The 55,259-nt window shown below is 71.7% G+C and carries 55 protein-coding genes and 1 pseudogene (1 of these 56 running past the window's edge); 20 read left to right on the top strand and 36 right to left on the bottom strand.

All coding sequences use genetic code 11. The annotated features are described in order from the left end of the window. From ACRDTB_RS04240 to hisS, 4 genes are all read left to right on the top strand, one after another. Positions 1-556, top strand: the 3' portion of a protein-coding gene (locus ACRDTB_RS04240) for a dihydrofolate reductase family protein (protein ID WP_431428586.1). 26 nt of this gene lie to the left of the window's left edge; 556 of the gene's 582 nt are visible here — the last part of the coding sequence; the start codon falls outside the window, past its left edge; the stop codon is at positions 554-556. A 72-nt stretch (positions 557-628) separates the two neighbouring features. Then, on the top strand, positions 629-1,765 hold the full coding sequence (locus tag ACRDTB_RS04235; RefSeq protein WP_431428585.1) for an acyltransferase family protein: 1,137 nt from the start codon (positions 629-631) through the stop codon (positions 1,763-1,765). Between the two features lie 327 nt (positions 1,766-2,092). After that, a complete protein-coding gene (locus tag ACRDTB_RS04230) occupies positions 2,093-2,899 on the top strand; it encodes a dihydrodipicolinate synthase family protein (protein WP_431428584.1) in 807 nt (268 codons plus the stop codon). A 160-nt stretch (positions 2,900-3,059) separates the two neighbouring features. Continuing rightward, a complete protein-coding gene (gene hisS / locus ACRDTB_RS04225) occupies positions 3,060-4,367 on the top strand; it encodes a histidine--tRNA ligase (protein ID WP_431428583.1) in 1,308 nt (435 codons plus the stop codon). On the opposite strand, the gene ACRDTB_RS04220 is transcribed toward hisS, so the two are convergent. The 6 genes from ACRDTB_RS04220 to ACRDTB_RS04195 all read right to left on the bottom strand — a co-directional run bounded on the left by ACRDTB_RS04220 (position 4,338) and on the right by ACRDTB_RS04195 (position 9,468). Further along, positions 4,338-5,546, bottom strand: a complete 1,209-nt coding sequence (locus tag ACRDTB_RS04220) for an RNA polymerase sigma factor (RefSeq protein ID WP_431428582.1) — start codon at positions 5,544-5,546, stop codon at positions 4,338-4,340. The genes hisS and ACRDTB_RS04220 overlap by 30 nt on opposite strands. After that, the gene (locus ACRDTB_RS04215; RefSeq protein WP_431428581.1) at positions 5,547-5,900 is read right to left on the bottom strand and encodes a YciI family protein; all 354 of its coding nucleotides are present in this window, start codon (positions 5,898-5,900) and stop codon (positions 5,547-5,549) included. After that, positions 5,897-6,493, bottom strand: coding sequence for a dihydrofolate reductase family protein (locus ACRDTB_RS04210; protein WP_431428580.1), 597 nt, complete (start codon positions 6,491-6,493; stop codon positions 5,897-5,899). The genes ACRDTB_RS04215 and ACRDTB_RS04210 overlap by 4 nt, the downstream gene beginning before the upstream one ends. Positions 6,494-6,820: 327 nt before the next feature. Further along, positions 6,821-7,630, bottom strand: a complete 810-nt coding sequence (locus ACRDTB_RS04205) for a hypothetical protein (protein ID WP_431428579.1) — start codon at positions 7,628-7,630, stop codon at positions 6,821-6,823. Next, positions 7,627-8,199, bottom strand: a complete 573-nt coding sequence (locus ACRDTB_RS04200) for a sigma-70 family RNA polymerase sigma factor (protein WP_431428578.1) — start codon at positions 8,197-8,199, stop codon at positions 7,627-7,629. The genes ACRDTB_RS04205 and ACRDTB_RS04200 overlap by 4 nt, the downstream gene beginning before the upstream one ends. Positions 8,200-8,292: 93 nt before the next feature. After that, positions 8,293-9,468, bottom strand: coding sequence for a tyrosine-type recombinase/integrase (locus ACRDTB_RS04195; protein WP_431428652.1), 1,176 nt, complete (start codon positions 9,466-9,468; stop codon positions 8,293-8,295). A 118-nt stretch (positions 9,469-9,586) separates the two neighbouring features. Between ACRDTB_RS04195 and ACRDTB_RS04190 the strand changes: the two genes are divergently transcribed. Beyond that, positions 9,587-10,735, top strand: coding sequence for a hypothetical protein (locus ACRDTB_RS04190; protein ID WP_431428577.1), 1,149 nt, complete (start codon positions 9,587-9,589; stop codon positions 10,733-10,735). 66 nt (positions 10,736-10,801) lie between these two features. Here ACRDTB_RS04190 and ACRDTB_RS04185 read toward each other — a convergent pair whose 3' ends face one another. The 8 genes from ACRDTB_RS04185 to ACRDTB_RS04150 form a co-directional block, all read right to left on the bottom strand. Further along, positions 10,802-11,893, bottom strand: coding sequence for a helix-turn-helix domain-containing protein (locus ACRDTB_RS04185; protein WP_431428576.1), 1,092 nt, complete (start codon positions 11,891-11,893; stop codon positions 10,802-10,804). Between the two features lie 88 nt (positions 11,894-11,981). Further along, positions 11,982-12,650 (bottom strand): hypothetical protein, encoded by a 669-nt coding sequence (locus ACRDTB_RS04180; RefSeq protein WP_431428575.1) that lies wholly within the window; start codon positions 12,648-12,650, stop codon positions 11,982-11,984. Positions 12,651-12,717: 67 nt separating this feature from the next. Next, positions 12,718-14,172 (bottom strand): rifampin monooxygenase, encoded by a 1,455-nt coding sequence (rox, locus tag ACRDTB_RS04175; RefSeq protein ID WP_431428573.1) that lies wholly within the window; start codon positions 14,170-14,172, stop codon positions 12,718-12,720. Between the two features lie 286 nt (positions 14,173-14,458). Next, positions 14,459-15,160, bottom strand: coding sequence for an anti-sigma factor family protein (locus tag ACRDTB_RS04170; RefSeq protein WP_431428572.1), 702 nt, complete (start codon positions 15,158-15,160; stop codon positions 14,459-14,461). Further along, positions 15,157-15,705, bottom strand: coding sequence for a sigma-70 family RNA polymerase sigma factor (locus ACRDTB_RS04165; protein WP_431428571.1), 549 nt, complete (start codon positions 15,703-15,705; stop codon positions 15,157-15,159). The genes ACRDTB_RS04170 and ACRDTB_RS04165 overlap by 4 nt, the downstream gene beginning before the upstream one ends. Before the next feature lie 155 nt (positions 15,706-15,860). Continuing rightward, entirely contained in the window at positions 15,861-17,330 is a 1,470-nt protein-coding gene (locus ACRDTB_RS04160; RefSeq protein WP_431428570.1) for an amidohydrolase, read from the bottom strand. Between the two features lie 242 nt (positions 17,331-17,572). Then, entirely contained in the window at positions 17,573-18,682 is a 1,110-nt protein-coding gene (locus ACRDTB_RS04155) for an N-acetylmuramoyl-L-alanine amidase (RefSeq protein ID WP_431428569.1), read from the bottom strand. Positions 18,683-18,692: 10 nt separating this feature from the next. Then, the gene (locus ACRDTB_RS04150; protein ID WP_431428568.1) at positions 18,693-19,280 is read right to left on the bottom strand and encodes a hypothetical protein; all 588 of its coding nucleotides are present in this window, start codon (positions 19,278-19,280) and stop codon (positions 18,693-18,695) included. 154 nt (positions 19,281-19,434) lie between these two features. On the opposite strand from ACRDTB_RS04150, the gene ACRDTB_RS04145 reads away from it, so the two are divergent. Next, positions 19,435-19,800: a YybH family protein gene (locus ACRDTB_RS04145; protein WP_431428567.1), complete on the top strand. Its 366-nt coding sequence runs from the start codon at positions 19,435-19,437 to the stop codon at positions 19,798-19,800. Positions 19,801-19,939: 139 nt separating this feature from the next. Here the strand turns inward: ACRDTB_RS04145 and ACRDTB_RS04140 are convergent, their stop codons facing one another. Next, positions 19,940-20,083 (bottom strand): hypothetical protein, encoded by a 144-nt coding sequence (locus ACRDTB_RS04140; protein ID WP_431428566.1) that lies wholly within the window; start codon positions 20,081-20,083, stop codon positions 19,940-19,942. Between ACRDTB_RS04140 and ACRDTB_RS04135 the strand changes: the two genes are divergently transcribed. The 4 genes from ACRDTB_RS04135 (at position 20,073) to ACRDTB_RS04120 (ending at position 25,416) form a co-directional block, all read left to right on the top strand. Next, on the top strand, positions 20,073-20,417 hold the full coding sequence (locus tag ACRDTB_RS04135) for a hypothetical protein (protein ID WP_431428565.1): 345 nt from the start codon (positions 20,073-20,075) through the stop codon (positions 20,415-20,417). The two genes, ACRDTB_RS04140 and ACRDTB_RS04135, sit on opposite strands and share 11 nt — an antisense overlap. Before the next feature lie 144 nt (positions 20,418-20,561). After that, on the top strand, positions 20,562-21,998 hold the full coding sequence (locus ACRDTB_RS04130) for a pyridoxal phosphate-dependent decarboxylase family protein (protein WP_431428564.1): 1,437 nt from the start codon (positions 20,562-20,564) through the stop codon (positions 21,996-21,998). 74 nt (positions 21,999-22,072) lie between these two features. Continuing rightward, the gene (locus tag ACRDTB_RS04125; RefSeq protein ID WP_431428563.1) at positions 22,073-23,329 is read left to right on the top strand and encodes a hypothetical protein; all 1,257 of its coding nucleotides are present in this window, start codon (positions 22,073-22,075) and stop codon (positions 23,327-23,329) included. Between the two features lie 131 nt (positions 23,330-23,460). Further along, positions 23,461-25,416 carry a GTP-binding protein gene (locus ACRDTB_RS04120; protein WP_431428562.1) on the top strand — a complete coding sequence of 652 codons (1,956 nt, stop codon included), beginning with the start codon at positions 23,461-23,463 and terminating at the stop codon, positions 25,414-25,416. A gap of 26 nt (positions 25,417-25,442) precedes the next feature. On the opposite strand, the gene ACRDTB_RS04115 is transcribed toward ACRDTB_RS04120, so the two are convergent. The 6 genes from ACRDTB_RS04115 to ACRDTB_RS04090 all read right to left on the bottom strand — a co-directional run bounded on the left by ACRDTB_RS04115 (position 25,443) and on the right by ACRDTB_RS04090 (position 32,879). After that, positions 25,443-26,597 (bottom strand): hypothetical protein, encoded by a 1,155-nt coding sequence (locus tag ACRDTB_RS04115; RefSeq protein ID WP_431428561.1) that lies wholly within the window; start codon positions 26,595-26,597, stop codon positions 25,443-25,445. Position 26,598: 1 nt separating this feature from the next. Continuing rightward, complete coding sequence (gene cysC / locus ACRDTB_RS04110; protein ID WP_431428560.1) at positions 26,599-28,506, bottom strand: adenylyl-sulfate kinase; 1,908 nt, start codon at positions 28,504-28,506, stop codon at positions 26,599-26,601. After that, positions 28,506-29,432, bottom strand: a complete 927-nt coding sequence (cysD, locus tag ACRDTB_RS04105; RefSeq protein WP_431428558.1) for a sulfate adenylyltransferase subunit CysD — start codon at positions 29,430-29,432, stop codon at positions 28,506-28,508. The genes cysC and cysD overlap by 1 nt, the downstream gene beginning before the upstream one ends. A gap of 154 nt (positions 29,433-29,586) precedes the next feature. Further along, positions 29,587-31,740 carry a glycoside hydrolase family 15 protein gene (locus tag ACRDTB_RS04100; protein WP_431428557.1) on the bottom strand — a complete coding sequence of 718 codons (2,154 nt, stop codon included), beginning with the start codon at positions 31,738-31,740 and terminating at the stop codon, positions 29,587-29,589. Between the two features lie 144 nt (positions 31,741-31,884). After that, positions 31,885-32,058 carry a hypothetical protein gene (locus tag ACRDTB_RS04095; protein WP_431428556.1) on the bottom strand — a complete coding sequence of 58 codons (174 nt, stop codon included), beginning with the start codon at positions 32,056-32,058 and terminating at the stop codon, positions 31,885-31,887. Positions 32,059-32,237: 179 nt separating this feature from the next. Continuing rightward, on the bottom strand, positions 32,238-32,879 hold the full coding sequence (locus tag ACRDTB_RS04090) for a hypothetical protein (RefSeq protein WP_431428651.1): 642 nt from the start codon (positions 32,877-32,879) through the stop codon (positions 32,238-32,240). On the opposite strand from ACRDTB_RS04090, the gene ACRDTB_RS04085 reads away from it, so the two are divergent. From ACRDTB_RS04085 to ACRDTB_RS04070, 4 genes are all read left to right on the top strand, one after another. Then, entirely contained in the window at positions 32,761-33,048 is a 288-nt protein-coding gene (locus tag ACRDTB_RS04085; RefSeq protein ID WP_431428555.1) for a hypothetical protein, read from the top strand. The two genes, ACRDTB_RS04090 and ACRDTB_RS04085, sit on opposite strands and share 119 nt — an antisense overlap. A 687-nt stretch (positions 33,049-33,735) precedes the next feature. After that, entirely contained in the window at positions 33,736-34,266 is a 531-nt protein-coding gene (locus tag ACRDTB_RS04080) for a flavin reductase family protein (RefSeq protein WP_431428554.1), read from the top strand. A 57-nt stretch (positions 34,267-34,323) separates the two neighbouring features. After that, entirely contained in the window at positions 34,324-35,937 is a 1,614-nt protein-coding gene (locus ACRDTB_RS04075; protein ID WP_431428553.1) for a tryptophan halogenase family protein, read from the top strand. A gap of 39 nt (positions 35,938-35,976) precedes the next feature. Beyond that, complete coding sequence (locus tag ACRDTB_RS04070; RefSeq protein WP_431428552.1) at positions 35,977-37,476, top strand: cation:proton antiporter; 1,500 nt, start codon at positions 35,977-35,979, stop codon at positions 37,474-37,476. A 9-nt stretch (positions 37,477-37,485) separates the two neighbouring features. On the opposite strand, the gene ACRDTB_RS04065 is transcribed toward ACRDTB_RS04070, so the two are convergent. The 4 genes from ACRDTB_RS04065 to ACRDTB_RS04050 form a co-directional block, all read right to left on the bottom strand. Further along, on the bottom strand, positions 37,486-38,247 hold the full coding sequence (locus tag ACRDTB_RS04065) for an esterase/lipase family protein (protein ID WP_431428551.1): 762 nt from the start codon (positions 38,245-38,247) through the stop codon (positions 37,486-37,488). Between the two features lie 143 nt (positions 38,248-38,390). Beyond that, on the bottom strand, positions 38,391-40,568 hold the full coding sequence (locus ACRDTB_RS04060; protein WP_431428550.1) for a choice-of-anchor J domain-containing protein: 2,178 nt from the start codon (positions 40,566-40,568) through the stop codon (positions 38,391-38,393). A 385-nt stretch (positions 40,569-40,953) separates the two neighbouring features. Then, positions 40,954-41,337, bottom strand: a complete 384-nt coding sequence (locus tag ACRDTB_RS04055; protein WP_431428549.1) for a response regulator — start codon at positions 41,335-41,337, stop codon at positions 40,954-40,956. Between the two features lie 143 nt (positions 41,338-41,480). Next, positions 41,481-42,140, bottom strand: a complete 660-nt coding sequence (locus ACRDTB_RS04050; protein WP_431428548.1) for a CDP-alcohol phosphatidyltransferase family protein — start codon at positions 42,138-42,140, stop codon at positions 41,481-41,483. Between the two features lie 61 nt (positions 42,141-42,201). Between ACRDTB_RS04050 and ACRDTB_RS04045 the strand changes: the two genes are divergently transcribed. From ACRDTB_RS04045 to ribA, 5 genes and pseudogenes are all read left to right on the top strand, one after another. Continuing rightward, the gene (locus ACRDTB_RS04045; protein WP_431428650.1) at positions 42,202-43,167 is read left to right on the top strand and encodes a zinc-dependent alcohol dehydrogenase; all 966 of its coding nucleotides are present in this window, start codon (positions 42,202-42,204) and stop codon (positions 43,165-43,167) included. A gap of 19 nt (positions 43,168-43,186) precedes the next feature. Further along, positions 43,187-43,585 carry a 6-pyruvoyl trahydropterin synthase family protein gene (locus tag ACRDTB_RS04040; RefSeq protein WP_431428547.1) on the top strand — a complete coding sequence of 133 codons (399 nt, stop codon included), beginning with the start codon at positions 43,187-43,189 and terminating at the stop codon, positions 43,583-43,585. Further along, positions 43,582-44,670: a glycosyltransferase family 4 protein gene (locus ACRDTB_RS04035; RefSeq protein WP_431428546.1), complete on the top strand. Its 1,089-nt coding sequence runs from the start codon at positions 43,582-43,584 to the stop codon at positions 44,668-44,670. The genes ACRDTB_RS04040 and ACRDTB_RS04035 overlap by 4 nt, the downstream gene beginning before the upstream one ends. Next, positions 44,658-45,767: a lysylphosphatidylglycerol synthase transmembrane domain-containing protein gene (locus tag ACRDTB_RS04030; RefSeq protein WP_431428545.1), complete on the top strand. Its 1,110-nt coding sequence runs from the start codon at positions 44,658-44,660 to the stop codon at positions 45,765-45,767. Before ACRDTB_RS04035 ends, ACRDTB_RS04030 begins: the two co-directional genes overlap by 13 nt. Further along, positions 45,764-46,318: pseudogene (gene ribA, locus ACRDTB_RS04025) on the top strand (GTP cyclohydrolase II); the annotation flags it as partial. The gene ACRDTB_RS04030 and the pseudogene ribA, both read left to right, overlap by 4 nt. Before the next feature lie 59 nt (positions 46,319-46,377). On the opposite strand, the gene ACRDTB_RS04020 reads toward ribA, so the two are convergent. Next, positions 46,378-47,103, bottom strand: a complete 726-nt coding sequence (locus ACRDTB_RS04020; protein ID WP_431428544.1) for a creatininase family protein — start codon at positions 47,101-47,103, stop codon at positions 46,378-46,380. 100 nt (positions 47,104-47,203) lie between these two features. On the opposite strand from ACRDTB_RS04020, the gene ACRDTB_RS04015 reads away from it, so the two are divergent. Continuing rightward, positions 47,204-47,887, top strand: a complete 684-nt coding sequence (locus ACRDTB_RS04015) for a pentapeptide repeat-containing protein (RefSeq protein WP_431428543.1) — start codon at positions 47,204-47,206, stop codon at positions 47,885-47,887. Here the strand turns inward: ACRDTB_RS04015 and ACRDTB_RS04010 are convergent. From ACRDTB_RS04010 to ACRDTB_RS03965, 10 genes are all read right to left on the bottom strand, one after another. Continuing rightward, positions 47,853-48,077, bottom strand: a complete 225-nt coding sequence (locus ACRDTB_RS04010; RefSeq protein WP_431428542.1) for a hypothetical protein — start codon at positions 48,075-48,077, stop codon at positions 47,853-47,855. The genes ACRDTB_RS04015 and ACRDTB_RS04010 overlap by 35 nt on opposite strands. Next, positions 48,007-48,588, bottom strand: a complete 582-nt coding sequence (locus ACRDTB_RS04005; RefSeq protein ID WP_431428541.1) for a radical SAM protein — start codon at positions 48,586-48,588, stop codon at positions 48,007-48,009. The genes ACRDTB_RS04010 and ACRDTB_RS04005 overlap by 71 nt, the downstream gene beginning before the upstream one ends. 160 nt (positions 48,589-48,748) lie before the next feature. Then, positions 48,749-48,916, bottom strand: coding sequence for a hypothetical protein (locus tag ACRDTB_RS04000; protein ID WP_431428540.1), 168 nt, complete (start codon positions 48,914-48,916; stop codon positions 48,749-48,751). A gap of 39 nt (positions 48,917-48,955) precedes the next feature. Continuing rightward, positions 48,956-49,453: a hypothetical protein gene (locus tag ACRDTB_RS03995; RefSeq protein WP_431428539.1), complete on the bottom strand. Its 498-nt coding sequence runs from the start codon at positions 49,451-49,453 to the stop codon at positions 48,956-48,958. A 75-nt stretch (positions 49,454-49,528) separates the two neighbouring features. Next, entirely contained in the window at positions 49,529-50,332 is an 804-nt protein-coding gene (locus tag ACRDTB_RS03990; RefSeq protein ID WP_431428538.1) for an MHYT domain-containing protein, read from the bottom strand. Between the two features lie 22 nt (positions 50,333-50,354). Further along, a complete protein-coding gene (locus ACRDTB_RS03985; RefSeq protein ID WP_431428537.1) occupies positions 50,355-50,981 on the bottom strand; it encodes a GTP-binding protein in 627 nt (208 codons plus the stop codon). Beyond that, entirely contained in the window at positions 50,962-51,330 is a 369-nt protein-coding gene (locus ACRDTB_RS03980) for a DUF742 domain-containing protein (RefSeq protein WP_431428536.1), read from the bottom strand. The genes ACRDTB_RS03985 and ACRDTB_RS03980 overlap by 20 nt, the downstream gene beginning before the upstream one ends. Before the next feature lie 10 nt (positions 51,331-51,340). Beyond that, entirely contained in the window at positions 51,341-51,760 is a 420-nt protein-coding gene (locus ACRDTB_RS03975; RefSeq protein WP_431428535.1) for a roadblock/LC7 domain-containing protein, read from the bottom strand. Between the two features lie 118 nt (positions 51,761-51,878). Continuing rightward, positions 51,879-54,428, bottom strand: coding sequence for an ATP-binding protein (locus tag ACRDTB_RS03970; RefSeq protein WP_431428534.1), 2,550 nt, complete (start codon positions 54,426-54,428; stop codon positions 51,879-51,881). A gap of 442 nt (positions 54,429-54,870) precedes the next feature. Next, positions 54,871-55,259 (bottom strand): thiamine pyrophosphate-dependent enzyme (locus ACRDTB_RS03965; protein ID WP_431428533.1); only part of this gene is annotated, 389 nt, incomplete at its 5' end.

Genomic DNA, 55,259 nt, shown 5'->3' with positions numbered 1-55,259 from the left:
GATGTCCCTCGACGGGTTCATCGCCGACCCCGAGGACGGCTGCGACGAGCTGTTCGGCTGGTACGCCAACGGTGACGTCGCGGTGCCCAGCCACGACTCGCGGTGGACCTTCCACGTGACCGAGGCGAGCGCGCGGTGGCTGCGCGACGCACTCGACCGGGCGGGCGCGCTGGTCTGCGGGCGCCGTCTGTTCGACCACACCAAGGGCTGGGGCGGCAACCACCCCGCCGGCGTCTCGCTGTTCGTGGTGACCCACCGTCCGGTCGAGGACTGGCCGCACCCGGTCACGTTCGTCACCGACGGCGTGGTCAGCGCGATCGAGCAGGCCAAGCAGGTCGCCGGGGACAAGGACGTCTCGGCGGCCAGCACCACGATCGTCCAGCAGTGCCTCGACGCGGGCCTGCTCGACGAGATCGAGGTGAACCTGATCCCGGTGTTGCTCGGCGAGGGCATCCCGTTCTTCGCGAACCTCGCGACGATGCCCGTGCGACTGTCCGATCCGGAGGTGGTCCCGGGCCGGGGTGTCACCCATCTGCGTTACGCAGTCCTTCGCTGACGCAGGGCGATCGGGGGCCGCCAGGACGGGTGTCAGCTGGACAAGGTCCGGCGGTTCGGCGAAAGTCAGACGGTGAACGGAAAGCGGCTTCCCCACATCGACAACGTGAAGACCGCCCTGGTCGCGTGGATCATCGGCGCCCACGCCCTGCTCGGCTACACGGCGGTCGGCGGCTGGCCGTACGACGAGGTCAACGAGACCACTTTCATGCCCGGCGTCGAGATCGTCCTCGCCGCCCTCATCGGGCCGTCCGGCCTGTTCATCATCGGCGGGTTCTTCTTCCTCGCCGGGCTGTTCACGCCGCGCTCGCTGGAGAAGAAGGGGCTGGGCCGCTTCACGGCCGACCGCGCGATCCGCCTCGGGCTGCCCTGGGCGGTGTCCGCGTTCCTGGTCTGGCCGCTCACCATGTGGCTCGCGTACCGGGTCGCGGGCCACGACGAGTCCGTCGGCTGGGTGGTCACGCACCGGTACCCGCTGCTCGACTCGGGTTCGCTGTGGTTCACGTTCGTCCTGCTGATCTTCTCCGTCGCGTACGCGATCTGGCGCACCGCCTCGCCCGCCGACCCCGACGCGCCGGAACCGAGCGCCGCCCAGCTCATCTGGCTCGCGGTCGGCATCGCGGTGTCCTCGTTCCTGATCCGCCTGGTCTTCCCGGCCAAGAGCGGCCAGATCTTCGACCTCCACCTGTGGCAGTGGCCGCAGTGCGCCGCCATGTTCGCCCTCGGCGTCACCTGCGCCCGCCACGGCTGGGCCCGCGAGGTTCCCGACCGGGTCCGCCGGCGCAGCGCGGTCGTCGCCGTCTCGACGATCTGCCTCGTCCCGATCCTCGGCATCGCGGTCGGCGTCACCGAGCTCGCCACCGACATCGGCCCGTTCCTCGGCGGCTGGAGCTGGCAGGCCGCGGCCGCCGCGCTCGTGGAGGGCGTCCTCGTCGTCTCCGGCTCGCTGTGGCTGCTCGGGCTCGCGCAGCGTCACCTCACCCAGCACGGCCGGTTCGCCGCGGCCTGCTCGCGAGCGGCGTTCCCCGCGTTCGTCATCCAGGGGCCGATCCTGATCCTGCTCGCCATCGCCCTGCGACCGCTCGCCGCGCCGGCCGAGCTCAAGGCCCCGCTGCTCGCGGCCATGGCCCTCGCCGGCTCGTTCTGGCTGGCCTGGCGCCTGGTGTCGCGGTCCGAGCCGGCACCGGAACGACCCCGGCACGCACGGTGAGCGGGAGCGACGGAGCGTTCGCCGTCTGGACGTAGGAGAAGCGCAGGCGCCTCAGCGCCGAGCATCGCACGGAGGAAGGCGGCGAGTAGCGGAGAAGCGGAGCGAACCATCCAACACGGTGAGCGGGAGCGACGGAGCGTTCGCCGTCTGGACGTAGGAGAAGCGCAGGCGCCTCAGCGCCGAGCATCGCACGGAGGAAGACGGCGAGCAGCGGAGAAGCGGAGCGAACCATCCAACACAGTGACCTGAGGTTTCCACCTGGGCTGAGCGGTCCGGGCCTACGCTCACGGTGACGACCACGACGGACGGTCACGCCCGGGAGCCCGCATGACGTTCGACCCGGAGACCCTGCGCACCGAGCTGGAGACCGGCCTGCTGTGCTTCCCCGTTACCCACGCCCGGAAGGACTTCGCCTTCGACGAGGAGCCCTACCGCGAGCATGTCGCCTGGCAGTCGTCGTTCCCGGTGGCCGGGGTGTTCGCGGCCGGCGGCATCGGCGAGTTCCCCGCGCTCACGCCGGCCGAGGTCAAGCGGGTGGTCCGCGCCGCGGTCGCCGCCTCCGCCCGGCCGGTGGTCGCGCCCGCCGGCTATGGCACCGCCCAGGCCGTCGCGATGGCCCGGGACGCGGAGTCGGCCGGCGCGGCGGGCGTGTTCCTGCTGCCGCCCTACTTGACCTCGCTGCCGACCGAGGGCCTCGTCGCGCACGTGCGTGCCGTATGCGCCGCGACCGGCCTGGGCGTGGTCGTCTACCACCGGGCGAGCGGCGGGGCCCGCGTCGACGCCGTGCGGCGCCTGGCCGAGGAGTGCCCGAACCTGCACCCACTGCCGTACCCGGGCACGGGCGTGCCGACCTGCTCGTCGGCGATCGTCAACTTCGCGCCGCGGTTCGCGCTCGAGCTGCACACCGCCGTGCACACCCGCGACACGGCGGCCGTGTATCGCATGCTCGACGAGTTCGTCCTGCCATACCTGGGGATCCGCGACCGGCGGGCGGGCTACGCGGTGCCGGTCGTGAAGGCCGCGCTGAGCGTCGTCGGCCGCCCGGCCGGGCCGGTGCGCCCGCCGCTCACCGACCTCACCGCGACGGAGGCCGGCGAGCTGAAGGCGTTGCTGGAGAAGGTGGACGCGGTGTGATCAGTCCTTCGCCGCGCACGCCGGGCTGGTGACCTCCAGCGCGGTCTTGTATGCGTCGAGCACGGGCAGCCCGCACCGGGCCGGCCCAACCCGATGACCTCGGCGGACTCGCTTCGGGTACCGGGAAATTCGGTTCCCGGTCCTAGATAGGCTGGGCGTCGTGTCCCAGTTCTTGCCGACCGCCCCGTACCGCGGCACGCGCGACTTCCTGCCGGCCGAGATGTCCGTCCGCACGCAGGTGTTCGAGCGGCTCTACGAGGTGATCGAGCGGTACGGCTACCAGCGCTACGACGGCCCGATCCTCGAGCCCGTCGAGATCTACGAGGCCAAGTCCTCCCGCGAGATCGTCGAGCAGCAGCTGTACACGCTCACCGACCGCGGCGACCGGCGCCTCGCGCTGCGCCCGGAGATGACGCCGTCGGTCGCGCGGATCATCGCCGGCAACGCCGGCAGGCTGCAGTTCCCCGTCCGCTGGTACAGCCACCCGAACTGCCACCGCTACGAGCGGCCGCAGCGGGGCCGGGTCCGCGAGCACTGGCAGGTGAACGTGGACGTGTTCGGCTCGGACAGCGCCGCCTGCGAGATCGAGTTCTTCGAGCTCATCCATGACCTCATGGCCGCCGTCGGGGCCACGCCCGACATGTGGGTCCTGCGGGTCAACGACCGGGTGCTGCTCGACGCGATGCTCACCGGCGTGGTCGGCATCGCCCCCGACGCCGTGCGGGACGTCGCCGGGCTGGTCGACCGATGGGAGAAGTACCCGGCGGACAAGCTCGCCGAGGACGCGGCCGCGATCGGGCTCACCGACAAGCAGTTCGACCGGCTCGGCGAGGTGCTCACGGGCGGCCGCGCGGTGCTCGACGAGATCCCCGCCGAGGTCAGGGAGCGGTCCAAGCTCGTCCAGGTCATGGACTCCGCGGCCGGTGAGCTCGTGCGGTTCGACCCGCTGATCGTGCGCGGCTTCGACTACTACACCTCGACCGTGTTCGAGGTCTTCGACAACCACCCGGACAACCGTCGCTCGCTGTTCGGCGGCGGCCGCTACGACAACCTCGTCGGGCTGTACTCCGCGCAGCGCATCCCCGGTTTCGGGTTCGGCATGGGTGATGTGACGCTGTTCGACTTCCTCGGCACGCACAGTCTGCTGTCCGAGCCCCGCGCGGAGATCGACGCGGTGGTCATCGCCACGGAGGCCGAGCTGGCCGACCCCGCGCGCACGGTCGCGAAGGGACTGCGTGGCGCCGGCGTCCGCACGTCCACACCACTCGACATCCGCAAGCTGGGCAAGGAGATCCAGCGCGCGGACCGGTCGGGAGCGCGCGTGGTCGTGATCGTCGGCGGCAACGACTGGGCGGCGGGCACGGTGACGGTCCGCGACCTGCGCACCGGCGACCAGCACCAGGTCACGCCGGCCGACGTCCCGGCACGGGTGCGCGACCTACTCGAGCTCGGCCCGGGCACGGCGTAGGAGATCCTGCTCCGCCGCGTTCGCCGTGCGGGCGATCGCCGCCTCGTACGCTGCGGCGGCCTCCTCGTCGCGGTCAAGGCGGTGCAGCAGGTCCGCGCGGACGGCGTGGAAGACGTGGTATGCGTCCAGCGAGAGGTCGTCGACCAGCGCCAGGGCCGCCGCCGGGCCGGTCACCTCCGCGACCGCGACGGCCCGGTGCAGCGCCACCACCGGCGTCGGCGTGCACTCCAGCAGCTGGTCGTACAGCATCACGATCTGCCCCCAGTCCGTCGCCGCGGCCGACTGCGCGTCGCTGTGCACGGCGTTGATCGCGGCCTGGATCTGGTACGGGCCGGGCCGGTCGCGCCGCAGGCAGGCCCGCACGAGCGCCTGCCCCTCGGCGATCAGCGCGCGGTCCCAGCGCGACCGGTCCTGGTCGCCGAGCCGCACCAGGTCGCCGCCGGGGCCGACCCGGGTGGGCCGGCGGGACTCGGTCAGCAGCATCAGCGCCAGCAGGCCCAGTACCTCCGGCTCGTCGGGCATCAGCTCGGCCAGCAGCCGGCCCAGGCGGACGGCCTCGGCGCACAGGTCGTCGCGGACCGGCTCGGTTCCCGAGCTCGCGGTGTAGCCCTCGTTGAAGATCAGGTACACCACCGCGAGCACCGACGTCAGCCGCGCCGGCAGGTCGGCCTCGCGCGGTACCCGGTACGGGATGCGCGCGTCACGGATCTTGCCCTTCGCCCGGACGATCCGCTGCGCCATGGTCGGCTCGGGCACGAGGAACGCCCGCGCGATCTCCGGCGTGGTGAGCCCGCCGAGCAACCGGAGGGTGAGCGCCACCTGCGCGGCGGTGCCCAGCGCCGGGTGGCAGCAGGTGAAGATCAGGCGCAGCCGGTCGTCGCGCACGACGCCCTCCTCCTCCCGCTCGGACCCGGCGCACAGCAGCGCGGCCTGGGCATGCTTGTCCTCGCGGGACGACTCCCGCCGAAGCCGGTCGATAGCCCGGCGGCGCGCGGTCGTGATGATCCAGCCGGCCGGGCTAGCCGGCATCCCCTCGTCCGGCCAGCGCTGGACCGCCGCGGCGAAGGCGTCCTGGACCGCCTCTTCGGCGACATCGACGTCGCCGAAGACGCGGACCAGGCTCGCGATCGCGCGGCCGTGCTCCTCGCGGAACACGCGTGCGATGTCGACCTCGGGCACTCAGTCCGCCTCGCCCGCGAACGGGCGCACCTCGATCCACAGCGGTTCGAGCACGGCGGCGAGCCGGCGGGCCCAGCCGAGGGCCTCGTCGAGGTCGGCCGCCCGGATGACGGTAAACCCGCCGAGGTACTCCTTGCCCTCGATGAACGGCCCGTCGGTGACCAGCACGTCGGACGCCTTGGCCCGCAGGACGGTCGCGGTGCTCGGCGGGTGCAGCCCCGCGCCGAAGACCCAGGCTCCGGCGGCGCGCATCTCGTCGTTGAGCTTGCCGAGGTCGCGCATGATCGGCTCGAGGACCTCGGGCGGCGGCGGATCGCCCTCCGGCTGGTAGATGCTCAGCAGGTACTGCTTCATCGCCCGGCTCCTCCCTGCGCTCGGTAGTGCGCCAGCACCACGCCGGTCGTGGTGGTCACGCTATCGACGAGGTCGAGCTCGGCCACGGGGACGCCGCCGGGGAACAGCCGCCGGCCGCTGCCGAGCACCAGCGGGTAGATCGACAGCAGGTACTCGTCGACGAGGTCGTGCGCCATCAGCGTGCGGGCCAGCTCGCCGCTGCCGAGCACGGCGATGTCGCCGCCCGGCTCGGTCCGCAGCTTCGCGACGGCTCCGGCGATGTCACCGGAGATCAGCGTGGAGTTGCGCCACGGCAGCGGTTCGGTGAGCGTCCGCGACACGACGTACTTGCGGGCCTCGTTGAGCACCTCGGTGTACGGGTTGCCGGTCTGCGCGGGCCAGTAGCCGTGGAGGTCCTCGTAGGTCCGGCGGCCGAGCAGCAGCGCGCGGTTGCCCGTCATGTGCACGCTCATGGTCTTCGCGAGGACCTCGTCCTGGTACGGGACCGCCCAGCCGCCGCGGGTGAAGCCGTCCCGGGTGTCCTCGTCGGGTCTGCCGGGGGCCTGCATCACGCCGTCGAGCGTCAGGTTGCCGACGACCACGATCCTGGACATCGCGCGCTCCTTCCGTGGAGGGTCTGTTTGCCCTCTACACGAACGGGGTCCGCGCGGATCGACAGCGGCGGCGGGGAGGATGTGATCGTGGTGCCCTTCCCGGGAGCGGACCGGGAAGGACACCACGATCTCGTCGAGCCCTGGCCCACCCGGGGCTGGGGGACGGCGTCGTCGGGCTCGACAGGCGGTGCCGACGCGGGGGACGTCGCCGGCACCGGTCACTCGGTGACGCGAACGTGAATCGGGAAGCGCGGCATCGTGCAACGCGCCCGAACGGGACTGACCGCGATTGACGACGATCGGGTGAACGTCGTTGGGCCGTTCGGCCTACAGGTCCGGGCTGTCGGGCAGCAGCAACCCGTGCGGTGGCTTGGCCTTCTCCTTGTGCGGCTTCGCCGGCTCGTCGCGGGGCTCGGTGTCCGGCCGGTTGTTCTCGCCGCCGTTCGCGCCTCGGTTGTCTCCGGCTCGGTCCCCGTCTCCGTCGCCGCCGGGGTCCGGGACGTCGGGCGTGCCCGGCTTGCCTGGGACGCCGTCCGGGCCGAGCGACGGTGTCTCGACGCCCAGGCTCTCGCTCGGCTCCGGCACCCGCGCCGGGCCCGCGGGGGTCTTGACGTCGTCCGGCAGCATGCCGCGTACCGACTCGATGTCGTCGCGCAGCCGATCGGCGGTGGACTGGTCGACCTTGTCCGCCAGCGCGTCCGCGGTGGCGAGCAGCCGCAGCGCCTCGGGGTAGCGGCCCGCCTTCGCCGCCTTCCGCGCGTCGGACAACGCGTGGTTGGCGCCGTCGAGAGCCTGGCGGGACTCGGCCAGCTCGCCGTACACCAGCCGCGTCACCGGCCACAGTGGACTGTCCGGGAACGCGTGCGCCGCGGCGACCGTCATGCCGCCGCCGACGAGCGCGACGGACGCGACGACGCCGAGCGAGGCGGCTGCCAGCCGCCGCCTGGGGCGAGGCGGCCGGGCGATCGCGTCCAGCAAGCGTGGGTCGGGCGGGCCGGCGTCGGGCATGCTCCGCCGCCAGGCCACGAGCATCGCCTCGGCGTCGTCGCGGCCCCTGGTCTCGAGGGGCACGCCACGGCCGAGCCGGTCGAGCAGCCGGTCGTCCTCGTGCAGGGTGCGCAGATCGGGGTCGGTCATGCGACCACCTCGTCCGCCGCCTGCTCGCGCGCCCATGCACGCAATCGTGCCATTGCCCGCGACTGGGTCATCCGGACGGCCGCGGCGGACTTGCCGATGACCGCGCCGACCTCCTCGGCGGACAGCCCGGCGGCGACACGCAGCACGATGATCTCCCGCTGCGTGTCGGTGAGGTCGTCGAGCAGCGGCAGCAGCCGGCGCGACAGGTCGGCGGTGACCGCGCGGTCCTCGGGGTCCCAGCCATCGTCGACAGGTTCGGGCACGGTCTCGATGGGCCGGGTCGGCGCGGCGGACGCGGCCCGGTGCGCGTCGGCGACCTTGTAGGCGGCGATGCGGTACACGAACGCCGTGAACGGCAGGCCGCGCTCCTCGTAGCGGGGGAGCGCCTCGAACACCGCGAGGCAGACGTCCTGCGCGACGTCGTCGGGGGCCTGGTCACCCCGCCCGAGCGAACCGAGATGCGCCCAGCAGTAGCGCAGCACCCCGGGCCGGACCCTGGCCAGCAACTCGGCGGCCGCCTCGGGGTTGCCTCGCCGGGCGCGCCGCGCGAGCTCGTTGTCGCGCGTCACCACGACAGCCTAACGATGATCAGCGTTGTTGGGGTACTAACCGCGCGGCCATTGTCTGGCACGGTCTGGTAGGTCCGGCCATGCCAGTCCGCGCTAGGTCAGCTCCAGGGCGTCCGCGACGAGGTCGACCGCGCTGCGGGCCGGGTCGCGGGCGGCGCTGTTGTAGACCTGCTCGGTGGTGTCGACGCTGGTGTGCCCGACGTCGGCCTGGACGTGGACGAGCTGGGCGCCGGCCTCCACGGCGGTCGTGACGTAGAAGTGGCGCAGGGCGTGGGGGTGCGTGGCGCCGGCGAGGTCGGCGTCGCCGGTCGCGCTCGCGAGGCGGCGGAGCAGCTGCCAGACCGCCTGGCGCCGGTAGCGGTTGCCGGTTCGGGTGACGAGCAGGGGCGTGCTCGCCCCGGCCTCGTCCCGCCGTGCGGGGAGGGTGGTCCGCTCGGTCAGCCGGAGGTACTCGGTGAGCGCGTGCTCGGCGGCGGCGTGCAGGTAGACGACGCGGGTCTTGCCGCCCTTGCCGCGGACGCGTAGCGCGCGGCGCCCGCGGGTGACGTGGACGTCGGCGCGGTCGAGCCCGCAGAGCTCGGACACCCGCAGCCCGAGCGTGCAGAGGGCGACGACCGCGGTGGCGCGGGCGGTGTCCGTGGGCCCGGCGCCCGGGCGTGGGCGCGCGGCGGCCGCGTAGAGGGCGCGGACCTGCCCGGTGGTGAGCACGACCGTGGCCGAGGTGTTCCCGGCCGGCTTGACGAGCCCGAGCCGCCGCCGGTCGAGGGCCGCGGGGTTCGCGGCGGCGAAGCCGGTGTCGGCCAGGTGGGTGTAGAGCGCCTTGACGGTGGCGAGCATCCGGTCGCGGGTGGCGACGGCCGCGCCGGCCTGGTCGAGCGCCTGGAGCCAGGCCTTCACGTGGGCGGAGGTCGCGTGGCGCGGATCGGTGTCGTGGGTCGCGCACCAGCGGAACCAGTGCAGGTGCCGCAACCGCCCGCGGGCGGCCGGGGGAGGGGTGCGGCCGGTCCCGGTCGCCGGGCCGCCGGGTCGTGTCGCGATCGTGCCGAGGACCGCCGCGTAGCGCGCCACCGCGCTCGCCCACCTCTCGTGCGGGGTGGTGAGCCAGTGGCGGAGGTCCGTGGGGCTCGTCGGCAGGCCGAGTCCTTCGGCGTAGGTGCGGCGGGTCGCCAGGTTTCCGTAGCCACCCAGCCAGTCGGCCGTGGCGTTCAGCAGTTCGTCCGGGTCGCCCACGCCCGGCCACGGGTCGTCGGCCGGCCTCCGCGGCACCATCTCGATCACCGGACCAGCTTAGCTACAAAAGCTCACTTCTGTAGCCAAGCTAGATTGTGGATATTGAATCTATAACCTGAGTAAGAAGTAATCGATCCCATTACGGTAGTCTTCGATCATGAGCGAAGCGGTAGAAGCGGACATATCGGGCCTCTGCGGGTTCAGTCGGTGCCGGGCGCCGCTGCCGGGTCCGGGACCCAGGGGCGGGCGGCCGTTCGCCTACTGCCCGGACCGTTCCTGGCCGGGCGGCAAGACGTGCAAGCAGCTCGCCGCCGCACAGGACGCGCTCGCCGAAGCGCTCGGGGAGACCGGAAGTGCGGAGCTGATCTCGGCGACCAGCACGTTCACCGCCAGCGCGGAGCGGATCGCCGCACCGCTCACCGAGGCCGTCGCCGCGGCCAAGGCGTTGCGGGGCGCACTCGCGCGGGAGGTCGAGGCGGCGGCCACCCGCGCCGAGCGGGCCGAGACCGACGCGGCGACCGAGCGTGGCCTCCGCGAGGCGGCCGAGACCGAGGTGCGCCATACCCGAGAGGCCACCGACACCGCGGTCCGCGAGGCGCGCGAGTCGGCCGACGCCGCGACCCGCGAGGCACGGTCGAACGCGGCGACGGAGATCCACCTGGCCCGCACCGCCGCGGAGGCCGACGTCCAGCTCGCCCGCACGGAGGCGAGGGCCGAGGTCGAGCATGTCCGCGAGGCCGCGGAGACCGATATCCGGGAAGCACACGAGGCAGCGGAGTTCGAGGCACGACGTGCTCGCGAGGCCGCCGACCTGAAGGTCATCGAGGCTCGCGAGGCCACCGAGCTCGCCACCGCCGAGGCCGAGCGCCACCGGCTCGACCGCGACCGGGCGCGCGCCGAGGCCCGTGCCGCGAGGGAGGCGGCGACCCGCTCGGACCTGGCGAAGGCCCGGGCCGAGGGGACGGCCGCCGCCGAGCACGACCGTGCCGAGACCGCGCTGCGTCAGGCCGCGGCGCTCACCGAGGCCCTGGCCGAGACGACCGCGGACCGCGATGCCGCCCGGGCGGAAGAGGCCCGCCTCCGCGAGGACCTGAGTCGGGCGCACGCCGCCGCGACCGAGGAACGCGCGAAGGCCACCGACCAGGCCGCACGGCTCGCGACGGCCGCCGCCGAGCTGACGACCGCCACCACGCGTGCCGAGGCGAGCGACCGCCGCCTCACCGCCCTGCGCGACGTCCTCCTCGACGGTTCGACCGGCGACCTGCGCACCCGCCTACTGGCGGTGCTCCTGGAGAAGGTGACCTGACGCGGCGGCCACCGCGAGCGGCTGGCCGATCTCCTTTCCGCGCGCGGGGTTCCGCGTACGTGGTCCTCAGTGGACCAGGCGGAGGCGGGGGCGTGGGTTCGGCATGCCCACCAGCTCGCGCAGGCGGGGGAGTCCGATGTGGAGCTCGTCGGCCAGCTTCGGCAGCGGTAGGCCGTGCTCCGCGGCCAGCTCGACCGCGCTGCGCAGCAGTGCCGGTTGCTCACCAGGGTGGTCCGAGCCGACCGGCTCGTCGGTTCGCCAGCCCAGTGCGGTCAGGGTGGTCATCGTTCGGCGCACTGTCGACTCGCCGTACACGCCCAGGTCCTTGCCTCGGTACACGAGTGCCGCGACCGACACCCCGTAGCCGTCGGCGACCTCCTTCAAAGCCGGCACGTCCACCGGGGTCGGCAGCAGGGGGCGCACCTCCGCGGCCGGCATCAGGAACTCCGCCGCGAACGCGTTCGCCTGGCGCTCGTGGGCCGGGGAGCCCGGGGCGGGGTCCGGATGCAGCAGCAGGTGGCCCAGCTCGTGCGCCACCGAGAAGCGGCGGCGCATCGGGTTTCCCTTGTCCGACAAGGCGATCGTGGGCCGGCCGTGCAGTGCGGAGGAGAACGCGTCGATCGTCGACGCGTCCACGGCCGGGATGCGGGTCACCACGATCCCGCGCGCCTCCAGGTTCCGCACCAGGTGTACGACCGGGCCGGCGCCGAGATCCCACGCCTTGCGCACGGTCCGCGCGGTCCGCACGACGTCGCCGTGCGGGATGCCCAGCGGCAGCCCGAGGTCGACCGGCGGCAGCTCGATCACCCGATCGAGCCGGTCGGTGATCTCCCACAGCAGCTCGACGTGCGCGAGCGCCTGCCGCCGCCCCACGGCGGTCGTCGCGCGCAGCGAGCGGAAGTGCGCGTGCGTCGTGTCCAGCCGCAGCCGCGGGCGGCCCATCCCGAAGAACCCGACGGGCAGGTCGAGCGCCGTGGCGCAGCGGGCCAGGGTCGACGCGCTCGGCCGGGACTGGCCCAGCTCGTACTGGGACACCGCCGCGGCGGTGCGTTCGATCAGCGCGGCCAGCTCACGCTTGCGCAGCCCGGCCAGTTCGCGGGCCATCGTCAGCCGGGCGGGGGAGAACGCCCGGGCGACGACTGCGGCACTCGACGACACGGCGACCCCCCTTCAACGAGCCGGACACGAACATGCGCCATCGTCACCGAGCACGGAGCGTGGCGCGAACCGGGTGATATGTGGGTGACTACTCCGAGGCTGCGGGCGTCCCGGCACGCGGCCGCAGCGGCAGCATCGGCTGCGGCAGGCCGAACGCGTCCGGCGCGAGCCGGCCCGCCGGGATCTCCGGCGCCAGGGCGGCGCCGAGCTCGCGGACGTCGACACACCAGTGCCAGTCGATGTGGTTGTCGTCCCGCAGGATGCCCTGACCGGCCCACAACCCGGTCAGCCCGACCGCCTCGGTGCCGTTCCACGGCAGAAACAGCAGCGCCCGGTCGGACAGCAGCGCGTCCCGCTTGCTGAACAGCCCCAGCTCGTCGCCGGCGCCGAACAGCTCGCGCCGCAGGTCGCTGGCATCGCCGAGCGAGCCGTGCGGCCCGGACGGCATCAGCAGGTGGTACATCCCGACCCGGGGCAGCTTGAGCAGCACGGCCTGGAACGCGGCGTCGACCTCGAGCCCGGGCAGCTCGCCGGTGAGCGAGTCCGCCGTGACGCGCAGGAACTGGTAGCGGTCGGTGCCGAAGCTCGTGTTGTTCTCCCAGTTGCCGCGCGGACCGCCGCGCCGCACCGCCTGCACGCTCGCCGCGGTGTCGTGCGCGTCCTGCAGCCAGCGGGTGATCGTGACGACGAAGTCGAGTACCGGAACCGGATGGAGTAGCGAGGTGAGGCGGTCGACGTGCTGCGGATCGTTCGCCACGTGTCACTCCTCTTTGATCGCGGGGCCGCGACTGTGGTCAGCCACTTGATTCTGGCACCGGATCCGGTCACGCCGTGGGAGGTGGGCAGGGCGTGTCGGGCGCGGCGGCGCCGAACCACGTGGGCAGCTGGCCGAGCAGATCCTGCTGGTCTTCGCCGACCCACGCCACGTGGCCGTCCGGGCGCAGCAGCACCGCGGGCACGTCCAGTTCCTCGCTGACGTCGACGACGTGGTCGACCCGGTCCGCCCAGCCCGCCACCGAGAGCCGGCCGGTCTGGTCGAACAGCAGCCCGCGGCCGCCGTGCATCAGCCCGTAGAGGCGCCCCTGCTTGAGCCCCACGTCCCGCATCCGCCGGCCGAGCAGGTCGTGCCCCTCGCCGAAGTCGTAGCGGACCCCGATCGCGGTGATCTTCTCGATCAGGTACCGGTTCACCTCCTCGAAGTCCATCAGTTCCGACACCAGGCGGCGTACGGCCCGGGGGCCCGGTTCGAGGGACATCAGCTCCATCTGCGCGCGGGTGTTGTTCAGCACCTCGGCGGCCACCGGGTGCCGTTCGGTGTGGTAGCTGTCCAGCAGCCCTTCCGGTGCCCAGCCGTCGACCTCGGCGGCCAGTTTCCAGCCGAGGTTGAACGCGTCCTGGACGCCAAGGTTGAGGCCCTGCCCGCCGGCTGGCGGGTGGACGTGCGCCGCGTCGCCGGCCAGCAGCACGCGGCCGGTCCGGTAGCGCTCGGCCTGCCGGGTGGCGTCGCCGAAGCGAGAGAGCCAGCGCGGTGAGTGCACGCCGAAGTCGGTGCCGGCGATCGCCCGCAGCTGCTGCTTGAACTCCTCGAGCGTCGGCGGGACCGCGCGGTCCTCGGCCACGCCCGCCGCGGGCACGACGACGCGGTACACCCCGTCCCCGAGGAGCCCGAGGCCGAACCGCTTCTGGGTCTTGCGGCGTTCCGCGACGATGGCGGCCACCGTCTCCGGATCCTCGGTCACCTCCATCTCGCCCAGCAGCGTCTCGACCCGGGAGGACTCGCCGGGGAAGCCGACGCCGAGCAGCTTGCGCACCGTGCTGCGGCCGCCGTCGCAGCCGACGACGTAGCGCGAGCGCAGCCGCGTGCCGTCGGCCAGCTCGGCGGTCACCCCGTGGTCGTCCTGGCTCAGCCCGACCAGCTCGCAGCCGCGCCGGATCTCGGCGCCGAGCTCGGTGGCGTGCTCGGTCAGCAGGCGATCGGTGGTGGTCTGCGGGATGCCGAGGACGTAGGGATGCGCCGTGTCGAGCCGGTCGGGCGGGGGCTTGTCGATGCCGGCGAAGAAACCGCCGACCGGATACTGCTGGCCGTGCGCGAGGAACCGCTCCAGCAGACCGCGCTGGTCCATCACCTCGATGCTGCGCACGTGCAGGCCGAGCGAGCGGACCACCCTGGTCGACTCGGTCTCCTTCTCCAGGACGAGCGCGTGCACGCCGTGCAGCCGCAACTCACTGGCCAGCATCGAGCCGGTCGGTCCGCCGCCGGCAATGATCACGTCAATCATGAACCCCGCCCCCGTTCGACATGGTTGCACTCGGCCGGCTGCTCCGCGAAATCCCTGATTTCCGCAGGTGCTGGCTTCGGCCGGTGATTCTGCGGCACGACCCGGGTCTTGCCGCAAGGCCCCCGGTGCGCTATATGTTGAAAGTGGCAGGGAGTGGGCGAACTCCTTGCCTTTTGCTTTTTGTCGTCCGCTGTGGACGGACAAGCTCCAGCCGAGCGGGGGAGAGCAGGCCGAACACCGGGGTCGGACTAGAAGGCGTCGCCAGTGGCGACGGGCGCGGTGCGGCTCAGATCCGGACGGACACCATCTTCTGGCCGTCGGTGGTGACCACCTCGACGGCCTTGACCGCGGACGGGTCGACCAGGGCGGAGCCGTCCAGCGGCGTGCCCTCGGCCTCGCCCAGCTTCGACACCCGCCAGCTGCCGGCCAGCACGGGCTCGCCCCGGCGGGGCACCACGAGCAGCTCGCAGTCGAGGCCGGCCTTGATGCCGGTGACGTCGGCGTGCAGGGTGACCCAGCCCTCCTTCGGGACCATCGTCACCGCCATCGTCGCGCCGGTGTTCGGGTCGGTCACCTTCGCTTCGCGGGCGTCGGACGGCACGGTCGCCGTCGGGCCGCCGGCCACCTGCTCCGGCGCGGTCTCGCGGCCGATCACGATGCCACCGCTGACCGCGGCCACGAGCGCGACCGCCGCGGCGACCGTGATCGCCATCGGTGCCCAGCCGCGTCGCCGCTGCGGCGGCATCTCGGCACGGGCACGGCGCAACGTCTTCTGCAGCAACAGGTCGCCGCCCGCGGGCGGGCCGTCCATGAACGCCTCGGGCGGCACCTCGTCGAGGGCCAGCCGCAGGTTGGTGAACTCGCGAACCTCGAGCTGGCAGTCCAGGCAGCCGACCACGTGCGCCTGCACCGCGTCCTGCTCGGCCGGGTCGAGCCCGCCGAGCGCGTAGGCGGCCAGCAGCGAGGGGTCGTGCTCGACGGGGTTCATCGGGCACCTCCCTTCGCGGTAGCGCCCAGTGCGGCCCGTAGCGCACGGACCGCGTGATAAGTCCTGGACTTGACGGTACCGGGCGCGATCCGCAGCACCGCCGCCGTCTCGTTGACCGTGTGTCCCCGGTAGTACAGCTCGACGATGACCGCCCGGTGCTCGGGGGTCAGGTGCTCGATGGCGCCGAGCACGGTGATCGTGTCGACGACGTCATCGGCGTGGTCACGGGCCGGTGTGGGGACGTCCACCGGCTGGTTGACCTCGGTCGGCCGCACGGCCCTGGCCCGCGCGCGGTCGGTGATGATGTTGCGCGCGACTGTGAGCAGCCAGCCGCGGATCGAGCCGATGCCGTGCTCGAGGTCGTCGGCGTGCTTCCAGGCTCGCAGCAGAGTCTCCTGGACGACGTCCTCGGCCGCGGCACGGTCGTTGGTCAAGCGCACGGCGTACGCGAGCAGGGCGCGACCGTGCTCCTCGTACAGCGTGCGGATGAGCTCCTCGCCGGGCACCTGCCGCGCGCGCCGCGGCTTCCTGCCTGGGATAGCCACGCTTGCCATCACCTGCCCGGGGATCCGTTCACGGGGCTGCACCGCAACGGCCCGGATGAACCATGCCGGACCTCGATCGACGAGCAGGGTACTGGACAGGGATGCCGTCACAACCAACCACACGAGCAGATGGCGTAACCGGTTCATTCCCGTTCTCAGCCGGCATGTGTTGGCCGCCCGCCGAGGATCGTGGCGACGATGGGCATGTCGCGCAGCTCGTCCGGCGGTAGGTTCCGCAGGTCACGCCCGGCGACCACGAGGTCCGCCGGATCACCGACCGCCACTGTCGTCCGCCCGCCCGCACTGGCCGCGAGCGCCGCCGGCAGCGGGAGCGCCTGCTCGGGGTGCCACGGGTCCCGGCCGTCGTCGGTGCGGGTGAGCGCGGAGGCGATGCCGTCCCACGGGTCGAGCGGGGCCACCGGCGCGTCCGAGCCGAACTCCAGCGTGGCGCCGGCCCTGAGCAGATCGGCGTAGGCGAAGGCACGCGCGGTGCGGCCGGGCCAGTGGCGTTCGGCGACGTCGCGGTCGTCGGGCGCGTGCGCGGGCTGGACGCCGGCGGTCACGCCCAGCTCGGCGAAGCGGGGCACGTCGCGCGGGCTGAGCAGCTGGGCGTGCTCGATCCGCCGGCCGGGCCCGTCGAGGCCGGCGAGGACGTCGAGCGCGATCCGGTTCGCCTCGTCGCCGATCGCGTGCAGGGCGGGGGAGATGCCGTGCTCGGCGGCACGTCGCAGCAGTGGCCGCAGCTCGTCCTCGGTCACCAGCAGCTCGCCGAGGTACTCGTCGTCGGGGAACTCGCCGGGGTAGGGGTCGTGGCAGTAGGCCGTGCGGGTGTTGAGCGAACCGTCGAGGAACACCTTGAGCGGTCCGACGGTCAGCAGCCCGCCGGTGTCCGGGATCGGGTCACCGGTCCGGTGGCCACGCTCGACGGCCCGGTCGAGCATGAAGCGGGCGATCACGCACCGGACCCGGGTGGACGGCGGGCGGATGGTGAGCCGGCGGGTCCAGTCGGTGATGGTGTCGGTGTACTCGTAGTCGGCGATCGCGGTGACCCCGCGGGCGGCCGCCGCGTCGGTGGCGTCGAGCACCCACTTGTCGGACACGCCGACGTCGGGCGCGGGCAGGGCGGCGGTGACCGCCATGGCGTCGTCCTCGATGAGCACGCCGGTCGGGTGCTCGTGGCCGACCAGCGTGAGGGCCTCGGAGTTGAGCCAGGCGGCGTGCAGGTCGTTGCTGAACACGGCGACGGGCCGGCCGGGGAACGCCCGGTCGAGCAGGTCCTTGTGCGGCGGGACGCGCCAGAACGTCTCGTTGTAGTGCGCGCCGGTCAGCAGGTCGGTGTCGCCCGGCGGCCCCTGCGCGGCGACGAGCAGCTCGACGGCGTGCGCGGCGGACCGCGCGGTGGCGAGCGAGACCCGTTGCCGGACGCAGGCCCACTGCAGCATGTGCGTGTGGGCGTCGACGAGCCCGGGCAGCAGCGTTCCGCCGCGCCCGTCGATCACGTCGACGCCGTCCGGCACGGCCCCCACGGGTTCGATCGCGGCGACCTGCCCGCCCTCGATCCGCACGTCCGCGCGCCGCCCGGTGAGCCCGATGGCGACGTCGCGCAGGAGAAGTGGCTTGTGCATCCGCGCCAACCTATCGCCCGGCGGCAACCAGATCGGAACCGACGGTGGTCGGCCACATCCGGCGAGCCCTCTGACACGGTACGGCGACCGTCCTCCCCGGTCCCGCTACCGTGACACGGCGTGACGTCGTGTCACGGTCCGGTGTGCGAACGAGCTTCGAGGCAAGTGTCGACACTTTGCCGGCCAGGCCGTTCGGGGGCCGGCGCGGGCCGGCGGTCGCCGACCCGCGTGCGGGTGCCCGGTCAGCCCCCGTTGACCAGCTGGATGTAGTAGTCCCAGTCCCAGTGCGGGCCCGGGTCGGTGTGGTCGTTGCCCGGCACCTCGTTGTGGCCCACGATCCCGCTACGGTCCTTCGGGATCCCGTACGTGTCGCACAGCCACGTGGTCAGCGCCGCCGACGAGCGGTACATCGCGTCGGTGAACCACGACGGGTCGTCGACGAAGCCCTCGTGCTCGATGCCGATCGAGTACGGGTTGCCCGAGCGCGCGTGCCACGCGGTGTCCGCGTCGGCGACCATGTGCGTGATCTCGCCGTCCGCCGAGCGCACCACGTAGTGCGCGCTCACCTGCGAGTCGGGGTTCTGGAACCAGCTGATCGTCCCCGCGTACGAGCCCTGCGTCACGTGGATGACCACCGTGGTGATCGCAGAGGACCGGCCGACCGAGTAGTTGGCGCTGTGCGCCGGGTTCCAGATGGAGTTCGGGTAGTCCATCGCGTGCACGTCGCCGGACACGTCGTCCAGCGCGCGGACGCTCGCGAAGCGACCCTGCTCCGGCCGCACGAACTGGCCGGCGACCACGACGTCCTCGCCGCGGGCGTTGGCCCGAACCCCGTTGCCCAGCAGGTCGTACACGGTGTCGGCGTACATCTTGGCGACCCGGTCGTCGGTGGCACCGCTGTAGGCCGCGACCACCGGGTACCAGGCGCCGAGCCGGGTACGGTCCGCCGCGTCGAGGCCGTGCTCGTCGGCGAGCGCACGCAGCACGGCCGCACCGCCGCGGATGTTGGTCGCCAGGTCGGTCTTCAGCGCGTGCGCCGGCGCCCCGGTGAGGTCGGCGGCCTGCTCGAGGGTGTGCCGCTTCGGGTTGCTGACCAGGTGCATGACGCCGAACCCGTTGTCCTGGCTGGGTTTCCCTCCGTGCCCGTCGAGGTGGGTCTCGCCGTAGCCGACCGCGACGACCAGGTCGCGCGGCACGTCGAACTCCGCCGCCGCGGCCGCGAACGCCTCGTTCGCCGGGCCCGCGGCCGTGGCATCCTGCTGGCCGGTCGCCGGGCCGCCGGCGAGTACGACCGTGGCCACCACCGCGCCCGCGACCGCGGCGACGCCATTGATCTTCACTGCCTTGCGCATGATCCGCTCCTCACTGCTCGGTGCCGGGCTCGAGAGCCGCCAACCCGCCGACCTCGGCGAGCATCTCGTTCGCCTTGCCCTCGGCCTGGTCGTAGCGCTCCGGGCAGCACGATCGCTGCACGGTCTGGGCGAGCAGGCCAGCGGTGAGGTCGGGGTAGAGCGGCTCGTTGTGAATGGCCTGGGTGAAGAACTGGGTCGCCGCGTACGTGACGTCCATGATCTGCTCGGGGGTGCCCCAGCCCTGGCTCGGGCGCTGCTGGAACACGCCGAGCGAGTCCTGGTCGCCGCAGGGCAGGTTGTTCATGTGCGACTCGACCCAGCCGGCCTCGAACCCCGCGAGCATGACCTTCGGGGAGGCGCCCATGTCGACACCGACCTGGTAGACGGTCTGCGTGACGGCGAGGTCGCGGTCGGGCGGGATGCTCGGGCAGTCCAGCGGTCCGACGGCGGCGGGGACGTGCCCGCCCGGCACCGCCGCCGCGGGGTCGGCCGAGTCGGACCCCGGGCTCGCCAGCGCGGCGGTCGTCACGAGCCCCGCGGCCGCTACCGCCGCGGTCAGTGCGAGCGCCAGCCGGCGTACGGGAGTGAACGTAGTCAATCGAACCCCCTCGCTACATGACAGAGTGCCGATGTCACGCTCAGTGTCTGTTTGGGTGCTATCTGACTACTACCGACGAATGTCGGTGTGAAATTCACAGAACCGCATACAGAAATCGGTTGGCCGGCGCCCGACGGGTCGGCAGGATCCGCCCATGACCGACGCGCGCAAGGCCATCGACCGGCACGTGGAGACGATCACCGCACGGGACCTGAAGGGGTACGCCGCCACGCTGCACGACGACGTGGTGCTGGTGCTGCCGACCGGGACCACGCTCGCCGGCAAGGAGGCCGTCGTCGGCTTCCACCAGGAGTTCTTCGCCGACCCCGACTGGACCCAGGACCTCGCCGAACGCACCATGACGGTCGGCGAGCACACCGCCCGCGCGCTGTTCGAGGCGGACTACCGGGACGTCGACGCGGCGGGGGAACCGGTCCGCAAGCGGTACCTCGTGGGTCTGGTGTTCACGCGCGTGGGCGAGGAGTGGCTGCTCCTGCACGACCAGTGCACGCCCGTCTGACCGGCCCAACCTTGTGCGCGACGGTAGCCGCGCCGTACCCCGGCTCGTACCGTGCCGCGGCGATCGCAGCCACAGCAACGTGAACGCGAGCCCGGCGTCGGTCTCGCGGACGTACACCCGCCACCAGGCCACGTGCAGCTCACCGCACCGACGCGGGGTGGCGAGGACGCCCAGCAGCGCGTCGGGACACCGTCCCGTCCACTGTGGACAGCCGAGGGGTCGAGCCGGCCCCGGCCAGCGGCACGAGGTCGGTCAGCCGGCGCTCCGCTTCCTTGACGTGCACCGCGCCGCCGTGCGTCCCGGTCCGGCTCACCGACTCCCGCCGGTGCCGGCCGGCCCGGCTGCAGGTGCTGGCCTCGCCGCTGGACGTGCCGGGGGAGCTGCGCGACGTCGCCGGCCTGGCCGAGGTGGCGGCGACGCCCGGGGTGGCCGCGGTCGACGTGTTCGCCTCGCCCGGCGACCTCGTCCGGCCGCACACCGAGTCCGGGCACAAGCTCGGCTGGCTCGTGGTCACCGCGGACCGGGCTGAGCGGCTGCCCGCCGTGCTGCGCCGCGCCCGGCGCCGGCTGCGGATCACCGTGGCACCGATGGCCGTGCCGACTCGCCAGCCCGCTTAGTGCGTTCTGCTGCGCCGCGCCCCCGGTGGTGCCAGGCTGGTCCGAGATCAACACCGGAGGTCGGAATGCCGTTCGCTCATCTCGGCGCTGACCGGCGCGCACACGTGCCGGTCAGCGGGTTCGCCCACACCACCCAGACCAGGCATGGATGAGCTGCACGTCGCCGCCGAGCTGACCGCCGAGTACCTCTCCCGGGTCGACGGCAGACCGGTCTGGCGCCCGGTCCCCGGCGTGGACGCCGAATGGCTTGCGGGACAGGACCTTCCCGAGTCCGGCCGGCCGCTCGCCGACCTGCTCGCGGACATCCGGGACCGGATGCTGCCGTACCCGATGGGCAACGGGCATCCGAGGTTCTTCGGCTGGGTGAACTCCGCGCCGTCGCCGGCCGGCGTGCTCGTCGAGCCGCTCGCCGCGGCGCTGAACCCGAGCTGCGCGGGTGGCGACCATGCCGGCGTGCTGCTGGAGCGGGCGGTGGTGCGCTGGCTCGCCGGCCTGGTCGGCTATCCGCACCGGCCGGGCGGCGGGCTGCTCACGAGCGGCGCCTCGCTCGCCACGGTCACGTGCCTGGCGGCGGCCCGGCAGCGGGCGGCGCGTGCCGACGGCTGGGACGTCCGCACCGACGGGCTGGCCGGGCGGCCACCGTTCACCGGGTACGTGTCGGCGGAGGGGCACGGCTGCCTGCGGAGGGCGGCCGAACTGCTGGGCATCGGCTCGGCCTGGGTGCGGACGATCCCGGTCGACGACCGCTTCCGGATGTCGGCCCCCGAGCTGCGCTCGGCGATCGAGGCGGACCTGTCGGCCGGTGCCCGCCCGTTGTTCGTCGCGGCGAACGCGGGCACGGTCAACACGGGTGCGGTCGACCCGTTGGACGAGCTCGCCGGCATCGCGGCCGAGCACGGCCTCTGGTTCCATGTGGACGGTGCGTACGGGGCGCTGGGCGTGCTGGCGCCGTCCGCCGCGCCCGAGTTCATGGGGCTCGAGCTCGCGGACTCGCTGGCGCTGGACCCGCACAAGTGGCTCGGGGTACCGGTCGACTGCGGCTGCGCGCTGTTCGCCGACCCGTCCTGCGCGCGCGACGCGTTCAGCCTGGTTCCGGCGTACCTGCGCGACGAGGAGTCCGGCGAGCTCGGCTGGTTCGCCGAGTACGGGCCGGAGCAGACCCGCCCGTTCCGTGCCCTGCGCACGTGGGCGACGATGTCGCATCTGGGCCGCGCCGGCATCGTCCGCCTGGTCACCCGAACGACGGAGCTGGCCCGCACGCTGGCCGCGATGATCTCCGAGGAGCGCGACTTCGAGCTCCTCACGCCGGTCGTGACCTCGATCGTCGCTTTCCGCTACCGGCCACTGGGCAGGCCGCACGAGCTGGACGAGCTCAACCGTGCGATCCCGGCCGTCGTACGACAGGGCGGTCGCGCGTTCCTGACGGGCACGAGGCTGGGCGAGGCCGAGGCACTGCGCGCCTGCGTGCTGAACCCGTCGACGACGGAGAAGGACCTGGCGGGCCTGCTCGGCGAGATCCGTCTCGCCGCCCGCCGCTTTCGGTCCGCGGCCCCGCCCGGGCATCCGACTAAGGGATCTTGACGGTTGGGCTGCCAGGTGGTCTCATCGGCTTGAAATTTATTCATGTTTCTTGTCGTGGCCATCGGGAGGCCGTGGTGTCCCTGCTCAAGCGTTCCCTGCTGGCGGCCGGAGTGGCCGTCACCGTCACCACCGCCGGGGTGATCTCGGCCGGCGCCGCGCCGCCCGGCCAGGACGCCGCCGCGCTGCCGACCGCGGCCGTCGCGCTCGGCGACAGCTTCGTCAGCGGCGAGGGCGGCGGCGACTACCAGCCGGTGACCGACCTGGGCGGTGTGCCGCAAGGCTTTCCGGGATGGTCGGCGCCCAACGACAACGCGTTCTTCTGCCACCGGTCGGCCAAGGCCTCGCTGATGCAGGCGAACCTGGCCGGCATCTCCACCCGCTTCAACCTCGCCTGCTCCGGCGGGCAGCCGCACGACATCGCGAACCCATCGGCGAGCCGGGAGAAGGGCCGGGCCGTCGCGGCCCAGCTCGACCAGCTCCGCACGGTCGCCCAGACCCACGACGTCGACCTGGTCCTCGTCGGCCTCGGGTCGAACAACGGCTCGTTCACCTTCGGCGACGCGGCTTCGGTGTGTGCCAACCGGTTCATCGCCGACGCGTGGGTCGGCTGGTGGGAGTTCTGGGCCGGCGACCCGCCGCAGGAGCCCTGCACGATCTCCGACCTCGCCACCGACGCCGAGCTCGCCGCGGGCACCGCCGAGACCACCGACGCGCTGCGCGGCCTGCTCACCACCCTCGACCAGGTCGACGCGGACGGCCAGCACCGGATCGTGTTCCAGGGCTACACGAACCCCCTGCCGCCGGACTACGCGCAGCGGTACCACGAGGAGGACGGCCGGGCCGACGACCGGGACAAGTTCCGCGCACTCGGCGCCGAGCGCTACGCCGCGGGCTGCCCAGCCCACCGCGCCAGCCTGGCCGCCGGTCACCTGTTCTCCCAGGGCCTCGGCCGCCTCGTGCGGTCGACGCACACGACGCTCTCCGCCGAGTTCCCGGAGGCCGACCTGGTGTTCCTCGACGTGCAACGGGCGTTCGACGGCGCGCGGCTGTGCGAGCAGGACGGCAGCCCGGACAACGCGCTCGCCACGCCGATCCGGTTGCAGGACGGGCCGAGCGGCGTGCCCGTGACCAGTTTGGACGGTCGGGACAAGATCGCCATCCAGCGGATCGCGCAGACGTGCGTCGAGTACTTCCAGACCTGCCAGGAGTCCTGGCACCCCAACGCGAACGGATACGCGGTGCTCGGCCAGTGTCTCGCCGGTGCGGCGACCACGGCGAGCCGGTCGGTGTCGTGCGTGCGGCAGCCGGACGGGAGCGTCACCGTCGGCTAATTCGGTTGCCGATCTCCTCGGTCGCCTGCTGAGGTTGCCCGGCAACCCGCAGGCGACCGAGGAGAGGAACATGCGAGCAGCGTTCATGTCCATCCCATCTGGCATTTCCGTCTACCCAGAGGACATGACGCTTGAGTCGCACCCTGAACCTGGGAATCCTCGCCCATGTTGACGCCGGCAAGACGAGTCTGACCGAACGGCTGCTGCACGCGGCCGGGATCATCGACCGGGTCGGCAGCGTCGACGACGGCAGCACCCAGACCGACTCCCTGGCGCTGGAACGGCAACGCGGCATCACGATCAAGTCCGCGGTCGTCTCCTTCCGCATCGGGGACGTCACGGTCAACCTGATCGACACACCCGGTCACCCGGACTTCATCGCCGAGGTGGAGCGGGTGCTCGGCGTGCTCGACGGCGCGGTCCTGGTGATCTCCGCCGTCGAGGGCGTGCAGGCCCAGACCCGCGTCCTCATGCGGACCCTGCGGCGGCTGCGGATCCCGACGCTGATCTTCGTCAACAAGATCGACCGAGTCGGCGCCGACACCGACCGCGTGCTGCGGGCGATCGCCGGCAAGCTCACCCCGGCGATCGTCCCGATGACGGCGGCGACCGGGCTCGGCACCCGCGCCACCCGCGCCGTGCCCTGCCCCGGGAACCCGCCGGGGCTGGCCGAGGTGCTCGCCGAACACGACGACGCGCTGCTCGCGGCGTACCTGGAGGGCGGGGTGCCCGGCGACCGGTTGCGCAAGGAGCTGGTGGCACAGACCGGCCGGGCGCTCGTGCACCCCGTGTACCTCGGCTCGGCGATCACCGGGACCGGCGTCGACGAGCTCAGCATGGGCATCGCCACGCTGCTGCCTGCCACCGAAGGGGACCCGGACGCACCGGTGTCGGGCACGGTGTTCAAAGTGGAGCGTGGGCCGGTGGGGGAGAAGATCGCCTACGTGCGGATGTTCGCCGGCACCGTGCGGCTACGTGACAGCGTGCGGTTCGGCGACGGCAAGCGCGGCAAGGTGACCTCGGTCGGCGTGTTCGACGACGGCACGGCCGTGCCGCGGAAGGCCGTCGTGGCCGGGCAGGTCGGAAGGCTGTGGGGCCTGCGCGACATCCGGATCGGGGACACGATCGGTCGTGGCCGCGCGGCGGGCGAGCACCACTTCGCCCCGCCGACGCTGGAGACCGTGGTCGTCCCGATCCGTGCGGCCGACAAGGGCGCTTTGCATGCCGCGCTCGTCCAGCTCGCCGAGCAGGACCCGCTGATCGACCTGCGGCTCGACGAGCTCCGGCAGGAGATCTCCGTGTCGCTCTACGGCGAGGTGCAGAAGGAGGTCATTCAGGCGACGCTCGCCGACGAGTTCGGCCTCGCCGTGTCGTTCCGCGAGACGACCACCATCTGCGTCGAGCGGCCGGCCGGCACGGGTGCGGCTTTCGAGCTGATCGGCAAGGCGCCCAACCCGTTCCTCGCCCAGGTCGGTCTGCGGGTGGACCCGGCACCGGCCGGCAGCGGCGTGGAGTTCCGGCTGGAGGTCGAGCTCGGGTCGATGCCGTATGCCTTCTTCAAGGCGGTGGAGGAGACCGTGCACGACGTCCTCGGTCAGGGCCCGCACGGCTGGCAGGTGCTCGACTGCGTGGTCACGATGACGCATTCCGGCTACTACCCGAGGCAGAGCCACGCGCACCAGAAGTTCGACAAGAGCATGTCCAGCACGGCCGGGGACTTCCGCAACCTCACGCCGCTGGTGCTGATGGCGGCGCTGCGGCGGGCGGGCACGGTGGTGTACGAGCCGATGCACCGCTTCCGCCTGGAGATCCCGGCGGACACGCTCGGCGTGGTGCTGCCGGCGCTGGCCCGGCTGCGCGCGGTCCCATCGACGCCGTATCCGGTGGGCACGGCGTATCTCGTGGACGGCGATGTGCCGGCGGGCGCGGTGCACGAGCTGGCGCAGCTGCTGCCGTCGTGGACGCGCGGCGAGGGGGTGCTGGAGTACGAGTTCGACCACTACCGGTCGGTCACCGGGCCGGTGCCGAGCCGCCCGCGGACCGCCGCAACGCCTGGAAGGCGTCCTTCAGGTCGTCCAGCGTCCTGAAGGACGCCTTCCGGGCATTCGGGCATTCAGCGGGACTGCTTGAACGCGTGCAGCCGCACCCGTGCGTCGCGGTACCGGTCGATCGCCCACCGGAACGGCCGTGGCACGAGCTGGTCAGAGAGCTCCGCGCGTGACTCGTCGGCCTGCTTGCGCTCCAGGTCGAGCCGGTGCAGCAGCCCGGCCACCGCGTACATCGCCGCGTCGAGCATCTCGGTGTCGGTCACCTCGTCGGGGTGACGCGGCTCCTGCCCGCCGGCCGTCGGCAGCAGGTCGTCGAGGTCGCCGGTGACCTGGTAGCCGGCCTCGCGCAGCGCCTGGACGATCTCCTTGCCCTTCTGCAGCACCCAGTCCTGGTCCTCGGCCGGCAGCCGCAGCGGCGTCGAACCGGGCCGCGCGGCGAGCACGTCCACCGCGAGGAGGTTCTTGACCAGGCTCTGGTACGTCGGCCACTCCATGTTGCCGACGAGCAGGTCGTTGAGCCGCCGCACCACGTTGGTCTCCACGACGCCCATCGACGGGTTCTTGACGTCGACCTCGACCGGCCGGTTCGCCGGGTCGATGCCGACGGTCGTCGCGAACCGCGTCCACAGCTCGTCGCGTGCGGCCCCGCGCGGCACGGTCACGATGTGCACCCGCTCGGCCGGCAGGTCGCCCGCCCAGTTCCGCAGCACCGCCGGCAGGTCCTGGTAGCTCCAGAAGGTCTTCGCGAAGAACGGGTCGATCGAGTCGTCCAGGCAGCGCAGTGAGCGGGTGAACTCGCCGAAGGTGAGCCGGCCGCAGTTCTTGACGTCCTCCTGCCACACCGCGGGCACCTGGCGGGCGAGGTCGCGGGCGGTGAGCACGACGTGCACCTCGAGGCCGGCGAGCGAGCGCATGGCGCGCGTGATCGCGTCCGGGGCGGCGCTGCCGAGCATCTCGTGGGAGACGATCGACGTGTCGGGCCAGGCACGGACCTGGTTGACGATCCGGTCCCACGCGCCGGCCACGTCCGGGTTGACGTGGCCGTGCCACTTGAGACCGCGCAGATCGTGGGTGGCGAGGAAGTGCGCGTCGGGCCGCTTGCCGGGGTAGAGCACACCGGCCTCACGCAGCGCGCGGCGGTTGGACCACAGCACCTCCTGGAGGTGGGTGGTGCCGGTCTTCGGTGAGCCGATGTGCAGGAACACGCGTTGCCGCGCCATGTCAGGCTCCCTGGACGAGGACGAGGACGGAGACGAGGCGGGTCACGGTCTCTTCGAGCGAGCCGGCACCGTCGACGACGAGGTCCGGGTGCTCCGGCGTCTCGTAGCCCTGGCCGATGCCGGTCATGTTGGGCAGCTTGCCGGCCTTCGCCTTGGCGTAGAGCCCCTTCGGGTCCCGCTCGGCGCACACCTCGGCCGGGGTGTCGACCCAGCACTCCACGAAGTCGCCGGCCTCGAACAGGCTCTTGGCCACCATCCGGTCCGCGCGGAACGGCGACACCAGCGCGACGATGACGATCAGGCCGGCGTCGAGCAGCAGCCGCGCGGTCTCCGCGACCCGTCGCACGTTCTCCGCGCGGTCCTCCGGGGTGAAGCCGAGGTCCTTGTTCAGTCCGCCTCGGACGTTGTCGCCGTCGAGCACGTAGGTGTGCAGGCCCATGCCGTGCAGCCGCCGCTCCAGCGCGTCGGCGATCGTGGACTTGCCCGCGCCGGGCAGGCCGGTCAGCCAGATGACCCGCGACTGCTGGCCCTTCAGGCGGGCGCGCGCGGCGCGGTCGACCGCGTAATCGTGCGGGACGATGTTGGTGCCGCGGCGCAGCGCGTAACGGATCATGCCGGCGGCGACGGTGTCCTTGCTGACCCGGTCCACGAGCAGGAAGCTGCCGGTGTCCCGGCTGGCGTCGTACCGGTCGAGCGAGATCGCGCCGTCGGTGCTCAGCTCGACCGTGCCGATCTCGTTGATGCCGAGCGTGCGGGCCGCGAGCTGCTCGCCGGACGTGACGTCGAGCTTGCCGCGGATCGTCGTGACCACGGCGGGCACCATGAGCGGGCCGGCCAGGAGCAGGTAGGACCGGCCGTGGGCGAGCGGCTCGTCGGCGGTCCACACGAGGTGCGCGGAGAACGCGGTCGCCGGCTGCAGGGCGCCCCGGGTGGCCGGCGGCGTGGTGAGCAGGTCGCCGCGCCGCACGTCGAGCTCGCTCGCCAGCGTCACCGTCACCGGAGTGCCCGGGTCGGCCCGGTCGACCTCGCCGTCGGGGCCGAGCACCCGCTCGACGGTCGACGCCGCGCCACTGCCGGCGACGACCACGGGGTCACCGGGGCGAACCGGCGCGCCGACGACCGTACCGGCGAGACCACGGAAGTCCCCGGCGCGGACGACGTACTGCACGGGCAGCCGGAAGCCGCTGTCGTCGCCGTCGGCGATCTTCGGGGCCGGCGGCTGCCAGGCCGCCAGCGCGCCGAGCACGGTCGGCCCGTGGTACCAGGGCATGTTCGCCGAGCGGGCGATCACGTTGTCCCCGCTGAGCGCGCTGACCGGGATGACCTCCACGTCCTCGACGTCGAAGCCAGCCGCGGCGGCGCGCACCCCGCCCGCGAGCTCCTCGTGCAGCACATGGTCGAAGCCGCGTGCGTCGAGCTTGTTGACCGCGGCGATCACGGTGCGCACGCCCATCAGCGCGCAGACGGCCAGGTGCCGGCGGGTCTGCGCGCGGATGCCCTTGGTGGCGTCGACGAGCAGCAGCGCCACGTCGGCGGTCGAGGTCGCGACCGCCATGTTTCGGGTGTACTGCTCGTGGCCGGGCGCGTCCGCGATGATCACCCGCCGGCCCGAGGGCAGGTCGAGGTGGCGGTAGGCGACGTCGATCGTGATGCCCTGTTCGTGCTCGGCCTCGAGGCCGTCGGTGAGCAGGGAGTAGTCCACCTCGCCGGCGGGCACGGTCGAGCCGCCGCGGCGGGTGCGCCGGGCGTAGTCGAGCTGGTCCTCGGGGACGCTGTTGGTCTCCGCGAGGAGCCGGCCGATCAGCGTGGACTTGCCGTCGTCGACCGAGCCGCACGCGATGAGCCGCAGGACCGAGACGGGCCGGTGCTCGTGCTCGGGGCGGGCGGGGGACTCGCTGGTGAGGGTCATCAGAAGTAGCCCTCCGCCTTCTTGCTCTCCATGGACTTGCCGCCCTCGCCGTCGATGAGCCGGCCGGCGCGCTCGGAGCGGCGGTCCGCGCGCATCTCGTCGATGAGCTCGTCGAGGTTCTCGGCCTTCGACTCGACGGCCGCGGTGAGCGGGTAGCAGCCGAGCGTGCGGAAGCGGACCAGGCGCTGCTCGGGACGCTCGCCCTCGTGCAGGGGGTAGCGGTCGTCGTCGACCATGATCAGCTGGCCGCCGCGCTCGACGACCGGACGAGGCGCGGCGAAGTACAGCGGGACGACCGGGATGGCCTCGCGTCTGATGTAGCGCCACACGTCGAGCTCGGTCCAGTTGGACAGCGGGAACACGCGCATCGACTGGCCGTCGGCGAGCTCGGTGTTGGCGCTGCGCCAGAACTCCGGGCGCTGCTTGCGGGGCTCCCAGCGGTGGCCGGGCTCGCGGAGGGAGAACATCCGCTCCTTGGCCCGGGAGCGCTCCTCGTCGCGGCGCGCGCCGCCGATCGCCGCGTCGTAGTCGCCCTCGTCCAGTGCCTGGCGCAGGGCGACGGTCTTCATGATCCGCGTGTACTCGTGGGAGCCGTGGGTGAACGGCGTGACGCCGTCGGCCCGGCCCTGCTCGTTGGTGTGCACCTGCAGGTCGAGCCCCAGCCGCCGCGCGGTGGCGTCCCGGAAGTCGATCATCTCCCGGAACTTCCAGCCGGTGTCGATGTGCACGACCGGGAACGGCACCGGCCCGGGCGCGAACGCCTTGACCGCGAGGTGCAGCAGGACCGAGGAGTCCTTGCCGATGGAGTAGAGCAGCACGGGCCGGCGGAACGCCCCGGCGACCTCGCGCAGGATGTGGATGGCCTCCGCCTCGAGTACGTCCAGGACGGCTTCGGGCGAGATGGCTTCCTCCGCCTCGACAGGCACGTGCGCTCCATCCTCATTGTCGCGATGTGTTCGGTGACCGAGTTCGGTCGGCAAGAGTAGCTGGTCCGACCTGGGAGCCGAGACGGCGGGAGCCACCATCGCCGGTCATCGGCGGTGGTGGCTCCCGGGCAGTGCCGTTGGGCCAGTCGTCCTTCTAGCAGGTCTGCGCGTAGCGGCACGCCACGACGGACGGGCGCTCCACGGGCTGGCCCTCCTCGATCGACCACGCCAGCCGCACGAACTGGGCGTGCGTCCAGATGAGCGGGGTCGCCGACGTGGTGCCGGTGCCGGGCCGCTCCTCCGGTGCCGGCGGGCGGTTGTCCCATACCTGCTCGGGCAGCATCAGGCTGTCGCTCGCGGTGGCCGCGATCGTCCGCAGCCGCTCGCGCGCCGACTCGGGGTCGCCCGCGAGCAGCTCGTACTCGCCGCGCTCGCCGTTGAAGATCGGCCACAGCCGGCCGTACGTGCGGGTCGGCTCCGGCGTCGGCCAGACGACGTCCCACGGCCCGCCGGCCGCCTGCTCGCCGTAGCCGTCGCTGGTGAAGCGGTGCCACAGCTGGCCGGCCGGCGTCCGCTCGCCGAGCTCGGCGTCGACTACGCCCACGGTGTTCACGATGGCCGGGTCGTCGGCGGGCTTCACGCCGAGCCGCGCGAGCTCGAGGAAGCTCGGGTCGACGACCGTGCGCTGGTCGACCTCACCCGGGTTGTTGTCGCCGAGGTTGTACTTCGTGCCCTGGTTCGGCTTGCCGTCCTTGGTCAGCCGCAGGTAGTACGGGTCCGGCGAGAGCGGGCCGTTGCTGGTCACCGTCCAGCCGTCCACCGACGACGCCCACGAGTCGGCGATGTCCAGGTAGCGCTTCGCGCCCACGCTGTCGCCCGACCGCTCGAGCAGGTCCGCGAGGCACACCAGGGCGGCGATCTCGGCCGCGATCGTGGCGGGGGAGTAGCCGCTCTGGTTCTCCCAGCGCTCCTGCTCGGTCCACGGTGCGGTGTTGCCGTCCTTGCTGTAGTTCACCATGAACTCGGCGGCCTTGCGCAGACCGTCCAGAGTGGACGCGTCGGTGCGGTTGAGGAGCCAGGCGAGGAGCATGGGCGACGCGGTCTCGTCGAGCTGGATCGAGGTCCAGTACGGCTCCCCGGTGACCCGGGTGTTCTGCGCCAGGTGCCCGTCGGGCTGCTGCTGGACGGTCAGCATGTAGTCCAGCGCCCGGTTGGCGCCCTCCTCGTCGCCGGCGGCGATCAGTCCGGTCGCGATCTGGTAGAGGTCGCGCGGCCAGACCAGCGCGTAGGAGCCGAACTCCGGCGCGATCTGTCGGTCGAAGCCGAACGCCCACGGGAATCCCGGTGCGGCGATGTACGCGCCGCGATGGGTCTTGTCCTCCGAGGCGGCCAGCATCATGAGCGAGCTGTCGTAGACCTGGCGTTCGTGGCGGGAGTCGACGCTCTTCGGCGGCTGCTTCAGGCTACCGAGGTAGTCCCGCCAGCTCTTGGCGTACGCGGACGCGGCGGTCTGGAAACCGGCCGACAGCGTGCTGTTCGCGGTCCGCACGGCCTCGTCGCGGTTCTTGCCGAAGCCGAGGACCAGCGTGTCGTGGCCGTTCTGGACACCGTCGAGGTTCAGCTTGCCGGTCTGCACGACGTTGCCCGGACCGGCGTTGCCGTACGTCCAGTCCATCGTGTGATCGTCGGCGAGGTCGGTCCAGCCGTCGCTGGTGCCGAGGTAGCCGGTCGAGGTGGCGGCGAACCCGCCCTCGGCGACCAGCGCGCTCGTCGTGGCCGCGTCGGAGGCGACCAACTCGGTCCCGCTCGTGCCGCTGTCGTCGTTGCCCTCGCGGGACAGCGCCGGGTCGTAGAGCACGTAGGCCTGCAGCGGCCGCTGCGACCGCAGGGTCACGTCGACCAGCACGCTCGCCCGCCGCGGGTCGGTGACGTAGGTGGTCTCGGCCTGCCAGCCGGTCCCGGTGGCGACCTGGCGGAAGGTGAGGCCGTGGTTGGACACGGGCTCGGTACGCACGTCGACGTCCTGCGCCCGCTCGGTGAAGGTCTGCCCGTCGGTGACCACGAGCTGCAGGTCACGCACGGCGGGCGTGCTCAGGTCGGGGTAGAAGACCTCGGTCATCCGGCCACCGCCGAGCGTGAACCACACGGGGCTCTCCGCGCCGCCGTGCGTGGTGCCGAACGCCTCCTTGTCGGCTGGCTGGTAGACCGCCTCGTCCCCGGGCCCGCCGGGTGCGTCACCTCCGCTGGCGATGGCCGGCGTCGCGGCGCTCACCATCGCCACGACCGCCGACAGGGCCCCCAACAGCACACTTCTCCGATGACGGTGTGTCAACCGCACGACGTTCCTTCCAGACGGAGAACGAGTCGGCCGATGCTAGGTGGGTGGCGCGGGAGCGCACCACCTACCAAAGGTGCCTGACGCCACGTCCCGCCGCGTGATCACCAACACTGTCTACTGTGGACCCGCCAGTGCGGTGAGCGTGCGCTCGCCGCCCGGATCCCCGGCGGTGGCCGGCACGACGGCGACCTCGTCGAGGCCGGCGTACTCCGCGATCCGGGCTCGCACGGTCGCCGCGGCACCGACCAGGCCGACCACGCGGGCGGCATCGGTGGGCAGCGCGGCCACGAGCGCGTCGCCGGTCGCGCCCCGCCGCGCGAGGTCCGACGGCCGCGCCGAACCCGGCGGCCACGAACACGTCCTGGTACTCGCGCACCGGCAGGTATCCGACCAGGACGCGCGTCAGCTGCGCGTAGGCGGCGTCGTCCGGGTCGACGGCGCGGGCGGCCAGGCGCGCCGGCGGGCGCTCACTCGCGGCGTGGAGCTTGGCGCGCAGCTCGCGGACCTGTGGTCGACGGAGACGAGGTCCAGCAGCATCCGATCGGCATACCGCGCCGCGATCCGGATGGCCCGGTCGCCGAACGCCGCGACTCGTGAGCGAGCTTGTGAACGGACCATCGGCACGGGGCGACCGCGAGCGGCTCCATCGAGCCTGGGAGGGGGAGTCGTGAGCGAGCTTGCGAGCGGACCATCGGCACGGGGCGACCGCGAGCGGCTCCGCCGAGCCTGGGAGGGGGAGTCGTGAGCGAGCTTGCGAGCGGACCATCGGCACGGGGCGACCGCGAGCGGCTCCATCGAGCCTGCGAGGGGGAGTCGTGAGCGGGCCGGTGGCGGGCGGGAGGCGGCGGGAGGCGGCGGCGGAAGCCGTGCGCGTCGGTGGCGCCGAACCACTCCCCGCGCCGGTGGGCGACGTAGGCGGCGGCGCTGTTGTCCCGCAGGTCGCCGACCGGGTGCGCGCGCGACCGGCCGTGCACACCCTCCACGACCCGGATGCTCGAGGTGCCCAGCGCGACGCCGACCGGCCGGCCGATCGTGGCCTCGACCGAGGCGGCCCCGCGCACGATCGTCAGCGGGTCGCGCACCGGTACCGGCACCGACCCGGCGGTGATCGCGATCCGCGCGGTCCTCGCGCCGACGGCGGCGGCCAGCGCGAACGCGTCCCAGGTGGGTCCCTCGCCGAGTCAGACCTCGCCGTACCCCAACCGGTCCGCCGTCGCCGCGACCTCGGCGCCTCGGTCGGTGGCTGCTCGTTCTCCCGCGCCGCGGCGACCACGCTGATCCTCAGGCGGCCACCGTACGCCGCGCCACGAGTGTCCTGTTCGGATTCGACGCCGTGCCAATAGCACGATCGACACCACCACCACAACCCTCGTTCGTCGCTCATCGCGGTCCGGTTTCGGCGACCAGCCTGATCATCGGGTGAACACGCCCAGTAGGCGGTTTCCGGATCCGACTTTCGGCCCGGGCCACATGGCGGTGTGACCACACCACCGAAAGGCCGACCGGTCCGGCGTCAGACGTCGCACGAACGTACCGCCTCTTCGGACGCGATCGTCCTGTTCGGACTGTGCTGGTCGGTCCGCCGGCGTCGTCGCGCCGGCCGGCACGACGGGGCGGCTACGCGCCGTGCCGCCGCCGCGCACACTATCGCGGCGTCGCCGAGAAATGTTGCATAACAAGCAAAAGTACTGTTCGAGCTGGCATCCCCGCGGCGATTCCAAGATCGGAACGACCGGCGGCTCTCGAGTGCATCACCGAAAACCCGGTGCGCGCAAGCGAAAGGACCGCGCGGCGCACACGGTCCGTAGTCGCCGCCGGCGGCAGATGCTGGGGCAGCGAGATATTTGCTTATGGGCGTTAGACTCTCGCCGCACGGAAGAGCGGATCGTTAATCACCGATCCGCATAGAGCCGCCAACCGAAATTGCCGCATACGAACGTGCCTACGCAAAGGGTGATCGGGCGGATGACAGAAACGGCGACGTCGGAAGTCGAATGGACGACCACCCGGTCCGGCGTGGGTGACACCGACTTCCGCGAGCTGATGAACGTATTCCCCAGCGGGGTCACCGTGGTAACCACTCAGGACCCCGACGGCACCCCGCACGGTCTGACGTGCACGTCGATGTGCAGTGTGAGCCTCCGGCCGCCGATCCTGTTGGCCTGCCTGCACAATCACAGCCAGACGCTCGCCTCCGTGCTGCGTCAGGGCACGTTCGCGGTCAACCTGCTGCATGCCGGAGGTCGACGGGCCGCCGAGGTGTTCGCCTCGGCCGTCCGGGACAGATTCGCGGCGGTCCACTGGGACCGCACGCCGAGACGCGGGCTGCCATGGCTCACGTCCGACGCGCACGCGGTCGCGGAATGCGACGTGGTCGAGGCCACCGTGGCCGGCGACCACGTCGTTGTCTTCGGGCAGGTTGACGGCGTGCTCACCAGGCCGCAGAACCCGTTGATGTACGGGTTGCGCTCCTACGCGGCCTGGACCGGTGCGTGAGCCGCGCGCACGAATTCCCTGCGCTGACAACCTTTCGTCAACTGTGAAGGACAGCCGATGGACAACCGGATCAAGAACGTCGTCATCCTGGGCGGGGGCACTGCGGGATGGATGACGGCATCCTATCTGGGGAAGGCGTTGGGCCCGACGGTCAACGTGACGGTGCTGGAGTCGCCGGCCATCCCGCGCATCGGGGTGGGCGAGGCGACGGTTCCCAACCTGCACCGCGCGTTCTTCCGCTACCTCGGTATCTCCGAGGACGAGTGGATGCGGGAGGTCAACGCGAGCTTCAAGATGGGGGTCCGGTTCATCAACTGGCGCACGGACGGGCCGAGCCAGGCCGGCGCGCGCACCCACAACGGCCGGCCGGACCACTTCGACCACCTCTTCGGGCTGCTGCCCAACCACGAGCAGCTGCCGCTGTCGCACTACTGGGCCTACAAGCGCCAGCTCGGCCTGACCGACGAGCCCTACGACTACGCGTGCTACCGGGAGACCCCCGTGTGCGACGCGATGCTGGCACCGCGGGAGCACGACGGTACGAAGTGGACGAACTACGCCTGGCACTTCGACGCCCAGCTGGTGGCCGACTTCCTGCGCCGGTTCGCGACCGGGCGCCTGGGTGTGCGCCACGTCGAGGACAAGATGACCGAGGCGCTACGTGACTCCCGCGGGTTCGTGACAGGCCTGCGTACCGAGCAGGGTCCGATCATCGAGGGCGACCTGTTCATCGACTGCTCCGGGTTCCGCAGCCTGCTGATGAACCAGGTGATGGAGGAGCCGTTCCTCGACATGTCCGACCACCTGGTGAACGACCGCGCGGTGGCGTCCCAGGTGCCCAACGACGACGCGGCCAACGGCGTCGAGCCGTACACCTCGGCGATCGCGATGAAGGCCGGCTGGACGTGGAAGATTCCGATGCTGGGCCGCTTCGGCACCGGCTACGTCTACTCCAGCCGATTCACCTCCCAGGACGAGGCGACCGAGGACTTCTGCCGCATGTGGGGGCTGGACCCGACCGAGCAACCGCTGAACCACGTGCGCTTCCGGGTCGGCCGCAACCGCCGCTCGTGGGTGAAGAACGTCGTGGGCATCGGCCTGTCGTCGTTCTTCCTGGAGCCGCTGGAGTCCAGCGGGATCTACTTCATCACCGCCGCGATCTACCAGCTGGCCAAGCACTTCCCGGACAAGAACTTCGACCAGATCCTCGTCGACCGGTTCAACCGGGAGATCGAGATCATGTTCGACGACACCCGTGACTTCATCCAGGCCCACTTCGCCCTCGCGCCGCGCAACGACTCCGAGTTCTGGCGTGCCAACAAGGAGATCGCGCTCGCCGACGACTTCAAGGAGAAGATCGCCATGTACCGGGCCGGTTTGGCCGTGAACATGCCGATCACGGACGAGTCGACCTACTACGACAACTTCGACGCCGAGTTCCACAACTTCTGGACCAACGGCAGCTACTACTGCATCTTCGCCGGCCTGAACTTCCTGCCCGAGCACGCCCTGCCGGCGCTGACCTACCGGCCGGACGCGGAGCGCCGCGCGGAGCCCGTCTTCGAGCGGATCAAGAAGCGCCAGCGGGAGCTGCTGGAGACGCTGCCCACGACCTACGAGTACCTGTGCCGGCTGCACAACAGGGAGCCGGAGGCGGCCCTGAGCGTCTGAGCCGCACTCACCCGTCCCGTCCCCGCGGACCAGGAGGTCGTGATCAGCGCGCGCCCGAAACCCGCCAGGGTTGCCGCGACGTATCTGGGACTCGTGGTCCTGCCGGCGGCCGCGGCGGTCGTCGCGCTCCTCGCGGCCGACATCGGCTCCGAGGGCCCGCCCCCCGGGGGCGCCGACCGCGGCTCGATCGTCGGGCACCCGCTGGCCCGGCTGTTCCTGGCGATCGCCGTGGTCGTCGGCGCGTGCAAGCTGGCCGGCGTGCTCGCACGGCGGATCGGGCAGCCACCGGTGATCGGCGAGATCGCCGCGGGCATCCTGCTCGGCCCGTCGGTGCTGGGCGCGCTGTGGCCGCAGGGCCGGGAGTGGCTGCTCCCGGACCAGGTGCTGCCGCAGCTCCACGTGCTGGCGCAGCTCGGTGTCGTGCTGTTCGTGTTCCTCACCGGGCTGGAGCTCGACCTCGGAAAGCTGAAGGGCCGCGGCCAGCTGGCGGTGGTCGTCAGCCACGTCAGCATCGTCGCGCCGTTCCTGCTCGGGGTGCTGCTCGCGGTGCCGGCCTACGAGCGGTTCGCCCCGGACGGGGTGGGCTATCTGCCGTTCGCGCTGTTCCTCGGGGTGTCGATGAGCATCACGGCGCTGCCGGTGCTCGCGCGGATCCTGGTCGACCTCGGCATGTACCGCAGCCGGATCGGCACACTGGTGATGACGTGCGCACTGGCCGGTGACGTGACGGCGTGGATCCTGCTGGCGCTCGTGGTGGCGGTGGTCGGGGTGTCGTCGATGGCCGGCGTGCTGACCACGGTGGGGCTGACCGCCGCGTTCGCCGGCCTGCTGTTCGCGCTGCGGCCGTGGCTGACCCGGGTGCTCGGCACGGCCCAGGCGCAGCGCGCGCGGCTGGTGGTGCAGCTGGTGCTGGTCGGGGTGCTCGTGTGCGCGACGGCGACCGAGTGGATGGGCGTGCACGCGATCTTCGGCGCGTTCCTGTTCGGCTTGGTGCTGCCCGGCGACAGCGCGGTGGGGCAGCGGCTGCACGGCACGATCGACAACCTGACCACGACGCTGCTGCTGCCGTTGTTCTTCGCCTACAGCGGCCTGCGCACCGAGCTGACGCTGCTGGGCGACGCGGGCATGTGGGGCTGGTGCGGGCTGATCCTGGTGCTCGCGGTGGCGGGCAAGCTGGGCGGCTCGGCGGTGGCCGCGCGCGCGATGGGCACGAACTGGAACCAGTCGCTGCAGATCGGCGCGCTGATGAACTGCCGGGGTCTCACGGAGCTGGTGGTGCTCAACATCGGCCTGGACCTCGGGGTGCTCACGCCCGACCTGTTCGCGATCATGGTCCTGATGGCCCTGATCACCACCGCACTGGCGGGGCCGGTCGTCACCGGCCTGCGCTCGTCGAGTACCGACAACCTCGATCCCGACACGCCGCCGCGGGACGCCGACCCACCGCCGGTCGACCCGTCACCGGCCGACCTGTCAGCCGTCGACACCGACGAGCCCGGGGCCGAGCCGGCCGGCCGGCGACAACCCGGTCACCAGTAGCCGCGGGCCTCAGACGGCCCAGCAGTTCAGGCGGACCGGCTCGCCGGCCAGGGCGTCGCGGATTCCGGAGTAGACGGTGCCGTCCAGTGCCAGACCGACGTGTGCCACGACGCGCAGCGGGCACTGCGACTGGATCAGCACGTTGGTGGCGCCGTCGCGCAGGGCGGCGTTCTCCACCGGGCGCACCAGCTCGTCCAGTGCGGTGTAGAGGTTCGTGTAGCGGACCGCGCCGATCGTGTCGGGGCCGTCGTTGAGCGCGTTGACGAACTCGGAGCCGACGGCCATCTGCTGGCAGGCCACGATGCCGAGGCAGTCGCCGCCGCCGAAGAACGCGGCGAGGTTGGCGACCGCGGTGCCGTAGTGCGGCGCGCCGAGGCTCACCAGGCTGTCCACTGTGGAGTCGCCGCCGAGGTACTTCACGTACTGCCGGGCGACGAGCCCGCCCTGCGAGTGGCCCACCAGGTCGACCTTCTCCGCCCCGGTCCGCGCCCGGACGTCGCCGGCGAACGCGGCCAGGTCCCGTGCGGTGTCGGCGATGTCGCCGGTACCGAGGTTCGTCAGCTCGAAGATGAAGACCTCGTGGTCGTCGGCGCGCAGCCGACCGGCCAGCGGCTCGTAGAAGAAGGCCGGGCCGAACGTGCCGCCCGCGATCACCACCGGGTCCCGGGAGTCGGCCGCGGCCGAGTCGCCGGGCCAGAGCAGGACGACGACGAGTGCGCAGATGATTCCGGAGATCAGCGAGCGGCGGCTGGCCGGGCGAAGACGCTTCATCGAGTCCTCCAACCGAACGGGTGAGCCCGTGGTGAAGTTCACGTTAAGGAGAGGCGTCGTCGCCACTCAACGGTAGAAAGTAGGGAAACCCCGGTGCGCGTGCCGCGCACCGGGGTTCACCGGTTCACCTCAGCGGACGCGGGTCAGGCGCCCCCGCCTCCGGGCTGCACCACTCCGTTCACGGTCAACGTGTACGGCGCGTACTGCTGGACCTGCTCGGTCGGCTCGTCGTAGGCGACCTCGACGACGACGTTCGGGAACAGCGCGAAGAACAGCAGCTGCAGCCTGCCCAGTCGCACCGAGTTCCGCCCGTCGATCTCGGCCTGCAGGCCGACCTGGTGCCTCTCGTCATAGCCGATGATGCGGAGGTTCCAGTTGTCCACCGGGACCGGGCGGATCTCGGTCGGCGAGTCGAACGGCTCCAGGCTGGACCCGTCGCTGACCTGCGTCGCGCCGACGGTGACGTCGTCGATCTTCACGCCACCCTCGTTGACGCCGCCGTCGCTGACGTACTGGAAGCCGAGCAGCACGGTCTGGCCCGCGAACGCGGACAGGTCGAACGTGTGCGGCTCGAATCCGGTCGTCGTGCCGTTCAGGCCGGGCCCGAGCGGTGCGGCCACGGTCCGGTCACCGGCGATCGGCGTGTACGTCGCGCCGCCGTCCGTGGAGATCACGACGTAGCCGTAGTCGAACCCGAACTCGGCGCCGTACTTCGCGTCGAAGCGCAGCGTCGGGTCCGCGGCCGGCACAGCGACGGACGTGACCGCGGTGGCGTTGATGTTGTTGCCGTTGCCCGACCACAGCACCGGGTCGCCCGCGCTGTCCGGGTCGTCGCTCACGACCGTCCACTCCAGCGGAAGCGACGGAAGTGTCTCGGCGCCCTGGAACTCGAACGACCTGAGTTGGGCACCCCGCAGCGGATTCCCGTTCGCCCTCTGGAGCCGGACGTAGTCCGCCCCGTTCGGCGCCGCTCCGGGGTCGTCGTTGACGTTCGGGTTCCCGAAGTTGACCGTGGAGCGCAGGCTCGGGGTGGTCACCCGGCTCTTCGGCACGCCGAGCATGATCCCGCGATTCGAGTCCCCGACGATCTGGTCCACCAGGACCATCGTCTGGAAGTCGTGGAGCACGCGGTACATGTCGTGCACGCCCTCGCCCTCCAGCGCCGCGTCGAGGCTGGCCAGCCCCTGGAGGTCGCCGTCCTCGTGTAGCCGGGACATGAAGTCCGCGCCGTAGCGGTCGAACAGGAACAGCATGAGCGCGTAGGTGTGGCCGTAGTCGGCGAGCACCTGGCTCGGAGTGCCCTCACCCCACAGGTTCAGCGAGTTCTCCGGACCACCGCAGTCCCTCGGGTTCGGGTTGAACGGCGTCTGCACCGAGCCGAAGCCCTGGAAGCAGATCAGGTGGCTGTCGTTGCCACGGTCGAAGACCGTGAGGTTGCCGTCCACGTAGCCGACCAGGGACTGGGCGAAGTCGGAGAGACCCTCGTTGATCCAGTTACCCTCGAACGGGTCGGTGTAGTAGTGCAGCAGGTGCTGCCACTCGTGCGCGAACACGCCCTCGTAGAGGCGCGGGCGACCCGGGCGGCTGGTGCACGGGTCGTCGGTCGGCGCGTCCGCCGGGTCCGCACCGCTGCGGTGCTCCCAGTCGAACGCGTCGATCGTCATCACGTTGCGGTCGAACAGCTCGTTGAACTGCGAGGAGAAGAAGCCGGCGATGTAGGTCGGCGCGGCCGGGAAGTCGTAGAAGTTGTCGTCCCGGACGTTGTCGATCAGCGCGACCGTCTTGTTGCCGTCGCCGGTGTAGTCGCCACCGTTCCCGTCGGGGTCCGGGCCGAGGATCGCGTTGGACCCGTCCCGGTCCGGCGGCGTGCTGAACGTCGCCGTCTCCTTCGGGTACATGTTGTTGTCGAACTCGCCGACGAGCTCGGCCACCTGGGCGTCGGTGACGTCGGTCGTGCCGGGGATGGCGGTGCGGCAGTCACCGGCGGGGAACGCGGTGTCGTTCGCGACCCACACCTCGATGTTGTCGCCGACGCCGCGCAAGGTGTAGTCCTTGCGGTACAGGATGCCGTTGAAGTCGTCCAGGCCCAGCCACTGCCGGACGGTGCCGACCGGCGGCGTACTCGCCGCGGCCGCCTGGGTCCGGCTCTGGGCCGCGGTGTTCGGGGTGTACTTGGCCGGCGTCTGCACCGGCTTGCCGTCGAGGGTGAAGTCCTTGCGGGTCAGTTCCCGGACGTCGCTCGCAGGAGGAGGAGCATCGTCGCTCGGCGCCGCGCCGGCCGACGATGCCGGAAGTACTTGCAGCAGGGGAACGAGGAGCACCGCGGCTGCCGCCGAGAGTAATCGGCTACGTCGCATGAAATCCCTTTCGCTCAACGCGCTCGCGGCGAAGGGATGTCCACGGACGCGCGCGCGTGTGACTGGTCTCGCATCTGACCGTTTCGATGGGAGACCGTCAGACGTTTCACATTCGGCCGCCCGATTGTGTCGGCGTTTGGAGTAATGTTTGGGAGCGCCGCGTTTGTACTGGTCAGGCCGTCGTAATGGATCTTTCGAAGTAACGGCCGCGCCCGTCCGGACCGGGCTCGCGGCACATCGTCGTGGACCGGTCGCACGCGAGCGATCCCGCCTCAGGCCGCGGTCGAACGCTCGCACGTCCGTGACGCAATGTCACCACGGTGGACGTGCGACGGCGTAGCGGCGCCTCTCAGTCGCGGTCCAGGAACGAGCCGCCCGCGCCGACGGTCCGCACGGCATCGACGAGCCGGAGGCCCAGCACGGTCTTGAGCATGAACCCGGACGCGCCGGCGGTGATCGCGTCCGCCCGGGTGCTGTCGTCGGAGGTGAGGATGAGGCAGCGCAGTTCCGGCTGCCGGGCGAGCAGCTCACGGCAGAGCTCGATCCCGTTGCCGTCGGGCATCCGCACGTCGATCACCGCGACGTCCGCGTCGACCTGTGCGGCGCGGGCCAGCGCCTCGGCGACCGTCGCGGCCTCGCCGACGATCTCCAGGTCCGCCTCGCCGGCCAGCAGCTCCGCGATCCCCTGGCGGACCAACTCGTGATCGTCGACCACCAGGATCCGTATCCCCACGGCCGCCTCCCGTTCCCCGACACACGGTAGAGCCTCCGGCCTCCTGGCACCGCCGGCGATCGGCCCGGACGGCCAGGGCCGAAAGTCCTTGTGCCGTAGGGACTTTCGGCGCTCGGCCGTCGGGGTCGCCTGGCGTTCGTCGATCAGCGGTGGCGGTACTGCCATCGGATGTCGCGCAGGAAGGACAGTGTCAGCACCGCGAGCGCGACCGCGGTGACCGCCACCGTCAGCAGCCGGGGGAGGAGCCCGGAGGCCGCCACCACGAGCACGACGCCCTGGGCCGCCGCGACGGTCTTGCGGGCCAGGCTCGGCGGCGGCGGCCGGCGCAGCCACCGCACGACGCGGCTCGCGACGAGGTAGACGTAGCGCCACGCGCCGATCGCCAGCACCCACCAGCCCACCGACAGCGCCACGTACCCGCTCAGCACCAGCAACAGGAACGCGTCGATCTCCATGTCGAACCTCGCGCCCACGCTGGACTCCGTGCCGGTGCGCCGGGCGACCTGGCCGTCCACGAAGTCCATCATCAGTGCGACCGCCGCGACGCCGGCCACCAGCGGTGCCGACCGGGCGTCGACGACCAGCGCGGTCACCCCGCCCACGAGCGCGGCTCGGCCGAGCGTCACCAGGTTGGCCGCGCCCAGCGTCACCGCGCCGGTACGGGATAGTCCGGCCGCGAGCGCGCCGCACACCACCACCGCGACCGCGAGGCCCGCGAGCCACCCCCGTGGACCCGGCCCGAGCGGGACCAGCACGGCCACCTGCGCGGCCAGCCCGACGCCGACCGCCCGCAGCGCCAGCACGGCACCTCCGCCAGAAGCACGTATGGTGATCATGAGCATAACCGGAGGAGGACGCCAGGAGATGGAGCGTGCGTTCTGGCTGCGCGCACCCGGGGTTTGCGAGATCCGCCCGGCCGAGCTGGCGGAGCCAGGCCCCGACGACGTCGTCGTGCGCACGCTCTACTCCGGGGTGAGCCGCGGTACCGAGTCGCTCGTGTTCCGCGGCGGCGTGCCGCCCAGCCAGCACACCGCGATGCGCGCGCCGTTCCAGGAGGGCGAGTTCCCCGGCCCGGTGAAGTACGGCTACCTCAACGTCGGCGTCGTCGAGCAGGGCCCGCTCACCGGGCGGACGGTGTTCTGCCTCTACCCGCACCAGACGCGCTACGTCGTGCCCGCGGCCATGGTCACGCCGGTGCCCGACGACGTGCCCGCGGCACGCGCGATCCTCACCGGCACGGTGGAGACCGCCGTCAACGCCGTGTGGGACGCGGCCCCGCACGTCGGCGACCGGATCGCCGTCGTCGGTGCCGGGATGGTCGGGGCGAGCGTCGCGCGGGTGCTCGCCGGCGTCCCCGCCGCGCACGTGCAGCTGGTCGACGTCGACGAGTCGAAGGCAGCTCTCGCCACCGCGCTCGGGGTGGACTTCGCCACCCCGGCCGACGCCGAGGGCGGCTGCGACTTCGTCGTGCACGCGAGCGCCACCGAGGCCGGCCTCACCCGCAGCCTCGAGCTCCTCGCCGTGGAGGGCACGGTCGTCGAGCTGAGCTGGTACGGCGACCGGCGGGTGAAGGTACCGCTGGGTGAGTGGTTCCACTCCCGCCGACTCACCCTGCGGTCCAGCCAGGTGGGCATGGTCTCGCCCGCGCGCGGCGGCCGGAAAGGCTACCCCGAAAGGCTCGCGGTGGCCCTCGAACTGCTCGCCGATCCGGCCTTCGACGCGCTCGTGACCAGCGAATGTCGCTTCGATGAACTGCCGGTGGCGCTGCCCCGCATGATCAGCGATGAACCCTCTGCGCTCTGCCTGCGTGTTATGTACGACAGCAGTTAGCCCACAGCAAGGAGGCGCGGTGTTCAGCCTCACCGTCCGTGACCATCTGATGGTCGCGCACAGCTTCAACGGCGAGGTGTTCGGGCCCGCGCAACGGTTGCACGGCGCCACGTTCATCGTGGACGCGACGTTTCACCGCGCGGAGTTGGACGCGGACAACATCGTCGTCGACATTGGACTCGCGACGCGCGAGCTGCACGATGTTCTTGGCGAGCTGAACTACCGCAACCTCGACGAGGTGCCCGAGTTCGCCGGCGTCAACACCTCCACGGAGTTCCTCGCCAAGATCGTGGCCGACCGGCTCGCGGACCGGGTGCACGCCGGCTCGATGGGCGAGGGTGCCACGGGGCTGTCGGAGATCTCGGTGACACTGCGCGAGTCCCACGTGGCCTGGGCGACCTACGGGCGCGCGCTGTGAGTGCGACCGGGGCTGCGACCGGGACGCTGTTCGTGCTGCCCTCGGACGTGGACGACGTGACGTTCGCGAGCGGCGGCAACGCCTACGACCGCCGGATGTGCGAGGTGCTCGGCCTGCGCGAGGTCACCGTGCCGGGCCGCTGGCCGACGCCGGACCAGGCGTCGGGGATCAACCTCGCGAGAGTGCTCGGTGACATCCCGGACGGGTCCGTCGCACTGCTGGACGGACTCGTCGCGTGCGGGGTGCCGCAGTTCGTCGTGCCGCACGCGCGCCGGCTGCGGCTCGCGATCCTGCTGCACCTGCCGCTCGCCGACGAGGTCGGGCTGCCCGAGGAGCGCGCGACCGAGCTAGACGGCCTGGAGCGGGAGACGCTGCACGCCGCGGCCGCGGTGATCGCCACGAGCCACTGGGCCGCGCGCCGCGCGATCGCCCACCACGGCCTCGACCCCGCCCGGGTGCACGTCGCGCCGCCCGGGACGCGACCGGCGCCGCTCGCGACCGGTACCGACGGCCGGCTGCTGTGCCTCGCCTCGGTCACCCCGCGCAAGGGCCAGGACGTCCTCGTGGAGGCCCTCGCCGGTATCGACGACCTGGGCTGGACCTGTGAGTGCGTCGGCTCGGTGCGTCGCGACCCCGGTTACGTGGCGCGGGTGCACGGCCTGGTCGTGCGGCACGGGCTGACGAGCCGGATCTCGCTTACCGGGCCGCTGCCCGACGCCGAGCTGAACGACCGGTTCGGCCGTGCCGACCTGCTCGTCCTGCCCTCCCGCGGGGAGACGTACGGCATGGTCGTGACCGAGGCCCTCGCCCGCGGCGTCCCGGTGCTCACCTCGGACGTCGACGCGCTGCCCGACACGCTCGGCCAGGCCCCGGACGGCAGCGTGCCCGGCATGCTCGTGCCACCCGGCGACGCGGCCGCGCTGTCCGAGGCGCTGCGCCGCTACCTGACCGACGCCACGCTGCGCGGCCGCCTGCGCGAGGCCGCCCGCGAGCGCCGGCGTCTCCTGGAGGACTGGAACTCGGCGGCGCAGCGGCTGGCCGCGATACTCGACCGGCTGCGGGGGGAGCCCTCATGCGCGGCATGACGTTGCGGGACCCGGCTGACCGGGAGCTGGTAGAGGGGGAACGGACCGGCGAGGTCCTGCTCCCGATCACGATCGAGCCGGCCACAGCCGAACGCACAGCCGCCAGCTCGGCCGCCAGCACCGCCGAGGAGCCGACTGGGCCGGCGTCGGTGCCGGTGAAGCGCCGGCTGAACAAGGCGAAGGTGTGGGCCTGGATCAAGATCCTCGTCGGCGTCGGCATCGTCGTCGCGCTCGTGTGGAAGGTCGGCGCGGCCGGGTTCATCGAGAGCTTCCGGGTGATCGATGCGGGCGAGATCCTCGCCGCGCTGGTCATCGGGCTCGCCACCACGGTGCTCAGCGCGTGGCGCTGGTGCCTGGTCGCCCACCGGCTCGGGCTGCGGCTGCCGCTGGGCCGCGCGGTCGCCGACTACTACCGGGCGCTGTTCCTCAACGCGGTGCTCCCCGCGGGCGTGCTGGGCGACGTCCACCGCGCGGTGCGGCACGGCCGCGAGTCCGGTGACGTCGGCGCCGGTGTGCGAGCCGTGGTCCTGGAGCGGACCGCCGGGCAGGCCGTCGTGGTCGTCGCCGGGGTCGTGGTGCTGCTGGCCGGACCGACCGTCGCGCCGACCCGGGACATCGGGCTGGCCGTGCTGATCGTCGCGTCGCTGTTCGTGTTCGGCTACCTCGCGCTGCGTCGCTGGACGGGCCCCGACTCGCGTTGGCGTCGTACGCTCGATGACGTCCGCCACGGGCTGCTCGCGCGCGACGCGTGGCCGGCGGTAGCCGTGCTCTCCGCCGCCGTGCTGGCCGGGCACGTCACGATGTTCGTGATCGCGGCGCACGCGGCGGGCGCGGACCTGCCGGCCGCCGAGCTCGTCCCGCTCGTGATCGTGTCGCTGCTCGCGATGGGGCTGCCGGTGAACGTCGGAGGTTGGGGGCCAAGGGAGGGTGCGACAGTGCTCATGTTCGCGGCCGCCGGCCTCGGCGCCGCGCAGGGACTCACCACCGCGGTGGTGTACGGACTGCTCGGGCTCGTGGCGAGCCTGCCGGGCGCGTTGATGCTCCTGCGCCCCGGTCGTGGACTTGGTCAGGAACGCCGACAGGAAGTGACCGCATGACGAACGTGGCCGACATCGGGCGCAACGGAGCGGTGGAGCGGGTGGTCGATACCCGCCTGCCCACCGTCTACGGGGAGTTCCGCGCTGTGGGCTACCTCGACCGCTGGGGCGGGCACGAGCACGTCGCGCTCGTGCACGGCGACGTCACCGACGTCAGCCCGCTCACCCGGGTGCACTCGGAATGCCTGACCGGCGACGCGTTCGGCTCCACCCGCTGCGAGTGCGGCGACCAACTGGCCGCGGCGATGCGCCGGATCGTCACCGAGGGCGCGGGCGTGCTCATCTACCTGAAGGGCCATGAGGGCCGGGGCATCGGGCTGCTGGCGAAGCTGCAGGCGATGCGGTTGCAGGAGGAGGGGCTGGACACGGTCGAGGCCAACCTCGCGCTGGGCCTGCCGGTCGACGCCCGCGAATACCACATGGCCGCGGAGATCCTCCACGACCTCGGCGTGCACTCGATCCGGCTGCTGTCGAACAACCCGAAGAAGCTGGACTCGTTGCTGAGCAACGGGATCCACATCGCCGAGCGGGTCCCGCTGCTGGCCACGCCGACCGACGACAACCTGCCGTACCTGCGGACCAAGCGCGAGCGGCTGGACCACTACCTGCCTCATCTGGAGGGGCTGCCGAGCGCGGCGAGCACGTCGGCGAAGGACTCCACCAAGTTCGCGAGCGCGGCCCTGCCCTTGGCGGCGGAGGCGAGCGAGGGCCGGCCGACCACGCCCGACGCGGTGTAGGCGGCAAGTCCCCGGGTCAGCATCCGGTTGCGCTCGTCAGCGAGCTCGTCATGGTCGGCGTAGTCCGGACGCACCAGCTCGGGGTGAGCGTGCAGGAGCAGGGAGGTCTCGAGCTCGCCGGCGTGCATGTCGCTGTCGGGTCCGAGCTCGACGCCGCCGGCGGCGCGCGCGTTCAGCCAGTCGACCTCGGTCGGGAACAGCGCCATGTGCTCGCCGCGCGCGCTCGCCTCCTGGACCACATTGGACAGCACGTAGTTGCCGCCGTGCCCGCTGACGATGACGAGCTTGCCGATTTCGTTGCGGCGCAAGGACTCCGCGATGTCGGTGACGGTCGCGTAGAGGGTCGCGGCGGAGATGCTCACGGTGCCGTGCCAGCCGGCGTGCTCGTGTGAGCAGGAGATCGTGATGGGCGGCAGCCGCAACAGCGGGTGAGCCGCGGCGAGCGCACGAGCGACGATGACCGCGATGATCGTGTCCGTGGCGAGCGGCAGGAACGCCCCGTGCTGCTCGAAGCTGCCGACGGGCAGCAACGCGACCTCTGCGCCGCGCTCACGTTCCTCGGCGGCGGTACTCACGGGAAGGAGGTAGTCGTCCGTCATGCCCCCATCATGCCGTCAGTGATCCTTCGATGGCGGTGAGGAAGTTCTCCGGACGGCTGGGCTGTGTCATCTCGATGAGCGCCGCCGGTAGCGTACGACCATGGACCATCGCACGATTGCGGGCGGGTCGGTGAGGCGTCCCATTTTCGACGTCGATGAGCTGCCGTCTTCGGATCTTTCGTTGAACGGCCGGTTTGCCTATGACGAGTGCGACGCCAACGATATCGACCAGTCTGGCGTGGTTGGCCGAGGTTCGTTGCACCATGTCCGCGTGTCCCGGTCATCCCTGGCGAAGTCGCGACTCAGCGATCTCGAGTTGATGGATGTGGCGCTTCGAAATGTGGCCGTGGCGAATGCGTCGTGGGAGCCGGTGACAGCGCGCCGGGTCGAGATACTGAATTGTCAAGCCGTCGGATTTCAATTGGGAATAGTGAAGGCGGAAGACCTCTACTTCGAAGAGTGTCGACTGGATTACGCTCGACTGAACATCGAGCAGCGTCGCGGGCCGATCGTATTCCATCGTTGCGTGTTCACCGAGGCTATTCTCGATGGGGATTTGTCCGGTGTCGTGTTCTCGGAGTGCGAATTGAAGGGCGCGGAGTTCCGGGCGAACCGGGCCGCGAACTGCGACCTCACCAGCTCGCGGCTGACCGGTGCGTCCGGTCTCCTGACACTCGTGGGCGCGGAGATCACCGAGGAGCAGGCCATGCTGCTCCCCGGTCAACTCGCCGCAGAGGCGGGCCTTGTCATCACCGAGGCGGTAGGCAGGTCGGCCGGCAACTGATCGGATTGCACCGAGGACTACAGGACGGGTTGCACTCCGGGTGGCATCCGGCGTTGTACGGGTCGCACCACTTCGGTTCGCACTCGGCGGTTGGCCGGCACTGGAAATGCTCGGCCAGTTCATCCCGTACACATCGGAAGCGGTCTCCTACAACGATGTCCGCGAGCGACTGCTCGCGGACATTGCCCACTGACAACCAGTGGGAGAACCCGCAGGGCCAGACGGAGCCCTCTGGCGACTCGGCCGCGGACACCGCGGCCGACTTGGCGCACCCTGTCATATCCGATGTCGGTTACGCCCAGGGAGGCTAGTTCGGCATGGGCCTGGTCGACCCGTTGGCCGTTGTGAACATCGACGATTCCGACCCGAAGTGGAATGGAGCGGCGTACCATCTCGATGATGTTGCTTCTGGTTCGGGCGTGACTGCCCCGCCCCTGAGTAATCGCCTCGTGCTGTGCGGCGTCGTCCGTGTAATAGCTGGTGGCGAGCCGTACGTCAGGGCGACTTAAGGTGTCCCATAGTGCGGGACGGACATGCAGGAGGTTACTGTATATCTCGACGCTAATTCCATGCGCCAGCGCGTGATCCACGAAGCCCGGTAGATCGGGGTGCATGGTTGGCTCGCCGCCGATGAACTGCACTATTTCAATGCCCAGGGGTTTCGCTTCGTCAATCACTCGACGCCAGTCCGACTTTGTCATGGCGCCATGAGGTCCGTCGGGGCCCAGAATCGGCATAGCACTGGACACAGCTGAGGTGGCATTTCCCAGTGATCTCCAACCACAGGAATGACAGTGGCGAAGCCACCGCACGCCACCCCCCCTTTCATTAGCGAGCGCGGGAGCCCCCAGTCGACCGTGCCTAGGTCAACGGGGATTTACAAGCCGCAGGGGTGATGTTGCAGGTGAACGCGCTACGTGCTGTGACAGGCTCCGCTGGTTTGGGGCACGCCGTCCCAACGACCTGCTCGATGCGGCCGACAGGCAGCAGCGCGACCTCGGTGCCGCGCTCGCGTTCGTCGTCCGTCATGTCCCCATCATGGCGACTCGCCGGTGCCGGCGGGCCACGTTACTCGGTCAGCCGTGGGGAGGCTTTCGCGATGGCGTCGCGGGCCACCGGGCAGGTGTCCTTGTCCGGGTCCCACGACTCGACGATGGCCAGCAGGTAGAGCACCTCGTCGAGCGGGACTGACACCGAGCACGACCCGCCCGTGTCCTCCTGCAGCACCTCCTGCCCGGCGACCGTGGTCGCGACGACGTCGCCGCCGACCTCGAGCTGGCTCGACTGGTGGATGGAGACCTTGAGGTAGGGCTTGCCCTCACCGGACCCGTAGCGGCAGGCCGGCAGGCCCACCGAGGTCTCCTTCGTCGGGGTGAGCGACTCGTCGGTGATGTCCGTCATCAGGTCGCGTGCCTCGTCGACGGTCACCAACTCGCAGACCTCGTCCGGACTCATCTCGCGGTAGTCGGCTGCACCGGCATCGGTGTCGTCACCGCAGGCGGCAAGGAAGGCCGCCAGCCCACACAGAGCAAGGCAGAGAGCGAGGCGGCGTCCAATGATCGTCATAGCCGAGACGGTAGCGGTCGGCCGGCGATGAGCGTGCCGAGACCGTGTCTTTCGAGGGTCGGCACATGTCCGTACTCAGCGGGTGGAGCCGACCGGCGTGCCGCGTTCCGGGACCTCCGCGGGCGGCTCGCTCGCCCGCTCTACCGGGGTGGCCATCAGCACCGCGGTGATCGTGGCGGCGACGGCGACGGCCGCCAGGATGAAGATGGGCAGCAGGAAGGTGAACACCTCGACCCCGGCCGGTGCGGGCGCGCTCGGGTCGAGGTTCGCCCGGACCGCGGCCATCCCGGTGTAGTGCATGCCGGTGACCGCGACGCCCATGACGAGGCCGGCGAGCACGCGCAGCCACAGCCGGTCGGTGGTCACCGTGAACCACAGCGCGGCGGTCGCGGCCAGGACGGCGATCAGGATCGAGAGGCCCACCAGCTCGGTGTCGTAGGAGATGCTGCCCTTGATGTTGACCGCCCACATGCCGGAGTAGTGCATGAGCGCCACCGCAAGCCCGGTGATCACACCGCCGAGCAGCAGCCGCCACGGCACGAACGTCCGGCGGGCACCGAACACGAGCAGCCCGCCGAACACCGCGCCGATCGCGAGGAACGCGGAAAACGCTGTGCGGAAGATGTCGTAGCGCACCGGCAGGCCCGGCGTGGTGAACCCCAGCATCGCGATGAAGTGCATGAGCCAGATCCCGACACCGCCGATCGTCACGGCGGCGAGCGCCAGCCAGCCGATGCGGGCGGCGTTGGTGCGTGCGTACCGGGCCAGCTGCGTGCACGCGAGCCCGACCGTGGAGCCGACCACCGAGGTGGTGTAGGCGAAGAGCACCAGCCAGCTGCCCAGGTCGAAGTGGTGGACGTGGTCGATGGCGACAGTCATGGGGAGGCTCCTCCGTGGATCGTCAGTGCGCGCCGCGGACGCGCAGGTGCCGTGTGGGCAGCGGGGCCGGCTCACGCGCGAGCTTGGCCAGCGCGTACTCGCTCGCCGCGATGAGGACCTCCTTGGCGGAGTCGCGGGAGCGCGCGTCGCAGTTCATGATCACGACGTCGTCGGGCAGCGCGAGGGCCTCGCGGATGTTCTCGACGGAGTACCTGCCGGCGCCGTCGAACTGGTTGACCGCCACGACGAACGGCAGCTTGCGGGTCTCGAAGTAGTCGATGGAGGCGAAGCCGTCGGCCAGCCGGCGGGTGTCCACGAGCACCACGGCCACGATCGCGCCGTGGGCGATGTCGTCCCACATGAACCAGAACCGGTGCTGGCCCGGCGTGCCGAAGACGTAGAGGACGAGGTCGTCAGCGAGCGTGATGCGGCCGAAGTCCATCGCGACGGTCGTGGACATCTTGGTCGACGTCACCGGCACCACGTCCACGCCGGCGCCGGCGCTCGTCATGAGCGCCTCGGTGCGCAGCGGCACGATCTCGGACATCGCGCCGACGAACGTCGTCTTGCCGACGCCGAACCCGCCGGCCACGACGATCTTGGCGGACGTGATCTTCCTGGGCGGCCGGCTACTGAGCACGAAGTCCACTGAGCACCCTCTCGATCAGCCGGCGTGGCTCGTCGATGCCGGCGTCGGCGGCGAGTGTCGCCTCGACCTCGACCAGGCCCTCGCCGAGCAGGTCCGCGACGAGGACCCTCGCCACTCCCAGCGGCGCCGGCAGGTGCGCCGCGATCTCCGCGACCGAGCGCGGTTCCAGGCACAGCTGCGTCACCGTCCACATCGCACTGGCCCGCCGGTGCGGCAGGGCGCGGCCCCGTGGCGTCGTCCGCACCCGTGCCTCGACGGCCAGCTCGACACTCGGCCGCGTGCGGCCCTCGGTCCACGAGTAGGGCCGGGCCAGCGCCGCGCCGTCGGTGTGTCCCGAGGCGTCGGTCACGCGTTCCCCCTCAGCGCAGCTTCTCGGTCCCGCGGACCGGGGTGTCGACCATCCGCCCGACGCGGTCGACGAGCAGTGTCATCTCGTAGCCGACGAGGCCGATGTCGCAGCCGGCCGCGGCGAGCACGGCGAGGTGCGAGCCGTCGCCCACACTCATCAGCAGCAGGAAGCCGCCCTCCATCTCGATCACCGACTGCACGACCCGGCCCGCGGTGAACAGTTGCGCGGCGCCGACCGTGAGGCTGGTGAGCCCGGCGGTCAGCGCGGACATCTGGTCGGCGCGGTCGCGTGGCAGCCCGTCGCTCGCCGCGACCAGCAGGCCGTCGGCGGAGACCAGCACGGCGTGCGTCACCCCGGGAACGTCCTGGGTGAACGCCGACACGAGCCAGCCCAGCGTGGGTTCGGCCGCGGTGGTGCTCTCGGTGGTCATGGACCCCTCCCTCGGGTCGGAGCCGGCAGGTCTCCCGTCCTGCCGTCGGCTCGCCTCGCGATGTTCGTCGCCTGGTTCGCCGGCTCGTTCGTCGCCGTCGCGCTCCCGCGGCGCCACGTCAGTTCCTCCGGTCCGGTGTGGACTCGGAATCGGACTCCTCTCGGGCCCGGCGTGCGGCCTGCACGCCGCTGTAGTGGCGGGACAGGTTGCTGCGGATCGCTTCCGGGTCACGGAACCCGGCGCCGGGCTTGACGTCCTGGTGGTCCGCGGGCTTGGCCGAGAGCGCACCGCCGCGTGGCTGGCGCATCGGCAGGCCGGCGGCCGTCGTGCGGATCGTCGGCGGGTCGCCGGCCGCCACATGCTGTGTCGCGCCGGGCGTGGCATTCGTTGCGTCCGGATCGGTCACGGTGGTCAGCGTCGTGCCGGTAATTGTCGTGGGCTCGGCGGGTGCCGCCGAAGTCGAGCCGGCCGGCGTGAGCCACCCGCGTTGCGTCGCCGTGCCGTTCGCGGCCGGTTCCTCGGGGGCGAGGAACGGGGTGAACCAGGCGATCTTGCTGCCGTTCTCCGGAATGGGTGGCAGTGGCGGCACGACCGGGACGCCGGACGGCCCCGGCCGGGGCGGTCCGGTGGTGCTCGCCACCGCGGGCGGCGCGGACTCCATAGTGGACTCCGACGCGGTGTCTACTATGGACTCGGTGGTGGCGTCGTCGAGCACGACCACCACCGGATCGGGCACGGACTCCGGTGTCGGTTCGGGCGCGATGCCCGGCGTCGCAAGGGTTTCCGGAACGCCGTCGGAGAGCACGAGTGCGCCCGGGACGTGCACGCTGGCGGTGATGCCGGCCTGCTTCGCCCGGTCGTGGCTGGGCCGCAGGCGGACCGTCACGTCGTGCCGCGCGGCGAGCAGGCTGACCACGAACAGGCCCATCCGGCGGGTGGTCTCCGGGCCGACGGAGTCCGCGGTCGAGAGCCGGCGGTTGGCCGACTCGAGGTCCTCCTCGGCCATCCCGAGCCCGGCATCGATCACCTCGAACAGCAGGCCGCCGTCGGTGCCGCGGTCGGCGGTGAGCACGACCTTGCGGTCCGGCGGGGAGAAGCGGGTCGCGTTCTCCAGCAGCTCGGCGAGGATGTGCACGACGTCGGTCGCCGCCGCCGAGCGCACCGACGCGTTCGGCGCGTGCCCGAGGCTGACCCGCCGGTAGTCCCTGACCTCGGACGTGGCCGCGCGCAGCACCTCGACGACGCTGACCGGCCGGTTCCCTCGCTTGGGCGGCATGCCCCCGGCGAGCACCTGGAGGTTCTCCCCGTTGCGGCGCAGCCGGGTGGCGAGGTGGTCGAGGCGGAAGAGCTCGTCGAGCCGGCGCGGGTCGTGCTCGTCGGCCTCCAGGCTCTCGATCACGCCGAGCTGCAGCTCCACGAGGGACTGGCTGCGCCGCGACAGTGTCATGAACATCTCGCTGACCTGGCGGCGCAGCTCGGCCTGCTCGCCGGCCAGCCGGACGGCCTGCTGGTGCATGTCGTCGAAGGCGCGGGCGAGCTGGCCGATCTCCTCGTCGGTGCGTACCGCGACCGGCTCGACGGCCTGCCAGTCGACGTGCTCGCCGGAGCGCACCCGCTCGACGGTCTTCGGCAGCTTGTCGTGCGCGACGGCCAGCGCGGCGGCGCGGAGCCGGCGCACCGGCAGCAGCAGCGAGCGGGCCACGGTGAGCGCGACGGCCAGCGCGGCGAGCAGCGCGCCGAGCACGATCGCGGCGTCCCGCAGGGCGTCCGAGCGCGCCTGGTTGGTGCGGGTGGACACGGTGTCGACGAGCTCGGTGAACCTGGCGTCGATGAGCCCGCGCAGTTCGGTCTGCTCGGCTTGCAGATCGGGCAGCAGCTGCCGCAGGTCCGCGGTGCGGTTGCGGGCGACGGCGGCCTGGATCGCGTCGCGACGCTGCGCCCAGGTCCGGGTCGCGGCGACGAACTCGGGTAGGTCGGCGGCCGGGATGTCGAGCGAGAGCCGCTGGACGAGCACGGCCTCCTCCGCGGCGGCGTGCTGCACGGCGGCGGCCACGTCGTTGCTGACCGCCCGGCCGTTTCCCGACCCGGTGAGCGCCTCCTCACTCGCGAGCGCGGCACGCAGCAGCAGCATCGACAGCACGGTCGAGGCGCTGTCGTCGAGGTCCTCGGCGCGGGTGAAGGACACCGCGCGCGGCACGAGCTCGCCGAGGTCCTCGATCACCACGCGGTAGGCGAACGCCTCGGTGACCGGATCGGTCTCGTCGGTGACGACCTGGTCGCGTGCCTCGACCAGGTCGTCGATCGCGTCGCTGAGCCCGCGGCTCACGTCGGGCGGCAGCTGCGCGAAGTCCGCTGCGTTGCGCACGACGGTGACCTGCTCGTCGACGGCCTCCTCGCGCTGGGGCAGGTCGGCCGCACCGGGCGGCACGGCCGCGACCATCTCCAGGGCCACCAGGTCCGCGAGGGTCAGCGCCTCGCCGAGGACGTCGAGCTGGTCGCGGACGGTGCTCAGCCGGTTGGCGTCGTCGAGCTGGAGCTGGACCCGCAGGCCGCCGAGCACGAGTGCGACCACGGCCGGGACCACGAGCACGACGGCGACCTTCGTACGCAGGCTCCAGCTGTTGATCCGCCACTTCGCGGCATCCCGCTGACCCGGCTCGGACACCACTTGTCCAATCTGACCCGTCGACTGTTCGGCCGGTGCCCTCGTACGTGGTCCGGCGGGTTGCCGGAAGCCTCGGAGAAATGGGAGGCACCGACGACTTCGCGATGCAAGCCGAACGGTTCGGGAATGTCAAGGCCAGGCCCAGCGTGGCGGCGGACGGATGGACAAGAAAGGACTTTCGTCCCTTCAGCTCTGCTCCGTTCGGGGTATTCGGGAGGGCCCGTGATCGCTGGGCCGCCCGCGCGGCGTCGTCCCAGGTGAGTCGCCAGGTGAGGCCCCTACCTGCTCGATCGTCGCCGCCCGTGATCGGACGGCCACGGCCTGCGGTGCGAAAGAAACCTCCGCGGCGTTACGGCGGCCAGAACTATTGCTGGCCGGACCACGTCGGGATCGAATTCGTTTATCGATCGTCGAGAATTGTCGGCGGGTTTGTTTCCGTGTCGGGTTAATTACGGAACGCCTCGGCGAGCCACCAGGAGCCGCCGTCGCTGGTGATCTTCGCGTCGATCAGCAGCGGGAGGTCGCGGTGGCCGTCGAGCCAGGCGGCGACGCCGTCGAGGTCGTCGGTGGTGCGGACGGTGAGCGCGGCGCAGCCGAAGCCGGCGCCGATCGCGGCGATGTCGGTCTCCGGGAAGCGCACGGTGCCGTGGTCCTCGCCGGTGAAGTGGTGCACCTCCGCGCCGTAGGCCTCGTCGTTGTAGACCACGATCAGCATCGGCAGGCCCAGCCGGACGACGGTGTCCAGCTCGGCGATGCTCATCAGGCAGCCGCCGTCGCCGAGCGCCGCGACCGGCAGCCGGCCGGGCCGCGCGAGCGCGGCGCCGACCGCCGTGG

It is taken from the genome of Actinophytocola sp. (genome assembly GCF_050699935.1).
GTDB lineage: Bacteria > Actinomycetota > Actinomycetes > Mycobacteriales > Pseudonocardiaceae > Actinophytocola.
The sequence above is the reverse complement of the archived record's forward strand: the minus strand, read 5'-3'. Positions and strand labels throughout refer to the sequence as shown.

Excerpts from the sequence above, each read along its gene's own strand:
- ACRDTB_RS04015 (WP_431428543.1), top strand. The coding sequence starts at position 47,204 with ATGGACCATCGCACGATTGCGGGCGGGTCGGTGAGGCGTCCCATTTTC.
- ACRDTB_RS04115 (WP_431428561.1), bottom strand. The coding sequence starts at position 26,597 with ATGGCGCGGCAACGCGTGTTCCTGCACATCGGCTCACCGAAGACCGGC.
- rox (WP_431428573.1), bottom strand. The coding sequence starts at position 14,172 with ATGATTGACGTGATCATTGCCGGCGGCGGACCGACCGGCTCGATGCTG.
- ACRDTB_RS04160 (WP_431428570.1), bottom strand. The coding sequence starts at position 17,330 with ATGCACAAGCCACTTCTCCTGCGCGACGTCGCCATCGGGCTCACCGGG.
- ACRDTB_RS04000 (WP_431428540.1), bottom strand. The coding sequence starts at position 48,916 with ATGACGGACGACGAACGCGAGCGCGGCACCGAGGTCGCGCTGCTGCCT.
- ACRDTB_RS04065 (WP_431428551.1), bottom strand. The coding sequence starts at position 38,247 with ATGAAGCGTCTTCGCCCGGCCAGCCGCCGCTCGCTGATCTCCGGAATC.
- ACRDTB_RS04005 (WP_431428541.1), bottom strand. The coding sequence starts at position 48,588 with ATGACAAAGTCGGACTGGCGTCGAGTGATTGACGAAGCGAAACCCCTG.
- ACRDTB_RS04215 (WP_431428581.1), bottom strand. The coding sequence starts at position 5,900 with ATGAAGCAGTACCTGCTGAGCATCTACCAGCCGGAGGGCGATCCGCCG.
- ACRDTB_RS04030 (WP_431428545.1), top strand. The coding sequence starts at position 44,658 with ATGCGCGGCATGACGTTGCGGGACCCGGCTGACCGGGAGCTGGTAGAG.
- ACRDTB_RS04075 (WP_431428553.1), top strand. The coding sequence starts at position 34,324 with ATGGACAACCGGATCAAGAACGTCGTCATCCTGGGCGGGGGCACTGCG.
- ACRDTB_RS04145 (WP_431428567.1), top strand. The coding sequence starts at position 19,435 with ATGACCGACGCGCGCAAGGCCATCGACCGGCACGTGGAGACGATCACC.
- ACRDTB_RS03975 (WP_431428535.1), bottom strand. The coding sequence starts at position 51,760 with ATGACCACCGAGAGCACCACCGCGGCCGAACCCACGCTGGGCTGGCTC.
- cysC (WP_431428560.1), bottom strand. The coding sequence starts at position 28,506 with ATGACCCTCACCAGCGAGTCCCCCGCCCGCCCCGAGCACGAGCACCGG.
- ACRDTB_RS04205 (WP_431428579.1), bottom strand. The coding sequence starts at position 7,630 with ATGACCGACCCCGATCTGCGCACCCTGCACGAGGACGACCGGCTGCTC.
- ACRDTB_RS04210 (WP_431428580.1), bottom strand. The coding sequence starts at position 6,493 with ATGTCCAGGATCGTGGTCGTCGGCAACCTGACGCTCGACGGCGTGATG.
- ACRDTB_RS04020 (WP_431428544.1), bottom strand. The coding sequence starts at position 47,103 with ATGACGGACGACTACCTCCTTCCCGTGAGTACCGCCGCCGAGGAACGT.
- ACRDTB_RS03995 (WP_431428539.1), bottom strand. The coding sequence starts at position 49,453 with ATGACGATCATTGGACGCCGCCTCGCTCTCTGCCTTGCTCTGTGTGGG.
- ACRDTB_RS04170 (WP_431428572.1), bottom strand. The coding sequence starts at position 15,160 with ATGAACCCCGTCGAGCACGACCCCTCGCTGCTGGCCGCCTACGCGCTC.
- ACRDTB_RS03990 (WP_431428538.1), bottom strand. The coding sequence starts at position 50,332 with ATGACTGTCGCCATCGACCACGTCCACCACTTCGACCTGGGCAGCTGG.
- ACRDTB_RS04130 (WP_431428564.1), top strand. The coding sequence starts at position 20,562 with ATGGATGAGCTGCACGTCGCCGCCGAGCTGACCGCCGAGTACCTCTCC.
- ACRDTB_RS04195 (WP_431428652.1), bottom strand. The coding sequence starts at position 9,468 with ATGGTGCCGCGGAGGCCGGCCGACGACCCGTGGCCGGGCGTGGGCGAC.
- ACRDTB_RS04085 (WP_431428555.1), top strand. The coding sequence starts at position 32,761 with ATGCTCGAGGTGCCCAGCGCGACGCCGACCGGCCGGCCGATCGTGGCC.
- ACRDTB_RS04155 (WP_431428569.1), bottom strand. The coding sequence starts at position 18,682 with ATGCGCAAGGCAGTGAAGATCAATGGCGTCGCCGCGGTCGCGGGCGCG.
- ACRDTB_RS04190 (WP_431428577.1), top strand. The coding sequence starts at position 9,587 with ATGAGCGAAGCGGTAGAAGCGGACATATCGGGCCTCTGCGGGTTCAGT.
- ACRDTB_RS04080 (WP_431428554.1), top strand. The coding sequence starts at position 33,736 with ATGACAGAAACGGCGACGTCGGAAGTCGAATGGACGACCACCCGGTCC.
- ACRDTB_RS04230 (WP_431428584.1), top strand. The coding sequence starts at position 2,093 with ATGACGTTCGACCCGGAGACCCTGCGCACCGAGCTGGAGACCGGCCTG.
- ACRDTB_RS04045 (WP_431428650.1), top strand. The coding sequence starts at position 42,202 with ATGGAGCGTGCGTTCTGGCTGCGCGCACCCGGGGTTTGCGAGATCCGC.